Source organism: Sulfitobacter sp. 1A13679, assembly GCF_043557115.1.
Classification (GTDB): Bacteria; Pseudomonadota; Alphaproteobacteria; order Rhodobacterales; family Rhodobacteraceae; genus Sulfitobacter; species Sulfitobacter faviae.
In genome coordinates this window covers 1-45577 of the sequence record NZ_JBIFFO010000029.1, presented here as the reverse complement: position 1 = coordinate 45577, position 45577 = coordinate 1, and the positions used below count along the sequence as shown (strand labels likewise).

Here is a 45577-nt window from a genome sequence, read left to right as displayed (position 1 = left end):
GGAAGTGTGTTCACATGGGTCAATTCTCAGTGACAATTTATGGGGCTACCGGGTCAGTTCTCAGTGACAATCAACAGGCAGGCGACATGCGCGCTTTGCTGCACCAGATCGGCCTGCGCTGGTTCCCGGTCGTCGGCTGGGCCGAGCGCGGCGGGGCAGGTGCCCATGGCCACGGCAATTCGGTGCCGCGCTTCCACATCACCTGGGGCACCGGCACCGGCGTCGTCGGCCCCCTTCGCCCGGCTGATGCAGGAATACGCGGCAGCGGGCAGGCTGCGCCTTGCCTTCCGCCACCGCGTCACGAGGCTGGTCACAACGGATGGCGCGGTCACCGGCGTGGCGGGCGAGGTTCTGGAAGACAGCGACGCCCCGCGCGGTCAGAGCACATCACGAAATGTCACCGGCGACTTTGAGCATACCGCCGAGGCTGTCATCCTCACCACCGGCGGCATCGGCGCCAACCACGATCTGGTGCGGCAACACTGGCCCAAAGACCGACTCGGCCCCGCGCCGCGCCACATGGTCAGCGGCGTGCCCGACTATGTCGACGGCAAGATGCACGCCATCGCCGCCGACGCCGGGGCGGGGCTCATCAACGAAGACCGCATGTGGCACTATTGCGAGGGCGTCCAGAACTGGGACCCGATCTGGCCCAACCACGGCATCCGCATCCTGCCCGGTCCCTCGTCGATGTGGTTCGACGCGCAGGGCAATCGGATGGAGGCGCCCTGCTTGCCCGGCTTCGACACGCTCTCGACCCTCAAACGCATCCTGCAAGCAGGCGAACACAGCTGGTTCATCCTCACGCAAAAGATCATCGAAAAGGAATTCGCCCTCTCGGGATCCGAACAGAACCCCGATCTCACCTCCGGCAAATGGGGCGAAGTCCTGAAAGCACGGCTCGGCAAGGGGGGGACTGCCGCAGTCGAGGCCTTCAAAGAAAAAGGTGCGGACTTCATCGTCGCCGAGGATCTGGAAAACCTGGTTGCCCGCATGAACGCCCTCACACCCGCGGCCCCCGTCGCCCTAGAGCACATCCGCGCCCAGATCGAAGCCCGCGACGGCCAATTGGGCAACCCCTTCGCCAAAGACGCTCAGATCACCGCGATCCGCGGCGCCCGCAACTACCGTGGCGACCGTCTGATCCGCACCGCCAAACCCCACGCCATCCTCGACCCGGCCAACGGCCCGCTCATCGCCGTGCGGCTCAACATCCTCACCCGAAAATCCCTCGGCGGGTTACACAGCGACACCCAAGGCCGCGTGCTCACGCCTGCGGGCACCATCCTCCCCGGTCTCTTCGCCGCCGGAGAGGTCTGCGGCTTCGGCGGCGGCGGCTACCACGGCTACAACGCCCTCGAAGGCACCTTCTTGGGCGGCTGCCTCTACTCCGGCCGCCTCGCCGGCCAACACGCCTGAAAGACGCGCCACACCCCCTCCCTTCATCCTTTTTCAAATACCAATCCCGCCCTCTCAGCAGGCGCCGCACTCAGGCAAAAGCCGCCTCCAGCGCAATCTCGACCATATCGCCAAAACTCTTTTCGCGGTCCTCCGATGGCAACGCCTCGCCGGTCTGCAAATGATCGCTCACCGTCAACACCGCCAAGGCACGCCGCTTGTGCCGCGCGGCCAGCGTGTAAAGCTCCGCCGCTTCCATCTCGACACCGAGGATGCCATGGCGCACCATCTGCTCATCGAGATCGGGGCGCTCCGCATAGAAAACATCTGAGGAATAGATTCCCCCCACATGGGTCTTGGCCTCCAGCTTTTCGGCGGCGGCCACGGCGGCGCTCAACAGGCCGTAATCGGCGCAGGGGGCGTAGTTCAATTCGCGGAAAATGCCGGAGGAGGGCGAGGTGATCGTGCTCGCCGTCATGGCGATGATCACGTCGCGGATGCCGACATGGGATTGCATCCCGCCACAAGAGCCGATGCGGATCAAGGTCTGCGCGCCATATTCGGTCATCAACTCATTGGCGTAGATCGACAGAGACGGCATGCCCATGCCCGAGCCTTGGATCGTCACCCGGTTGCCGCGCCATGTGCCGGTAAAGCCGAGCATGCCGCGCACTTCGTTGACCAGTTCGGGCCCTTCGAGAAAGGTCTCCGCCGCCCATCTTGCGCGGTAGGGGTCGCCGGGCATCAATACGGTTTCGGCGATATCGCCGGGTTTCGCGCCAATATGGACGGTCATTTCTGTCTCCTGATGTTTGGCGCATTTTGCCCGCGCAAGGCGGGCTTCACAAGGGCTGCAGTGGGGCAGGGGGCGTGACGTAAACTTCCGCTCGGCGCCGTGCAGGGGATGGGTGCCGAATTCACATTTCCGTTAGCAATAAAAAAGCGCCGGTGAATTGCTATTCAACCGGCGCGAAATTCCCGTATTTCGGGAAGTATTAAACCCTCATCGTTTCCGGATCGGCACCATTCTCTACTTGGGCGCGGAACCAATTTGGCTGGCGGCCTTTTCCAGTCCAAGTCTGGGACGGGTTTTCTGGATTGGCGAACTGAGGCTTCGATTTCGGACCGGCGGGCGCTTTGCGCGGCTTCTTGGCCTTCTTGGGCGCGGGGGACTCATCAGCTAACTCATTCAGGGAAAAGCCATATTCCGCCGCTGCCTTTTGTGCTGCCTTGCGTGCGGCGCGGCGTTCGCGCGCCTGTGCGGCCTGCAATGCCTTTTTGACATCCGACAGAAGTTTCTCCAGTTCCTTGCGGCTCATGGATTTCAGGTTTTTTTCCATATCTGATATTCCCTTTCCAGATTGTGCTGGTAGAGGGAATTATAGAGGCAATAAGTTAATTGCACGATGTATTTTGTGTCAGCCTATTCCGCCGCCACCGCTTTGGGATCGGCAAGCGTAATAATATCCTGCATGATGACGTTCAATTCGAAGTCCTTCGGCGTATAGACCTGCGCCACCCCGGCGGCGCGCAAACGGGTGGCGTCGGCCTCGGGAATGATGCCGCCGACGATGACGGGAATATGGGTCAACCCGGCCTCGGCCATGCGTTTCATCAGGTCTTCGACCAGGGGCACGTGAGAGCCCGAGAGGATCGACAGGCCGACCACATGGGCGGCTTCCGTTTGTGCTGCTTCGACGATCTCCGCAGGCGTCAGACGGATGCCTTCATAGCTGATATCCATGCCGCAATCGCGGGCGCGGACGGCGATCTGCTCGGCCCCGTTTGAGTGGCCGTCGAGCCCTGGTTTGCCGACAAGGAATTTTAACCTGCGGCCCAATTTGTCGCTGACCGCGTCTACCGCATTGCGCAGGTCGTCCAGACCTTCGGTCTTGTTGGACTGGCCTGCGGAAACCCCTGTGGGGCCACGATATTCCCCGTGAACGGCGCGCATCTGCGCGGCCCATTCGCCGGTCGTCACCCCGGCTTTCGCGGCGGCGATGGAGGCGGGCATGATGTTCTCGCCCGCCTGCGCCGCTGCGCGCAGATCGGCCAGCGCCTGTTTCACGGCACCCTCGTCGCGCGCGCTGAGCCATGCGTCGAGCCGAGCGAGCTGGTCGGCCTCGGCGCCGGGGTCGGATTGCATGATATCGCCCGCGCCGGTCATCAGGGGCGAGGGCGCGCCTTGCTGCCATTTATTGACGCCAACCACGACGGTTTCGCCGCTTTCGATACGCCGCAGCCGGTCGGCATTGCTTTCTACCAAACGTCCTTTCATGTAATCGATCGCGGAAATCGCGCCGCCCATACCGTCGAGATTCGCCAATTCCGCCCGCGCGCCTTCTTTGAGCAATTCGACCTTGGCATCGACCGCCGGGTTGCCGTCGAATAGATCGTCGAATTCCAAAAGATCCGTTTCATGGGCCATGATCTGCTGCATCCGCATCGACCATTGTTGATCCCAGGGGCGGGGCAGGCCGAGGGCTTCGTTCCATGCGGGCAATTGCACGGCGCGGGCGCGGGCTTTTTTCGACAGGGTCACGGCCAGCATTTCGATGAGAATACGGTAGACGTTATTCTCGGGCTGTTGTTCGGTCAGCCCCAGCGAATTGACCTGCACCCCATAGCGGAAACGACGGAATTTTGGGTCTTCAACCCCATAGCGCGCGCGGCAAATCTCGTCCCAAAGATCTACAAAGGCGCGCATTTTGCACATTTCAGTGACGAAACGGATGCCTGCGTTCACGAAGAAGGAAATCCGGCCCACCAATTTCGGGAAATCCTCTGCCGGGACGCGGGGTTTCAGCGCGTCGAGCACGGCGGTGGCGGTGGCCAGTGCGAAGGCCAATTCCTGTTCCGGCGTCGCACCCGCCTCTTGCAGGTGGTAGGAACAGACGTTCATCGGGTTCCATTTCGGCACATTCGTATAGCAGAATTCGGCCACATCCGCGATCATCTTGAGCGATGGCGCGGGCGGGCAGATATAGGTGCCGCGGCTGAGGTATTCCTTGATCAGGTCGTTTTGCACCGTGCCTTGCAGCTTTGAGACATCCGCGCCCTGTTCCTCGGCCACCGCGATATAAAGCGCCAGCAGCCAAGGGGCCGTGGCGTTGATCGTCATCGAGGTATTCATCTGCTCCAACGGGATGCCGTCGAACAATGCGCGCATATCGCCGAGGTGATTCACCGGCACGCCCACCTTGCCAACCTCGCCCCGGCTGAGCACATGGTCGCTGTCATAGCCGGTCTGGGTCGGCAGGTCGAAGGCCACGGAAAGCCCGGTCTGCCCCCGCTCGAGATTCGAGCGGTAGAGCGCGTTAGACGCGGCGGCGGTGGAATGGCCCGCATAGGTGCGAATGAGCCAGGGGCGGTCTTTCTGCGGTTGAGTCATCGGGGCCTCTTGAATCTGGGTTGCAATAAAGTTGCGTCATGACGTTGATAGGGGAAATAATATGCCTCTGTCAATTCGCTGCGTTGCGGCATCACTCGGGCCGCTTGGGCGGGCGGGAAACAGATAAATATTGTCCTCTCGCCCCTGCACTGTAAGGGTTAAGCCATGACGCAGACTGTGCAATTGCCCCTTTGGCTGTTCATCCTCATCGTGGTTTTCGCAGCCGTCACGGCGCTGAGCCACTTTTTGCTGCCTTCGGTGCGTTGGTTCTTTCGCCGGCGGCTTGAGCGGGGAGTAGCACGGTTGAACAAGCGGCTGACGCGGCCCATCGAGCCCTTCAAACTGGCGCGGCGGCACGACATGATCCAACGGCTGATCTATGATCCGGAGGTCAGCCAAGAGATCGTCAACTATGCCCGCAGCAACGGCGTGCCGGAAAACGTGGCCTTTCAAAAGGCGCGGGAATATGCGCGCGAGATCGTGCCGCGGTTTTCGGCCTTCGCCTATTTCAGTTTCGGCATCCGCTTGGCGCGGCTGTTGACCAATACGGTCTACCGGGTCGAGACGGCGGTGAGTAACGAGACAACATTCGCCGCGCTGCCGCGGGATGCCACGGTGGTCTTTATCATGAACCACCGGTCGAACATGGATTACATGCTGGTGACCTATCTCGCCGCGCGGTCTTCGGCGCTGAGCTATGCAGTGGGGGAATGGGCGCGGGTTTGGCCGCTGAGCACGCTGATCCGCTCCATGGGGGCCTACTTCATCCGCCGCCGGTCGCGCGGGGCGCTCTATCGCAAGGTCTTGGCGCGCTACGTGCAGATGGCCACGACGGGCGGGGTGACGCAGGCCTTCTACCCCGAGGGCGGCTTGAGCCTGACCGGGGCCTTGCAGCCGCCGAAGGTCGGGCTTCTGTCCTATGTCGTGGATGGGTTCGACCCCGAGGGCGAGCGAGACATCATCTTCGTGCCCGTGGCGATTAACTATGACCGGGTGCTGGAAGACCGCGTGTTGATCGCCGCCGGGCAGCGCGGGGACCGGCGTTTCGGAGCGCGGATCACGGTGGTTGTAGGCTTCGTGCTGCGCAAGATGTGGCGGCGGCTGCGCGGGCGCGACACCCGTTTTGGCACGGCGGCGGTGACCTTTGGCGATCCGCTGTCGTTGCGTCGCACCGGGGCCGGGGTGCCGGTGTCGGAGTTGTCCGAAATGTTGATGGACCGGATCGCGCAGGCGATGCCGGTGCTGACCGTGCCGCTGATCGCGCGGGTGATGTTGCAGGCCGCCCGGCCGATGAAGGAGGCCGATCTGCTGGCCGAAGTGGCTGCCACTTTGGAGAAAATGCCACCGCGCAACCGGGTGCCGAAGCCGGACGTCCTGCCCGAACGGGTCGCCCGCGCCGTCGCGCGGCTCAAGAAACGTGGCGTCATTTCCGAAGGCCCGGAGGGGCTGGAGATCGTCGAGGGGCAGGAGCCTGTTTTGGCCTTCTACGCTAATTCCATTGCACATTTCCCCTCGAAGGATGCTGCACCTGCGGCAGAAATTGCTGCGACTGCTGGGTCATAAAATTACAAAAGGCGGCATCTAGGGGTTGCATTGTTGCGCGGTGGATCATATCCCGAAAGGGAGCCGCCGCGATTCTGCGGTGCGGCACAGACCTTGTAGACACCGATCACCGGCAGGAGGCCCACATGGCACTGGATACGAAACACGCCGAATATGACGCCCCGCAAAAGGACCTCTATGAAGTGGGCGAGATGCCCCCGATGGGGCATGTCCCGAAACAGATGTATGCCTGGGCGATCCGCCGCGAACGGCACGGCGACCCGGACAGCGCGATGCTGCAAGAGGTGGTCGACGTGCCTAAGCTCGACAGCCAAGACGTGCTGGTCCTCGTGATGGCGGCGGGCATCAACTACAACGGTGTCTGGGCCGCGCGCGGCGTGCCGATCAGCCCCTTCGACGGCCATGGTGAGCCTTACCACATCGCGGGCTCCGATGCCTCGGGCATCGTCTGGGCGGTGGGCGACAAGGTGACCCGTTGGAAGGTCGGCGACGAGGTGGTGATCCACTGCAACCAAGACGATGGCGACGACGAGGAATGCAACGGCGGCGACCCGATGTATTCTCCCAGCCAGCGGATCTGGGGCTACGAGACGCCCGACGGCTCTTTCGCGCAGTTCACCCGGGTGCAGAGCCAGCAGCTGATGCCGCGCCCCAAGCACCTGACATGGGAGGAAAGCGCCTGCTACACGCTGACGCTGGCCACCGCCTACCGGATGCTCTTTGGCCATGAGCCGCATGACCTGAAGCCGGGCCAGAACGTCTTGGTCTGGGGCGCCTCCGGTGGCCTCGGCTCCTATGCGATCCAGCTTATCAACACTGCGGGCGCAAATGCGATCGGCGTGATCTCGGACGAGAGCAAGCGCCAGTTCGTGATGGATCTGGGTGCGAAAGGCGTGCTGAACCGCAAGGACTTCAACTGCTGGGGCCAATTGCCCACCGTGAACACGCCGGAATATGCCGAGTGGTTCAAGGAGGCGCGGAAGTTCGGCAAGGCGATCTGGGACATCACCGGCAAGGGCGTGAACGTCGATATGGTGTTTGAGCACCCCGGCGAGGCGACCTTCCCGGTCTCCACTTTCGTTGTGAAAAAAGGCGGCATGGTCGTGATCTGCGCTGGCACCTCCGGCTTCAACCTGACCTTCGACGTACGCTATATGTGGATGCACCAGAAACGCTTGCAGGGCAGCCACTTCGCCCATCTGAAACAAGCAAGTGCCGCCAACAAGCTGATGATGGAGCGGCGGCTCGACCCCTGCATGTCAGAAGTCTTTAGCTGGGCCGACCTGCCCGAGGCGCATATGAAGATGATGCGTAATGAGCATAAGCCGGGGAATATGTCGGTACTGGTCCAAGCGCCGACGACCGGGCTGCGCACGTTGGAAGACACGCTGGTCGCCCGCGACTGAGCGACACGGATCGGCTAAGATGAAACCCCCGTGGCTTCGGCTGCGGGGGTTTTGCGTGGGCCCCGTCGAAACAGAGGCTTAGCGCCCGAAGCCCCGCTATTTATGGGGGGGCAGAAAGCGCGGATGGTGCAAAATTTCGTACATGCTATGGTTGTATTAATCTGCCATTAACCAAAGCTGGGCGACCCTCATGCGAGATGATTGGATATTGGACGTTTTGGCCGATCTCAGGGCTTTTGCCATGGCGAACCAACTGCCGCGCACGGCGGAACAGTTGGACGACGCGGCGCTGATCGCTCTGGCTGAGATGTCCTTGCAACGCGAAAGGGCCATAGGCCGGACGCATGAGGATAGAGCCGCATCTGGAACGGATTTGGGAAAGGCTGGCGCAGGCTGATGGCCAGCCCGCCCTTGGGCAGGCCTGCAAAGACCTGCGCGATCACTATGGCATTCTGCACGTCGTCTATCACTGGGTCGACACGGCGGGGGTGCAATATGGCTGCGGCACCTATGGCGCGCTTTGGTCTGAGCGCTATCAGGCGCATAACTACCTGCGCATCGATCCCGTGGTCGCGGGCTGCTATCGCCGGTTCGAGCCGGTGGATTGGAAAGACCTCGATTGGTCCTCTCGCGCGGCGCGGCAGTTTCGCCGGGATGCTTTGGACCATGGCGTCGGCGATCAGGGGTTCTCGGTCCCGATCCGGGGGCCGCATGGGCAATTCGCGCTTTTCACCACGAACCACAGTTGCACCGATCGGGTTTGGGCCGCTTTCACCGCGCGGCATCGGCGCGATTTGATCTGGGCGGCCCATTGCTTCAACGAAAAGGCGCTGGCGCTGGCCCCGGAGCGGGCGCCGGGTGCCGTGCAGGCACTTTCCCCGCGCGAGGTGGATGCGATGACCCTGCTGGCGGTGGGCTATAGCCGCGCGCAGGTGGCAGACCGTCTGTCAATCTCGGAACATACGCTGCGGGCCTATGTGGAAAGCGCCCGCTTCAAACTGGGGGCGTCCAACACCACCCATGCGGTCGCCCGCGCGCTGAGCCGGGGGCTGATCGTCGTCTGAGGCGGATAATCCACCAGAATCGCAGGCGCGCGGGGCAAAGCCATCTGGCCCCCGGCGCGGGGCTCATTTAGGGTCGCCCAATGACATCTACCGCGCTCACCTATTCCGAAGACCAAGCCGCCGCCCATGACAAGGTGGCCGATATGCTGCGCTCAGCGGGCATCGATCTGGACGACTCGCTTTTGATGCCGCCTGCGGGCGGGCCGGATCAGGTGATGGCGGTGACCGGCAAGGCCGGATCGGGCAAGACCCTGCTGCTGGCCGAGCTTTACCGCGCGCTGGAAGGGGCCGGGGTCGAGATCGTCTCGGGAGATTACGAATCGCGCAAGAAGCGCGAGAAGCGGACCTTGGCGATCCTCGCGCCCACCAACAAGGCGGCGAGCGTGCTGCGGCTGCGCGGGGTGCCCGCGACGACGATCCACCGCATTCTCTATACGCCGGTCTATCACCCCGAGTATGAGCGCATCGCCGAATGGCTGACCGGCAACGGTGAGAAGCCCGAGATCGAGGGTCTCAGTGAAATGGCACTGGACCGCGCGGCGGCGTTTTTCGCGAACAACAAGTCGGTGCCCGGGGCGTTGGCGGCGGCGGGGCTGCGTGGCAGCGACTTCATCACCGGCTGGAAACGGCGGGAAGAGCCCTTGGATATCGGTTTTGTCGACGAAAGCTCGATGCTAGACGACAAGCAGTTCGAGGATTTGAAAGAGATCTTCCCGACGCTGCTGCTGTTCGGCGACCCGGCGCAGTTGGCACCGGTGGGGCAATCGGGCACGATGGTCTTCGAGAAACTGCCCGAGAAGCGCGTGTTGAACCTCAACCGCATCCACCGGCAAGAGGCCGATAACCCGATCCTCGATCTCGCCCATGCGCTGGCCGATCCGCAGTTGGAGTTTCATGACTTTGAGCGGATGATCGAAGACGCGGCGCGCCGCGATGACCGCGTGGTCTGGGGCCAGCGGGTCGAAGTCGACCTGATGGCGCGCAGCCCGGTGCTGGTCTGGCGCAACGCGACGCGCATCCGGCTCATCAATGCGTTCCGCAGCGTACATGGCGCGCCGGAGGATGCGTTGCTGGCGGGCGAGCCGCTGATCTGCGATGGGATCGAACTGCCGCTGAAACACCGCAAGAAACGGCTGGACCTTGAAGCGCGGGGCCTAATCAAGGGCGCGCAGGTGGTCTATTTGGGCGAGGGGCGCAAGCCCGGCTTCAGCCGCTTGCATGTGATCGGCGCCGAAGACCCGCAGGTGAGTGCCGCCTCGATCGTGAAGATCGAGAAACCCGACGAAGAAGAGCCCTTCATCCCCTTCGCCGCGCGCATGGGGGCGACCTTTCTGCACGGGGCGGCGGTGACGATCCACAAGGCCCAAGGCAGCCAGTGGGAGAATGTGCAGGTCTTTGCGCCCGATCTCTATGCCGCCGCGCGGATGGGGCGGAGCGAGGCGGGGCAGCCGCTGTGGAAACGGCTGGCCTATGTCGCCATCACCCGCGCGCAGGAGCGTCTGATCTGGGTGGTGCGCAACCGGCTCAGCAAGCCTTCGGGGCCGCTGCGGGTGGATGATCTGCGGGCCGCGCCAGCGGCGGCGCTGACGCTTGAAGCGACCGAGGATGGCGCGGCTTAGCGGCGCATGAGGCCGAAGACGGCAGAGGCGCCCCAGCCCGCGGCAACCGCGATAAAGAGCGACAGCAGCCCGTAGAGAAACGCCTGTTGATGGGCGAGGTTGAACAGCCAACGCTCCATCCCGACTTTGCGCACGTCGATGATCGTCTCATATTGCGCCACCACATCGCCGCCGCGCGTGAGGAAAATCCTCGTGTCATAGGCCCCTTCGGTGAGCGAGGCAGGCAGGGCGACGGCGGCGCGGAAGAGGGTCTGCTCATCCACCTTCACCCCGTCTTCGATGACTTGGTACAGGTTCGCATCTTTGCGCACGCGGATCAGCGCGTCGGTGAATTGGGTGGGGTCCGCGATCTCCATCGGGGCGCCGACCGACCGGATGGCGCGGGGGATGGAGATGCGGTGGCGCAGGTCTTCGATGCGTTTTAGCACCTCGGCCAGCGGGCCGGAGGTGACCACGGCGTAGAAGCTCGGCGCGCGGTCGACCTCGACTGCGGCGGTGTTCACCCAGATGCCAAAGCGCCGCTCTTTCCGGCGCACCATGACCGGGGCCGAGGGGCCGGAGACGGTAATGACAACTTCGAGCGGCGCGCCATCGGGGATCGGGGTTTCGCGTTTGACGGCCCCGTAGACGAGAATCTCGGACCCGTCGAAATTGGTGGTGATGGAGACTTCGGCCTGGCTGAGGCCAAGCACGATTTCCTCTTCCGCCGTGGCGGTCAGGGCCGTGAAACACAGGCCAAGGAAGGCGATCAGCGCGCGCATCATTCCGCCGCCACCGGGCTGAGTGAATAGAGTTCCGCCGGTTCCAGCAACAGGTCGAGCGCCAGCTTGCCGCAGACCACCAAGACCAGCACCGCCAGCAGGATGCGCAGCTGTTCGGCCTGCATCCGCACGCCGATCCGCGTGCCCACCTGCGCGCCGAGCACGCCGCCCACCAGCAGGAGCACCGCCAGCACGATGTCGACCGTCTGGTTGGTGGTGGCATGGAGCATGGTGGTGAAGCCGGTGACGAAGATGATCTGCAACAGCGAAGTGCCGATCACCACTTTGGTCGGCATGCCGAGCAGGTAGATCATCGCAGGCACCATGATGAAACCGCCGCCCACGCCCATGATCGCCGAAAGCATCCCGACCGCCGCGCCGACCAGCACCGGCGGGATCACTGAGATATAAAGGCCCGAAACCCGAAAGCGGATTTTGAACGGCAACCCATGCACCCAATAGTGCTTCTTGCGTTTGACCCGGCCCCCCTTGCGGGTGCGGCGGATGGCGCGGAGCGATTCCACGAACATCAGCCCGCCGATAATGCCAAGGAAGACGACATAGCAAAGCGTCACCAGCAGATCGACTTGGCCGAGCGATTTCAGGTAGTTGAAAATGAACATGCCGATGCCGGAGCCGATCAGGCCCCCGGCCAACAGCACCCAGCCCATTCGGAAATCGACCGTCTTTCGCTTGAGATGCGCCAGAAGCGCCGAGAAGGAAGAGGCCACGATTTGATTGGTCGAGGTCGCCACCGCCACGGCGGGTGGGATGCCGACAAAGAACAGCAGCGGCGTGATCAGAAACCCGCCGCCGACGCCGAACATGCCCGACAAGATGCCCACGATGCCGCCCAACCCCAAAAGGAGGAAGGCGTTAACCGATACTTCGGCAATGGGCAGGTAGATTTGCATGACGTTTCCTAGCCCCGAACGGCCGCGCAGTTCAACATAGCTTGTCGCGGTGAGACGACCACTTTGACAGGTTGCGCCGATCCGGCCCTCGGGTGCAAGGGCCGGAAGGAAGTGTCAGCGTTCTTTCACATAGGGCTCGCCACCCGCGCGCGGCGGGATCGCTTTCCCGACGAAACCGGCGAGGATCACCACGGTCATCAGGTAGGGCAGGGCGCCCAGAAGTTGGCCCTGCACCTTGATGCCGATGACCGATTGGATCACGTCAGGCCGGGTTTCCAGCGCGCCGAAAAGGCCGAAGAGCAGCGTGGCCCAGAGCGCGTACCAAGGCCGCCATTTGGCGAAGATGAGTGCCGCGAGCGCGATGAAGCCGCGGCCCGCCGACATATCCTTGACGAAACCGGCCTGCAGCGCGGTGCTGAGGTAGGCCCCCGCCACGCCGCAGAGCAGCCCCGCGATGGCCACCGCGGCATAGCGCAGACCCACGACCGAGACACCGGCGGTGTCGACGGCGGCGGGGTTCTCGCCCACCGCGCGCAGGCGCAGACCGAAGCGGGTGCGGAACAGGATCCACCATGTCAGCGGCACGGCGAGGAAGGCGGCATAGACGAGGATCGAATGGCCCGAGATCAGCTCTTCGTAAAGCGGGCCGATGATCGGCACGCTCTCCATCGCCTCAGCGAAGGGCAGGGTGATCGGCTCGAACCGCGCGCCGCCGAAGAGCGAGGGGGTGCGGCCCCCTTGCGCGAACCAGTCTTGGGCGATCAGCACGGTCATGCCGGCGGCGAGGAAGTTGATCGCCACGCCGGAAATGAGCTGGTTGCCGCGGAAGGTGATCGAGGCGAGGCCATGCACGGCGCTGAGCGCCAGCGAGGAGGCGATGCCCGCCGCGAGACCGATCCAGACCGAGCCGGTGAGCGAGGCCAGCGCCGCCGAGAAGAAGGCCGCGGCCAGCATCTTGCCCTCGAGCCCGATGTCGAAGACGCCCGCGCGTTCGGAGAAAAGACCGGCAAGACAGGCCAGAAGCAGCGGCGTAGCCAGCCGAACGGTGCTGTCGAGCAATTGGATGAGCGTGATATAGTCCATAGGTCAGACCCGCTTTCTCAGGGGGGTATAGGGGCTCATTCCGCGCTCTCCGACTGGGCGCTGCGGGGGCCGGGTTTGGGCGGGCCGGGGCGGCGGAACATCAAGAAGAGACGCTCCAGCGGCATCCGCACCATATTGTCGAGCGCCCCGGTGAAGAGGATCACGAGCGCTTGGATGACGACGATCAACTCGCGCGGGATCGCGGTCCAGAGCGCCAGTTCCGCGCCGCCTTGGTAGAGAAAGCCGAAGAGCAGCGCGGCAAAGAAGACGCCCACCGGGTGCGAGCGGCCCATCAGTGCCACGGCGATGCCGATGAAGCCTGCGCCCTCGGTCGCGTTTAGCACCAGACGTTCGCTTTCGCCCATGACGTTGTTGATCGCCATCAGCCCCGCCAGCGCGCCCGAGATGATCATGGTGATCATGGTGATGCGCACGGGCGAGATGCCCGCGTATTTCGCCGCCGGCTGCGAATGGCCGTAGGCGCGGATTTCATAGCCCAGACGGGTGCGCCAAATCAGCATCCAGATCGCCACGCAGGCGCCGACGGCCACCAGCAGCGAGACGTTGGCGGGGGCGGATTTGGAGAAGGCGATGCCCAGCGGTGCCAGCAACTCGTGCAGGGTCGGCAGATGCACGGCCTCGGGGAAGCGGGCGCTCGCCGGGTCCATGCTGCCGGGCGGGCGCATGACGTTGACCAGCACGTAGTTCAGCAGCGCCGCGGCGATGAAGTTGAACATGATCGTGGTGATCACGACGTGGGAACCGCGCTTGGCCTGTAGCCAGCCGGGGATCGCGGCCCAGACCGCGCCCAGAAGACCGGCCATGACGCCGCAACCGATCAGTGCCAGCGTCCAATGCGGCCACGGGATGTAGAGCGCGGCCAGCGCCACGCCGAGGCCGCCGAGCATCGCTTGACCTTCACCGCCGATGTTGAACAGCCGCGCGTGAAAGGCCACGGCGACGGCAAGACCAGTGAAGATGAAGTTGGTGGCGTAGTAGAGCGTGTAGCCCCAGCCATAGGTCGAGCCGAGCGCGCCCTTGACCATGAGATTCACCGCCGCGACCGGGTCTTCGCCGATCGACAGGATCACCAGCGCGGAAAGCACGGCGGCCAGCAGCAGGGAGATCAGCGGCACGAGGATCACCTCGGCCCATTTTGGCATCACGTCCATCTCAGACCTCCTTGCGCGCGTCGCCGCCCGCCCGGGCGAGATTGGCCTCGACCTCGGCCACGCTGTGTTCGTTCTCGGTATCGGTGATCCCGGCCATCAGCAGCCCAAGCTCCTTTTCGTCGGTCTGATCGGCGGCGCGTTCGCCCATGATCTGCCCGTCGAACATCACCGCGATGCGGTCCGACAGGGCGAGGATTTCTTCGAGTTCCACCGAGACCAGCAGAATCGCCTTACCCTGATCGCGCAGGGCGATGATCTGCTCGTGAATGAATTCGATCGCGCCGATGTCAACGCCGCGGGTGGGCTGGCCGATGAGCAGAAGGTCGGGGTTGCGCTCGATCTCGCGGGCCAGAACGATCTTCTGCTGGTTGCCGCCGGAAAAATTCTTGGCCGCCAGCGTCGGGTCGGGCGGGCGCACGTCGAAACGGGCCATCTTGTCTTCGGCATCGGCGCGGATCGCCGCATGGTCCATCAGCATGCCGCTGTTGAAACGGTCGTCGTGGTGGTAGCCGAAGACGTTGTTCTCCCAAGCCTGAAAATCCATGATCAGGCCTTCGCGCTGACGATCTTCGGGCACATGGGCCACGCCGCGCGCGCGGCGCGACTGGCCGTCGCTTTTCTTGCCCGAGAGGTCCAGCGGGGTGCCGTTGAGCGTAACGTTGCCGGTGCCGTCGGCATAGCCGCCCAGCACTTCCAAGAGTTCCGACTGGCCGTTGCCCGCAACGCCCGCGAGGCCCAGCACTTCGCCCGCGCGAATCTGGAGGTCGATGCCGCGCAGCCGCTCGACGCCCTTGTCGTCAACGACCCGCAGGCCCTTGATGTCGAGGATCACCTCGCCCGGGGTGGCGGGCTCTTTGTTGACGCGCAAGAGCACCTTGCGCCCGACCATCAGCTCGGCCAGTTCTTGCGGCGAGGTCTCGGCGGTTTTCACGGTGGCGGTCATCTGGCCGCGGCGCATGACCGACACGGTGTCGGTGATCTCCATGATCTCGCGCAGCTTGTGGGTGATGAGGATGATGGTTTTGCCCTCGGAGCGCAGGCGGCCGAGAATGCGGAACAGCTGGTCGGCCTCAGCGGGGGTCAGCACGCCCGTGGGCTCGTCGAGGATGAGGATATCGGCCTGCCGGTAAAGCGCTTTCAGAATTTCCACACGCTGCTGCATGCCGACGCCGATGTCCTGAATCTGCGCGTCGGGATCGACGTTCAGGCCGTAGTCCTTCGACAGTTCGATCAGCGTCTTGCGCGCCTTCGACAGCGAGGGCTTCAAGAGGCGGCCATCCTCGGCGCCGAGGATGATGTTCTCCAGCACGGTGAAGTTCTCGACCAGCTTGAAGTGCTGGAACACCATGCCGATGCCGGCGGCGATGGCGGCTTGACTGTCGGGGATCTCGGTCTTGCGGCCGCCGATGTAGATCTCGCCCGCATCGGCCTTGTAGAAGCCGTAGAGGATCGACATCAGCGTCGATTTACCGGCGCCGTTCTCGCCGATGATGCCGTGGATCGTGCCCGGCATGACGCGGATGGAGATATCTTTGTTGGCCTGTACCGGGCCGAAGGCCTTGGAGATGCCCTTGAGTTCGATCGCGGGGGCGGTATCGGTCATGTCAAAAGGTCCTGCGGGCGTTGCAGCCCTTGATCTGGCGTTGGTCCATCGCTGCCCCGGTCACGCAGTGGGGTTTTAAAAGGGGCCGCGCCGATGATCGGCGCGGCCCCGGGTGTCGATTGTGGATAAATTGGGCTCAGAAGTCCAGTGCCGGGCAGCTGTCGTTCTCGTAGTAGGAAACCACTTTGATTTCGCCGTCGATGATCTTCTGGCGCGCTTCGTCGACAGCGGCCTTCATCTCTTCGGTCACGAGATCTTGGTTATGTTCGTCGATGGCAACGCCAACACCTTCTTCGGCAAGGCCAAGGGTCACGACTTCGCCGACTTCAAGGTCTTCGCCCGCCATCATCGCGTCATAGACGGCGACATCGACGCGTTTCAGCATGGAAGTCAGCACCTTGCCCGGATGCAGGTGGTTCTGGTTGCTGTCCACTCCGATCGACAGGATGCCTTCGTCGGCAGCGGTTTGCAGCACGCCCACGCCGGTGCCGCCCGCCGCGGCATAGACCACGTCAGCGCCTTGGTTGATCTGCGCCTTGGTGATCTCGGAACCCTTCACCGGGTCGTTCCACGCGGCGGGGGTGGTGCCGGTCATGTTGGCGATGACGGTGGCGTCGGGGTTGGTCGCCTTGACGCCTTGGGCATAGCCGCAGCCGAAGTGACGGATGAGCGGCACGTCCATGCCACCGACGAAGCCGACGGTGTCGCTCTCGGAGGCCATCGCGGCCATGACGCCAACGAGGTAGGAGCCTTCATGTTCGGCAAAGCTGACCTGACGGACGTTGGGCAGGTCGAGCCAGTTCACGTCGATCACGGCGAATTTGGTGTCGGGATAGTCGGGCGCGACGGTCGCCAGCGGATCGGCCATGGCGAAGCCCATGGTGATGATCGGGTTGGCACCGGATTCGGCAAAGCGGCGCAGGGCCTGCTCACGCTGCGCTTCGGACTGCATCTCGATCTCGGCGAATTTGCCGCCGGTTTCTTCGGCCCAGCGGGAGGCACCGTTGAAGGCTGCTTCGTTGAAGCTCTTGTCGAACTTACCACCGAGGTCGAAGATCAGCGCCGGTTCAGCCGCTGCCGCGCCCGCGGTAAGCGCGAGGCCCGCAGCAGCGCCGAGGAATTTCGTCATGAGGGTCATTTGGTGTCTCCCGGGTTGTGGTGTCGGGCGGTCAATCAGATGCTGCCGCCACGGCGTTTGTGGATCATGTGATCAGGTATAATCTAGGGCGCAGGCGGGGGGTAGGGTCAACCGCTTTTTGAGGGCAAGCCGCCCGGATCGCCAGCGTGACCATGGGTCAAGACGCGTTGCAGGATGCAGGCATCCACAGGTGGAACGCCGCTGCGCGCGTAATAGGCACGGCGGGTGGCGATTTGGGCAAAGCCTTGATTATCATAGAGCGCGCGGGCGGGTAGATTATCGGCTGCGACTTCGAGAAAGGCGCTTTCGCAGTCGGCGGGCAGGGCTGCCAGCCAGTCGCGCAGCAGGGCCCGGCCCAGCCCCCGGCGCTGCTGCGCAGGGTCAACGGCAAGGGTCAGCAATTCGGATTCGCCCGCGATGGTGCGGGTCAGGGCAAAGCCGCCGGGGCGGGTGAAAAGCTGCACGAAGGGGCTGTCGAGCAGGCTTGCAAATTCCGCCTCCTGCCACGGCCTGTCTTGGGTGAAGGCCGCAGCATGGAGCGCGGCGAGGGCCGCCGGTGTCACGGCAGCAGAACCGGTGCCGCGTCGCGGGCGGGGGCGGCATCGGCGGGGCGCAGGTAAAGCGGCGCGGGGCGCGGCGGATTGCTGGCAAAGCGGCGCGCGGCGATGAGGGCGATGGCTTCGGCCACAGGCATCGCTGGCGGCTCTCCGCCCGCGCCGATCAGCGGGCCGGTGAAGGCCGGGAGGGCGGCGGCGTCGTGTAGTGCGGGTTCGGAAATGCCGGGGTTGTCAAAGCCTTGCAAGAAAACTTGATCACGGCGGGCATCCACCGCACAGGCACAGGGGCCATCATGGCCTTCGCGCAGCGCGTCAAAGGCATCGACCCCGACCGCTGGAATGCCAAGGCCGAGCGCCAGCCCGCGCGCGGCGGACACGGCGATGCGGATGCCGGTGAAATTCCCCGGCCCGATGCCGACGCCAAGCGCGGTGAGATCGGCATAGACCACGCCCGCTTCGGCCAGCAATTCTTCGCAGAGGACCAGCAGGCGTTCGGCCTGTCCCTTGGTCATCGGCTCGGTACGGGAAGCCAGCATCCGGTCGCCGGACAGCAAAGCGGCCGCGCAATGCGCGGCCGATGTGTCGAAGGCCAGAATCAGTGGCCCTCTTGCGTGATGCTCAGGCAACCGGGCGCACCTCTGTGACCTCGGGGATGTAATGGCGCAGCAGGTTCTCGATGCCCATCTTCAGCGTCAGTGTCGAAGAGGGGCAGCCCGCGCAGGCACCCTGCATGTGCAGATAGACGACGCCGCGCTCAAACCCGTGGAAGGTGATGTCACCCCCGTCTTGCGCCACGGCAGGACGCACGCGGCTGTCAAGCAACTCTTTAATCTGGCCTACGATTTCACCATCTTCGCCGTCATGCGCGGCGTGGCCGGATGTGGGCTGGTGGTCGGAGGCCATGACCGGCTCGCCGGACTGGAAATGCTCCATGATGGCGCCCAGAAGGGCGGGTTTCACATGGTCCCATTCCACCGCATCTTGCTTGGTCACGGTGACGAAATCGGTGCCGAAGAACACGCCGGTCACGCCCTCGACCGCAAACAGCCGTTGGGCCAGCGGGGAGGTTGCCCCGGCTTCGGGGGAGGGGAAATCAGCGGTGCCCATCTCCAGCACGGTCTGACCCGGCAGGAACTTGAGCGTTGCGGGGTTCGGAGTGGATTCGGTCTGGATGAACATGGGGTGTACCTCGCTTTCGGCGTGGCTCCTGATATGCGCCTGCGCGGGCGGCAAGTCAAGGTTTAGAACCGTTCTAAATTGTAGGGCGGTGTGCTGGGGCGGGCCGTAAGGCGATCAGGTGATCGCTTCCAGCCGTTCCTTGCTCAGATCGCCGGGCACGATGGTGATCGGCACGGGCAGGGCACCGGCAGAGCGCGACAATTGCGTGACCAGCGGGCCGGGGCCTTTCTTGCGGTCACCGCTGGCGCCGAGCACCAGAACGCCGATGTCGGGGTCGTCGGACAGCTGCTGGATGATCTCATCCGTGGGTTCGCCCTCGCGGATGATTAACTCAGGGTCGACGCCCTGTTTGTCGCGCATCCATTTGGCGAAGACCTCGAAATGCACCTCGATCCGTTCGCGGGCCTCTTCGCGCATCAGGTCGCCAACGCCGATCCAATGGTTGAACTCTTCGGGCGGGATCACCGACAGGACGGCCACGCCGCCCCCCGTGCGCGCCGCGCGCAGGGCGGCGAAACGCATGGCATTCAAACATTCGGTGCTATCGTCCAACACCACCAGGAATTTCCGCATCAAACCCTCTCTCCGCACCTCCTCCCGGTGCGGTGCGATCATGGCGCGGGCGGGCGGCGCTGGCAATTGCTTTCGCGCGCCGCTGCCGTCCGGGCCTTCAGCCGCGCTGACTTGCGGCCCAATCCCAATACATTTCACGCACCCGGCGTGTGACCGGGTTCTGGTTGTCCCCAGTGCCATATTGCGTGTCGTCAAAGGCGCTGACAGGCGTGACCTTCATCATATTGCCCGACAGAAAGACCTCATCGGCGGCATGGAAATCGTCAAAGCTGAGGACGGTCTCATGCACCTTCATCCCCGCCTCGCGCATGTTCGACATATGCCGCGCACGGGTGATCCCGGCAAGGAAGGTGCCGTTGGGGATGGGGGTGAAGACCTCACCATCCTTGACCATGAAGACGTTGGCGCTGGCGCTTTCGGCGACATTGCCCATGGCATCGGCCACCAGCGCGTTGCCAAACCCTTTGGAGCGCGCCTCGACCATCATGCGGGCGTTGTTGGGGTAAAGGCAGCCTGCTTTGGCGTTAACGACGTTATCCTCCAGCACCGGGCGGCGGAAGCGGGTGCGGGTGAGGGTGGTCGCGGCCTCGGGCAGGGCCATGGGGATGGCCTCAAGGCTGATGGCAAAGCCGGTGGCCCCTTCGCGCGGCACGATGCCCAGTTCGTCACCGGCCAGCGCCCAATACATCGGGCGGATATAGACCGCTTGATCACGCGAATAGCTCTTCAGCCCCTCGCGGCACATCTCAATCATATCCTCGGTCTCAACCGTGGGGGTGATCATCAGCGCGCGGGCCGAGCGGTTGATCCGCGCGCAATGCGCCTCGAGGTCCGGGGCGAGCCCGTCGAACAGCCGCGCCCCGTCGAAAACGGTGGTGCCCAGCCATGCCCCGTGGTCGGCGGCCTTGATGGTGGGCAGATCGCCGTCGTGCCATGCGCCGTTGAAATAGGTCTTGATGTCTGTGCCGGTGGCCATGTGACGATCCTCAGGAATTGCTTCGGTAGATGCCCTCGGGCAGGTTCAGTGCCGCCGTCAGATCGCTCAGCTGCGCGGGGGACAGGGTGATCTTGGCCACACGGTCGGTTCGGGCGTCCCACTGCTCGATCGTGATTTGCCCCGCGAAGGCAGAGACGGTGACGTCCTCGCGCAGGGGGGCGTCGGATTCGTCGATCAGGGTGATGACGGTGGCGTCAAATTCATGCTCGATGGTAAACATGAGGGCACATTAGGCTTTGTGCTCACGAGCGCAAGACAGGCTTTGTGCTCACGAGTGCAAGACAGGGTTTGTGACGCCAAGCGCAAGACCGCCGTGGGGTGTCAAAGCGCCGTGAACGGGGGTGGCGGTGGCAGGGCGTCATGATAGACAGGTGGCTCAAGGACCCCCGAGCGAGGATCAGCTGTGAAATTGTTGAATGCCCTTGGCGCATTTGCCGTCATCGCCCTGCTTTCTGCCTGTGAGGTGGCACCGATCCAAACAGGCCCGATCCCGGTCGACCGGCCGCAGACCACGGGGCAGGCAAGCCCGCGGCTGAGCGCGAGCGCGGCGGCGCGGAGCTTTGTTCAGGTGGTCCGCACGCTTGAACCCGTGGCCGAACGGGAGTGTCGCAATCGGACGACGGGGATGAACTGTGATTTCAATATCGTGGTCGACGACCGCCCCGGCCAACCGGCCAATGCATTCCAAACGCTTGATAAAAATGGCCGCCCCATCGTGGCGTTCACATTGGCGCTGATCGCCGATGCCCGCAACGAAGACGAGCTTGCCTTCGTGCTGGGCCATGAGGCCGCGCATCACATCGCGGGCCATATTGAACGCCAGCAGCAAAACGCCATGGCGGGGGCGGTGATCTTTGCCGGTCTCGCCACGCTGAGCGGGGGCGATGCCAATGCCGTGCGCACGGCGCAGGAATTGGGTGCAGAGGTCGGCGCGCGGCGTTATTCCAAGGATTTCGAGCTTGAGGCCGACGCCCTTGGCACGATCATCACCGCGCGGGCGGGCTATGATCCGCTGAGGGGGGCCGAGTTCTTTACCCGCATTCCCGATCCCGGCGACCGTTTCCTTGGCACCCATCCGCCCAATAACGCCCGGATCGATATCGTGCGGCGCACCATGGCGGGGCTGTAACGCTTTGCGCAAACTGGGTCAGGTGCTGAACGACCGCGGGTCGAAATATGCGGTGTCGGGCTGCCCTGCGCGTGACCGGGCCGAGGTCGATGCCGCGTTGAAAGACCTCAAACGCGACAAGTCCTATGCCAAGGCCACGCATAACACTTGGGCGGTGCTGCTGTCGGATGGCGGCCCGCTCAAAGCCGACGATGGCGAATCCGGCGCGGGCATGGTGATCCTGCGGATGTTGGAGCGCGAGGGGCTGACCGATCATCTGATCGTCGTCACCCGCTGGTACGGCGGCAAACATCTGGGCGGCGACCGGTTTCGCCATGTGCAGACCTGCGTGCGGGCCTATCTGGATGCGCCCGTAGGCTAAAGGCTGAGCGCGATGGCGGCAAAGAAACAGGCCGTGGCGACCAGCACGAAGACGTGCCAGATCGCGTTCTGATAGCGCATGCCGGGATGGGCATAGACCAAGGTACCCGCCGAATAGGTCAGCCCGCCCACGGCCACCAGCGCCAGTGCTGCCCCCGGCAGATTGTGCCACATCGGGTAGATCAGCAGCACCGAGAGCCAGCCCATGCCGAGGTAGAGCGCGAGTGACCCGCGCGCATCGGTGCGCCAGAACCAGAGCTTGGCCACCGCGCCGATCACCGCCAGTGCCCAGACCACGCCGAGGATGCCATAGGCAAAGCCCGAACCGATTACCATCACCAGCGGCGTATAGGTGCCCGCAATCTTGAAATAGATCGCCGCATGATCGACCCGGCCCAGAAAGGCGCGGCTGCGGTCGAAGGGCAAAAGGTGATAGATGGCAGATGCAGTGAAAGAGGCAAGGATGCAGCCTGCGTAGATCGCCGTTGCGGTCAATTGCCCCTCTTGCCCGGCGGCATGGATCATCAAAAGGATGCTGGCGGGAATGGCGAAGCCAAGGCTCAGCACATGCACGGTGCCGTCGGCCAAAGTCTCAGCGATGGAGGTCGGATAGCCCATGACAGAAAGGTAGCAGCGAAACCGCCCTCTGCCATGGGTGACGAAAGGTAAAGCGCAGAGCCCTGTGGATCAGCGCGGTTTGTTGCCGTCGATCCAGCGCGACATCAGGGTTTTGTCTCGAAAACACTCCTGCGGGACATCGCGGCGTTTCAACCGCGCGATGCGTTCGGCAAAGGCGACTTGTTTGGCGGAAGGGTAGGCGGCAAAGGGCCCCTCCAACGCCTGCGGTTTATGGGCGTCGATCCATTCCGAGACCGCCGCGCGATCCGCTTCGATGCCTTTGGGAAGCTCTTCGCCCGTTCGCTTGGCAAGGGACTGGGCGTATTGCATCTGTTTTTCGGTCGCGGGCATGCGGCGGTCGGCCTGTTTGGGCTGCGCGCTATCGCTGCCACGGGGCGGGCGACCTTGCTGCTCAAGGTCGAAGATGCCAGGAAACTGAGGTTGAAAAGACATGTGGTCATTCCTCTGCTACTGCGTTCTACATATAGAACAGAAAGGGAACATGTTCAAGTCTCTCCGCAATCTCGCCCTTCCATGGTGGTATATCTAGTAGCGGGGGTGTTTTGTTCCGCAATATCTGTGATGCATCCGCTATCGTAGCTGTTCCGCCGCCTCTGCGATCAGTTCCGCCGTCTTCACCATGCGCGCGGGCAGGGGGCGCCCGCGCCGGGAGGCGAGCCAGAGGTCATGCCAACGCCGCTTGGGCAAAGGCAGCAGCCTGAGCCGGTCCTTGGCGGCAAAGGTTTCGACCCCGCTGCGGGGCAAAAGCGTATAGCCCACGCCCCGCGCCACTGCCGCTGGGATCTGGCCGATCTGGTTCACATAGCCACGCAGGCGCATCCGGTCGGCCCCCGGATAGCTTTCCGGGAAATTGAGCTGGAGCAGATCGTCGGCATAGGCGAAGCCATCGGGGTGGGCGATGAAGCCCCGGCTTTCGAGATCGGCAAAACTTTCTATCCGTTCCAATGCATTAACCGGCAGCACGAGGCAAAGTTCCTCGCGCCCCAGATGCCGGGCCTCTAACCTTGCGTGGGCAGGGTCATCGGCCAGCACGCCCAGATCAAACCGCCCATCGAGCAGCCCGGCGCGGATCGTGGCTTGGGGGGCGGCTTCGAGATGAAGGGAGAGGTCGGGCGCTTGGGCCATCCACTCCAGCAGCAGCGGCTGAAGCAGCATGGCGAAACTGCCGGAGCAGGCGATATGCACCACGCCCCGGTCGGGCAGGTCGGTCGCGATGCGTTCGCGCAGGCGCTGCTCTTCGCGGCGGCGGGCAAGGCCGGTTTCAAACAGCGCTTCGCCCGCCGGGGTCAGGGTGAAACTTTTGCCATCGCGCGCGATCAGCGGCTGGTCCAACTGGTCTTCCAGCTTGCGCAGATGCTGCGACACCCCCGGCTGGGTCATGTTAAGCCGCTGCGCCGTGTGGGTGAAATGGCCGGTCTCGCAAAGGGTGGTGAAGGTCTCAAGCCAGGTGGCGTTCAGCATGACAAACGGTTCGTTATGATTTCTATGAGATTTGATAATTTCACATGTGGGGTGCGCCTGTCTATCTCAACCTCAATGCAAACAGGAGACCGCATATGACCACCCCCCGTACCTTTTCCCACATCGGCCTGTCCGTGCCGGACCTCGACGCTGCCGTAAAATTCTATTCCGAAGTTCTTGGGTTCTATGTCGTGATGCAGCCCACCGAAGCGGTGGAAGAAGACACCGCCATCGGCGTCATGTGCACCGATGTCTTCGGCCCCGGTTGGGGATCGCTGCGCATCGCCCATTTGGCGACAGCGGATGGCATCGGGATCGAAATCTTCGAGTTCCCCGGCAACTACGCCCCCGAAGAAAAGTTGGAGCATAAGCGCCACGGCACCTTCCACTTCGCCATCCAAGACCCTGATGTCGAAGGTCTGCTGGAGCGGATCATCGCGGCGGGCGGCAAGCAGCGGATGCCGGTACGGGAGTATTTCCCGGGCGAGAAACCCTACCGCATGGTCTATGTCGAAGACCCCTTCGGCATCGTCTTCGAGCTTTACAGCCACAGCTATGAGCTGACCTATTCGGCAGGCGCTTACGCCTGAGAGAAACCCGCGGGGGCGTCAGGTGATCTGACGCCCCCAAAGATCGTATTCGCCCGCCTCTTCGACTTCGACGGTGACGATATCGCCGACCTTGAGGTTCTGGAAATCCTCGTCGATGAAGAGATTGCCGTCGATCTCGGGCGCGTCGGATTTGGTGCGGCAGGTGGCGGCGTCTGCGTCGATCTCATCCACGATCACGTCGAGGTGTTTGCCGACCTTGGCGGCGAGCTTGGCCTCGGAAATGGCCTGCGCCTTTTCCATGAAGCGCTCCCAACGGTCTTGCTTGATCTCGGGCGCCACATGATCCGGCAGCGCGTTCGACCGCGCGCCTTCGACGTTTTCGTATTGGAAGCATCCGACCCGGTCGAGCTGCGCCTCGTCCAGCCAATCGAGCAGGGTCTGGAACTCCGCCTCCGTCTCACCCGGGTAGCCGACGATGAAGGTCGAGCGCAGGGTGATGTCGGGGCAGGTGGCGCGCCATGCGGCGATCTCATCGAGGGTTTTCGAGGCGGCGGCGGGGCGGGCCATGCGTTTCAGCACGTCCGGATGCGCGTGCTGGAATGGAATGTCGAGGTAGGGCAGCACCAGCCCCTCGGCCATCAGCGGGATCAGCTTGCGCACATGCGGGTAGGGGTAGACGTAGTGCAACCGCACCCATGCGCCGAGGGAGCCGAGATCCCGCGCCAGATCGGTGATATGGGCGCGGTGGCCGCGGTCCTCGGCGTGTTTGATGTCGACCCCGTAGGCCGAGGTGTCTTGGCTGATGACCAGCAGTTCCTTGACGCCGTTGTCGACAAGCCGCTCGGCCTCGCGCATCACCGCATGGGCGGGGCGCGATTGTAGGCGGCCCCGCATGTCGGGGATGATGCAGAACTTGCACTTGTGGTTACAGCCTTCGGAAATTTTCAGATAGCTGTAGTGCCGTGGGGTGAGCGAGACCTGCTGCGCGGGCAGAAGGTCGATGAAAGGATCGGGCGCGGGCGGCACCGCGCCATGCACCGCGTCGAGCACCTGTTCGTATTGATGCGGGCCGGTGACGGCGAGAATGCGGGGGTGATGTTCGCGGATGTAGTCCGGCTCGGCCCCCAGACAGCCGGTGACGATCACCTTGCCATTTTCGGTCAGCGCCTCGCCAATGGCATCGAGGCTTTCGGCCTTGGCGCTGTCGAGAAACCCGCAGGTGTTCACGATCACCGCATCGGCGCCCGCGTAATCGGGCGAAACGCCATAGCCCTCGGCGCGGAGCCGGGTCAGGATGCGTTCGGAATCGACCAATGCCTTGGGACAGCCGAGGCTGACCATGCCGATGGTCGGCTGGCCAGGGCGGGCGGGATCGCTGATCTTCGCCTGCGGGGCGAGGTCGGGGCGCAGATTGGGTGGGTTTGTGCTCATGGCTTGCGCTATAAGGCAAGCGGATGAGCGGGGAAAGAGCCGCCGGGCAGGAGGAGAGAGCCATGAGATGGATTATAAGGGTCATCGGCGCGCTGTTGCTGATCGTCGTGATCATGCTGGGGGCGCTGTTCCTGCTGCCCGGCGAACGGATCGCGCGGATCGCCAGTGAGCAACTCAGCCGGATGACCGGGCGGGAGGTGTCGATCACCGGCGATGTAGGCGTGACGCTCTGGCCGGTGCTGGGGGTGACCGCGGGCGGGCTTGAGGTCGGCAATGCCGATTGGACCGACAAGGGCGCGCTGCTGACGGCGGCCAACGCGGCGATTGGGGTGGATGCGGGCGCGCTTTTGCGCGGTGAGATACGCATCACCAATATCGCGGCGCAAAGCCCGGTGATCCGGTTGGAGCAACGTCTTGATGGGCGCGCAAGTTGGCAGTTCACCGACAGCGCCAGCGGCGCGCGGATCGAGACCGAGAGCGCGCCGAGCGCCAGCCGCCGCCCGCTGAGTATTCAGAAACTGACGGTGACCGATGCCACGCTGATCTATGACGCCGAAGGGGCGGATCTGCTGCGCTATGACGGTGTCAATCTGGCGCTGGACTGGCCCGAGCGGGGCGGGGCGGCGGAGATCACGGCCAGCATGGCGCCAGCGGGCGAGCCGGTTAAGCTTGCTGCGCGGATCGAAGGATTTGCGGATTTTCTGGAGGGCGGCGTGCAGCCGCTGCGGGCAGAGGTCACTACGGGCGGGGGTGAAGCCCTGTTCGACGGGCGCGGCGCGCTCAACGGGGCGCTGGCGGGGGATATCCGGATCGACAGCCCCGATACGGCGCGGTTTCTAGCGTCGCTCGGCGCGGGCGCTGTGACGCTGCCGCGCGGTTTGGGCCGGTCGGTCGATCTGCGCTCTGGGCTGACCCTGACGGCGGATCGGCGTCTGTCGTTGCGCAATCTCGCGGTGGATTTGGGCGGCAACAGCCTGACCGGGCAGGCCGATCTGGCCCTGAACGGCACGCCGCGGATCACCGCAAACCTGCGGACCGGGGCGCTGGACCTTTCGGCCCTGTCCGAGGAAACCGGTGAGACGAAAGGCGCCGACAGCACCGCTACGGCGGAGACAGAGGGCTGGTCCCAGCAAGAGATCAACGCCGACTGGCTCGCCGCCTTTGACGGGAACATCACCCTGAGCGCGGAAAGCATCGATCTGGGGCAGCTCGACCTCGGCCCCACCCGCGCTGTGCTGCGCAATGACCGTTCGCGGATGGTCTTTGATCTGCAGGATATGAACGCCTATGGCGGCAAGGTTGCGGGGGAATTTGTGATGAATAACCGCGATGGCCTGTCCGTGGGCGGCGAGCTGCATGCGCAGAACGTGCAGATGCGCGACCTGCTGGAGGATACCGCCGGGGTGACGCGCTTTACCGGGGCGGGCGATGCGGAACTGTCGTTCCTTGGGTCGGGGCAATCGGTGGACGCGATCATGCGCTCGCTCAGCGGTTCTGGCGCGCTGACCATGGGGCGCGGCACGATTGCAGGGATCGACTTGGATGCGCTGCTCGGCTCCGTCGATGCCGAAGGCGGCGGCACGGTGTTCGATTCCGTGGAGGCGACGTTCGAGATCGCCAAGGGCGTCTTGCGCAACGACGATCTGCTGATGCTGCTGCCGAACTTCAACGCGACGGGGGCAGGGCAGGTCGATCTGGGGGCGCAGAGGCTGGACTATACGGTCACGCCCAAGGCGCTGCGCGTCAATGCGTCGCGCGGTGGGCTGGCGGTGCCGGTGCGGATCAGGGGGCCATGGGCGGACCCTGAGATCAAGGCCGACCTGCGCGCCGCGATCGACCTGAACTTTGCCGAGGAAAAGCAGCGGGCCGAGGATGTTGTGCGCCAGAAGATACAGGAGGAATTGAACATCGCACCCGACGACAACCGCTCGACCGAGGATATCGTGAAGGGTGAGTTGGAGAATGCGGTCAGACGCGAGTTGTTCAAACTCTTCGACTAGGCGCCCCCCGCCGCCCCCTGCCGGCGCTTGGCGAAACTCATGGTGGCGTAGGCGGGCGGGCTGCGGTAAGGCTGACGCGACATTCTAGGAGAGGCGCAATGGCCAACGATCTTTTCAACAGCTTCATGACCGGCCCCGACGAACAGGGCCGTTTCGGCGATTTCGGCGGGCGCTTTGTCTCGGAAACGCTTATGCCGCTCATTCTTGAGCTGGAAGAACAATATGAGAAGGCCAAGACCGACGACAGTTTCTGGGCCGAGATGCACGACCTCTGGACCCATTACGTTGGCCGCCCCAGCCCGCTTTATCACGCCGAACGGCTGACCGAGCATCTGGGCGGTGCCAAGGTCTATATGAAACGTGACGAGTTGAACCACACCGGCGCGCATAAGATCAACAACGTGCTGGGGCAGATCATCCTTGCCCGCCGCATGGGCAAGAAACGCATCATCGCCGAGACCGGGGCGGGCCAGCACGGTGTGGCCACGGCGACGGTCTGCGCCAAGTTCGGCCTGAAATGCGTGGTCTACATGGGCGCGCATGACGTGGAGCGTCAGGCCCCCAACGTTTTCCGCATGCGCCTTTTGGGCGCCGAGGTGGTGCCGGTGACGTCGGGCCGCGGCACGCTGAAGGACGCGATGAACGACGCGCTGCGCGACTGGGTGACCAATGTGCGCGACACTTTCTACTGCATCGGCACCGTGGCCGGGCCGCACCCCTATCCGGCGATGGTTCGCGACTTCCAGTCGATCATCGGCAAGGAAGTCCGCACCCAGATGGAAGAGGCCGAGGGCCGTCTGCCCGACACAGTGATCGCGGCCATCGGTGGCGGCTCTAACGCCATGGGGCTGTTCTACCCCTTCCTCGACGACAAATCGGTGAACGTCATCGGTGTTGAGGCCGGCGGCAAGGGCGTGGACGAGAAGATGGAGCATTGCGCCTCGCTCACCGGCGGGCGGCCGGGCGTGCTGCATGGCAACCGCACCTATCTGTTGCAGGACGACGACGGGCAGATCCTTGAGGGTTATTCGATCTCTGCCGGGCTCGACTATCCCGGCATCGGCCCTGAGCATTCTTGGCTGCATGACATCGGCCGGGCGCAATATGTCTCGATCACCGACCGCGAGGCACTGGAGGCGTTCCAGCTGTGCTGCGCGCTGGAAGGGATCATCCCGGCGCTGGAGCCGAGCCACGCGCTGGCCCATGTGCTCAAGATCGCGCCAGAGCTGCCGAAAGACCACCTGCTGGTGATGAACATGTGTGGCCGGGGCGACAAAGACATCTTCACCGTCGCCCGTGCATTGGACTTCGACATGGGTGAATTCGCCTAAATTCCCATCCGAATCCGAGCCGAGTTTGACGGGTCCGCGTGAAAACGCGGGCCCGTTTTTTATGCGGCGCCCCGCTGCGCGTGATTTGCGCATAAACTTTGGGCAGGGGGCGAACTTCTTTGCCGAAAAAGCACGAAAAAACTTTCACATCGCGAAAAGACCGGCTAGCCTTTCTGTGCAGCCCGCGCGCCTGCCCGCGAAACCCCGTTTCGCCCTTGAAGGCTTGACGCTAAGGCAATCCACCCCCGTATTTCGCGCCCGATTGGCTTCGTAAACCAAAGTTTATGACGCTCTTACAGGGGTTTAGATCGGACGATTTAAACCCGGGACAGATAGCCAATCCCCCCTCGAATGCCCTTTTCCCTGTCATCCCAACGACGCCGCGTCACCGATGAGCGGCTCGCAACCCAACCCGGGACTGAAAGGAACACGATATGAAAAACGCATTCGCAACCGCCACACTGATCCTTGCCACAGCAGGCACCGCCGCTTTCGCACAGGGCATGGAAGGCCAGCAGGTCGGCTATACCGCAGATCACGCAGATGCCGCCTATTCGACACGCAACGTCACTTCCGACGCTCTAAGCTTTGACGATCTGCGCGCCGAAACACCTGCCGAGGCAACAGCGACCGTATTCGTCACCACACAAGACGCACAAGAAGATGGCCGTTTCGTCCGCTAAACGCGGGCCACGGCTCCTCCCCCTAACTTTCTCCCCCGAAAGGCTAAAACGATGAAAAAGACACTCGCAACAACCGCACTGATCCTCGCCACCGCAAGCACCGCTGCTTTCGCTCAAGGCATGGAAGGCCAGCGCATCGGCTATAACGACAAGACCGACAATGGCGTTTCCTACTCCAGCCGCAGCGAAGCCGTGGATGAGACCAAACTGGAAATCTTCCAAGACGGTATCCTGCGCGCCGAAGACCTCTCCGACGTGACCATCACCGTCTTCCCGACCGCGCAGAGCGACGCTTCGGTCAACCGTTTCCCGCGCTGATTACTGCGCGACCCTAACTTTCTCCCGAAAGGACACGACATGAAAAAGACACTCGCAACCACCGCCCTGATCCTTGGCACAGCAGGCTCCGCCGCTTTCGCACAGGGCATGGAAGGCCAGCAAATCGGCTATAACGACAAAGCTAATGCAGGCGTTTCCTACGCCAGCCGCAACGACGCGGTCGACAATGTGAAACTGGACATCTTCAACAACGGCACCTTCCGCGCAGAAGACACATCTGACGTGACCGTCACCGTATTCCCCGCCGCGCAAGACGCCGAGAAAGTGAACCGTTTCCCGCGCTGATATCGGCCTGATGCCTGCTAAGGCATTGCGGTAAAACAGTCTTCCGGCCAGCCAAGCAACCCTGAACTGGCCTCAAGAGAATGCACTCGCCCCCCGGGGCGGGTGCCAAATCACTAAGGGTTGATCAAGGCGCATGTCCGCCATCCCTTGCACTTCGGTGCGCCGCGGTTAAATACGGCGAACACCAAGGCAAGGCTTCACCATGAATAATAAGAAAAAGATCGCACTGTGGGTTATCGCCGCTCTACAGTTCAACGCCACTGTCTATTTCGTGCTCGTTTTTGCACTGGAGGGGCGGGGCGTAACGCTTTTCGGCACCCCGCTGGCTGATATTGGTCCGAACAAGGGCATTCAGGTTTTGGGCCTGATTCTCGGGGTCGTTCTGGGCTGGATGGCACTGCGGATGAGCCTCCAGCGGGCCGAGCGGGCAGAGACGGCACTGCGTCATTGTACGGTGGAATTCGCCGATGTGCTCGAAGAACACTTTCGCGAATGGCACCTCACCCCGGCAGAGCGGGACGTGGCGATTTTCCTGACTAAGGGTTTGAATACACGCGATATTGCCGAGATGCGCGGCACTTCCGAAGGCACCGTAAAGGCGCAGACCAATGCGATTTACCGCAAGGCGGGCGTGACCGGGCGGACCCAGCTTCTCAGCACCTTTATCGAAGACTTGATGGACGATTCCCTGATGCCGCGTCCCAAGTCGAAACTGCATCTCTGCCACGCGGCCTAAGGGCGGCGTGGCGCCTTAGCGCGTCAGTTCCAGAATATCGAAATCGCTTTCCACTGCCGGTGACGGGAACAGCAGCCGTGCGCGTTTAGGGCCGACCCGCTGGAACACGGCCACGTCGCTTTGTACTTTGCCGCCTGAGGTGAAATCTTCGGGCAGATCGGCATAATCGGGCGGGGTTTCGCCCCGCACATAGCCCACCCCGGCATAGATCGCGCGGCCTTCGCGCAGGGTGATCTCCCCCTTGGTGAGCTGCGATCCGGTGAGCTTTTCAAAGGTGAAGCCACGATCACTGGCGGTAAAGCGACATTTGAACGGGCTATAGGCCACGAGCGGGCTGATCCCGCCCAGTTTGATCGTGCGGCAGGACCAATCGCCCTGCAAATCTGCGGAGAATGCGACCTGAGGTTTGCCGGAAAGCGCACGGGTCAGCGCCGCCACATCCCCGGCGTCGCCACCGTTCAGTGCTTGCATCATGGCATCGCCAAAAGCGGCATCGAAACCGTCGAGGCGCGCGCTGTCGGCGGGGCGAAGCGTGGTTTCTGCCCAAGCCGTGACGGGCAAAAGCAGCAGGAGGGGTAAGAGACGTAGGCGCATGGTTAATCCTCGCTCTGGTCGATGGCATGGTCGCGCAATACCTCCAGCGGCACGATATCAAGCGCGCGCAGATGCGTGGCGGCCAGATGCACCCGCGGGGCGCAGCCCTCATCCGCGGCTTGTAGGAACCGCGCGGCACAAAGGCACCATGCGTCGCCCGGTTTCAGCCCGGCAAAGCCGAACTCGGGGCGCGGGGTGCTGAGGTCATTGCCGACATATTTCGAATAGGCCAGAAATTCCGCCGTCATCACCGCGCAGACCGTATGGCTGCCCTGATCCTGCGCGCAGGTGTTGCAATGGCCATCGCGGAAGAACCCTGTCACCGGGTCCGCCCCGCAGATCACCAGCGGTTGGTTCAGGACGTTGATGCTGTCATCGGGTGTCATATCTTCCCTTTCTGCTTCAGGTCCCGCCCGAGACGGAGGCTGCGATCTCGCGGAAAATCTCTACGTTCTTCGCGGCGACCCCGGCCTCACGGAATTTTCGGTCGGCGGCATTGGTGGCGATGACCACATCGCGGGCGCTGTCGACATAGATGTACTGCCCATAGATGCCGCGCGCCATATATTCCCCCTCGGGCGCGCCCTGCGGGATCCACCATTGGTAGCCATAGCCGATGCGCCCCTCGGCGGTGGGGGCGGTGGGGCTGGTTGATTCTGTTACCCAGTCTTCGGGCACGATTTGCTGGCCGTTCCATTCCCCACCTTGGGCGAACATCTGGCCGAAACGGGCATAGTCGCGCGTGGTCATATTGAGGCCCCCGAGCACGAAGGCGGTGCCGGAGCCATCGACGATGTAATAGGGCGCATGTTCCAGCCCCAACGGCGCGATGACCTTCTCGCTCAGCAACTCGGGCACGCTGCCCCCGGTGGCACCGCGCACGACCATGCCGATCACATGGGTGTCGATCGACACATATTGCCACTGGCTGCCCGGCGTGGTGAAGGTCTCGGACAATTCGGTGGTGAAATCGTCGAGCTTGCCGCCAAGCGCCACCACCCGGCCCATTCGGTTGATGTCCGAATCGTAGTCCAGATAATCTTCGTCAAAGGTGACGCCGCTGGCCATATGCAGCACGTTGCGCAGGCTGGCCCCGTCATAGGCGCTGCCCTTCAGGCTGGGGGCATATTTGTTCACCGGATCGTCGAGGGATGCGATCTGGCCCTCCTCTAGCAGGATGCCTACCAGCGCCGAAAGATAGCTCTTCGCCACCGACCAGCTGATGCGGCGGTCCTCGGGGCCGGTGCCTTTGAAGTAGTTCTCATAGACGATGGCGCCGTCTTTCAGCACCACCAGCGCGGTCACGTCACGGGCCGCGATCCAGTCGTCCACCGCCTCGGGCAGTTCGGTTTCGGGGCCATAGGGAAGCTCGGTCGTCAGCCCGTCCCCGCGCGAAACGGGGGCGGAGAGGAAAGCACCGTCCATATGGCTGAAGTTGTGCACGATCTTCTCTTCGGAGAAGAGAGAGTTCACCGCCAAGAGCCGTTCGATCTCTTCCCGCTTCCAAAGGCCGATGACAATGGCCGCCAGCAAAAGCGCCAGCAAGATCCGGCCCAGCCATTTTCCAAATGTATGCATGATATTCCCCCTGTTGGCCCGCAGTGAACCACGGCGTGGGGGCGGGGGCCAGCCCGACATTGCGTCAGGAGGGGCGTCAGCAGGGGCGTGAGGCCAAAAGCGTCAGCGGAAGCGGTCCATCAGCTTTTGCAGCGGCGATTGGGGGTCTGCCTCCGGCTCGGGTTTGCTGGGGGCGGGCTTTGGCTGGGCTTTGGTGGGTTTCTTAGGCCCCTTGCTGCCGGTGCCCGAGCGGGGCGGGGCCACGCGCAGCGCCACGGCATTCATAAACCGCCCGGTGTCGCCCCGTGCAAGATCCGCCGCCCCGTCCGAGACGCCGCGCAGCACATCGTCCAGCCAACCTTCGTCTGCTTTGGGAAAGTCGCGCAGCACATAGCCCGCTACCGCGTCCTTATGGCCGGGGTGGCCGATGCCCATGCGCACGCGGTCGTAGTCCGCCCCGATATGCGCGTGGATCGAACGCAGCCCGTTGTGGCCTGCATGGCCGCCGCCGGTCTTGCATTTGACCTTACCGGGGGCGAGGTCCAATTCGTCATGAAAAACAATCACATCGGCGGGGTCGATCTTGTAGAACTTCATCGCCGCCTGCACCGACTGGCCGGAGTTGTTCATAAAGGTTTCGGGTTTGAGCAGCACCGCCCGGTCAGAGCCGAAACGCCCCTCGCTGACGCTGCCCTGAAACTTGCCCTTCCACGCAGAGAACCCGTGATCTTCGGCAATGCGGTCCAGCGCCATGAAGCCGATGTTGTGACGGTTGCGGGCATATTTCGCGCCCGGATTGCCAAGGCCGACGATCAGTTTCATGGGCGGGGTCTCCTGTAGTTTCGTCTATCTTAACAAGCGGGGCGGGAGAATGTCCCCAAGGTCGCCGGAATTTTTTGCAAATTCCGGGGCGATTTCTTTGAAAGAAATCGGGCCCCAAACGCAAAACGGGGCCGCGTGATGCGACCCCGTTTCAGCACAGCCTTGCGGCGCGCTATTATTCACCGTCGGGCGGGCCCATTTCGGTTGTCGGCACTTCGTCCGCTGCCGTGTCGTCATCGTCGCCATCCGATGCTGCCAGACCAGCAGGTGCAGAGATCGTGGCGACGACGAAGTCGCGGTCGATCGTGGGTTTCACACCTTCGGGCAGGTCGACGCGGCTGATGGTCGCGCTGTCGCCGATTTCGAGGCCGGTGATGTCGACGGTCACATGCTCGGGGATGTCCGCGGCGGTGACGACCAGTTCAACTTCCGGACGGACCAGAGTGAGCACGCCACCCTTTTTCAGGCCGGGGCATTCTTCTTCGCCTTTGACGTCGACGTTGATGAACAGGTTGATCTTGGTGGTCCGCTTGAGGCGCATCAGGTCGATGTGCGTGGGTAGGTCCTTGACAACGTGGCGCTGAACGTCGCGGCAGATCACACGAACGTCGTCGTGGCCTTCAACCTTGAGGTTGAACAGGGTCGCTTTGAAGCGGCCTGCGCGCAGCTTTGTCAGCAGCTTGTTGAAGGGGATGTTGATCGGCAGCGGTTCTTTGTCGCCACCAAATACGATACCAGGAACCATGCCGTCACGACGTGCTTGGCGAGCGGCGCCCTTGCCTGTCCCCGCGCGTACCTGGGCTTCAAGATCAGGAATCTCTCCGGCCATTTTAGTCTCCAAATTTGTTAGGGCGGGAATCCTCCAAGGCTGTATTCCCGCGTGAAGCCGCGCGTATAGACCGGTTTTGCCCGGCTGGAAAGGGCAAAAGGGCGGGGGCGGCGCTATTCCTGTGGCGTGCGCAGATAGCCGTCCGCCGCCATGAGCCGGTCATAGAGGGCGAACTCCTTGGCGCGTGCGGCGCGCAGGCGGGATTCGACCTCCTGCGACAGGGGCGCGGGCAGATCGGGGGAGACGTTCTTGGGCTTGAGCTTGACCTCCCGCCCCAGTCTTTCGGCCAGAAAATCGCGAAAGGCCGGTTGGCGTTCATAGGCGAAGAGGTGCTCGACCAGCAGGTCGCCATGGTCAGAGGTCAGAAAGGAAAACTGGCTGCCGATCTGCGCGCGGGGCGGGGGCGTGTCGGAAATGACTTCAAGCGCGAAGTCCTCGAAACTCAGCCCCTTGGTGCTGAGCGGTTTGCCATCCAACCGGGGCTGGCTGCGGTAGCGATACCAGCTTCGGATTTGCTCGACAGGGTTGCGCATCACCGCCAAAGCCTCGGGGGAGGCCGAGAAGGTTTCCTGCAAAAAGGGCAGAACGCGCCGCCGATAACGCAGGGCAGTCACATGTTTGCGCCCCCGCGAAAAGATGATCTCGGCCTCGGGTTTCAGCGCCATTTCGACAGCGGTGGTCCCGGTTTTTGGCGTGGCGAGAAAGGTAAGGTTGCGGCTGAGAAAGATCAGCATGTGCCCGGATCGCGCGGCCGTTCCTGCCAATCGCCGCCGAAGTTGCGCGGGATCAGTAGGTTGTGCCGTCCGAGGTTGGCGATTTGCGTCTCTCCGCAGAGCGCCATGGTAAGATCCAACTCGCGGTGGATCACCTCTAACGCGCGGGTTACGCCCGGCTGCCCCATCGCGCCCAGCCCGTAGATGAAGGCGCGCCCGATGTAAGTGCCCTTGGCCCCCATGGCCATGGCTTTGAGCACGTCTTGACCCGAGCGGATACCGCCATCGAGATGCACTTCGATCTGGTCGCCCACCGCGTCGAGGATCTCTGGCAGCATACGGATCGAGCTTAGCGCCCCATCGAGCTGCCGCCCGCCGTGGTTGCTGACGATGATCGCATCGGCCCCGACTTTCAGCGCCATGCGCGCATCCTCGGCATCCAGAATGCCCTTGAGGATGACCTTGCCGCCCCATTGCTCTTTGATCTTGGCAATCTTGTCCCAATCGAGAGAGGGATCGAACTGCTCCGCCGTCCAAGCACCAAGGTCGGCGTTGTCGGTGACCCCATGCACATGGCCCACGATATTGCCGAAATGCCGCCGCTTCGCGCCCAGCATCTCGCGCCCCCAGCCCCATTTGGTGGCGAGGTTGGCAAGCGTTTTGACCGTCAGTTTGGGCGGGGCGGAAAGGCCGTTTTTCAGGTCTTTGTGCCGCTGTCCGAGAATTTGCAGATCGAGCGTGATGACGAGGGCCGAACAGTTCGCGTCCTTCGCGCGCTGAATCAGGCGGCTGACATAGTCCTGATCGCGCATGGTATAGAGTTGAAACCAAAACGGTTTCGTCGTCGCCTCTGCTACATCTTCGATGGAATTGATGGACATGGTCGAGAGGGTGAAGGGCACGCCAAAGGCTTCGGCTGCGCGCGCGGCTTTGATTTCTCCGTCGGCGCATTGCATCCCCGTCAGGCCCACGGGGGCGAGGGCCACCGGCATGGCCACGTCTTCGCCGATCATCTGCGTTGCGGTGCTGCGCCCCGACATATCCACGGCAACCCTCTGGCGCAGGCGGATTTGGTCAAAGTCGCTGCAATTCTCGCGGAAAGTCTGCTCGGTCCAGCTGCCCGATTCCGCGTAGTCGTAGAACATCTGCGGGACGCGGCGTTTGTAGATACGTTTGAGGTCGTCGATGCTGGTGATGACGGGCATGGGCCACCTGTGCTGAATGGGTTAACTTTTGGTAGCAACTGGTGGGGGGCTTGGCAATTGGGAAGGCTGCGGCGACGAAAAAGCCCGCGCGGCCAGTGAGGCAGCGCGGGCTTGGGGTCGTTTCCCAAGGCGAGGGGGGGGTTACGCTGAATGCGCCCCGTCGGCCAGTGATTTCACAAAGCCCAGCACATCCTCTGCGCTGTCGCCATTGGCGATCCGGCTGACGATGGCCGAGCCGATCACCACACCGTCGGCCACCTCGGCGATGGCGCGGGCTTTCTCGGGCGTGTTCACGCCAAAGCCCACGATGACAGGCAGGCCGCTGGCCTTTTGGATGCGCGCCACCTCGGGCGAGACGTCCGCGGCATTGGCTTCGGCCGAGCCGGTGATGCCGGTGATCGAGACATAATAAACGAAGCCGGAGGTGTTCTGCACCACGCGCGGCAGGCGCTTGTCGTCGGTCGTCGGTGTGGCAAGGCGGATGAAGTTCAACCCGGCGTCCTGCGCGGGCAGGCAAAGCTCGATGTCTTCTTCGGGCGGCAGATCGACCACGATCAGCCCGTCGATCCCGGCGTCTTTGGCCTCTTCCAGGAACGTCTCGACGCCCATGGAATAGATCGGGTTGTAATAGCCCATCAGCACGATCGGGGTCGTTTCGTCACTTTCGCGGAAGGCGCGGACCATTTCCAGCGTGCGGTTCAGCGTCATGCCCCCTTCGAGGGCGCGTTGACCGGCAAGCTGGATCGTCGGGCCATCGGCCATCGGATCGGTGAAGGGCAGGCCAAGTTCGATGATGTCGACCCCGGCAGCGGGCAGGCCGCGCACGATTTCCAGCGAACGGTCGAAATCCGGGTCGCCCGCCATCACATAGGAGACAAACGCCTTCTTGCCGCGGGCGCGGAGGTCTTCGAATTTGGCGTCGATACGGGTCATGTGGCTTGCCTCATTTGGTGCTTTCCTCGGCAATGCCGAATGTCGCGGTGAAAATCAATCCACCGCGGGGCAGGGGGCGGCAAAATTCGCCTCCCGTGGGCGCCTATGGCACGCCGCGCTCTTCCATTTTGCGCAAAGCCTCCTATCTGATGGGCCATGAATTATGTACTCGCCCTTTTCCTGCCGCCGCTGTCGATCCTGCTGATCGGACGGCCCATCCTGTCCATCGTGGTCTTCTTGATCTGGCTGCCCGCGATCATCTTCTCGGGCGGGTTGACGCATCCGATGTTCATCCTGCTGGCGTGGATTCTGATCTATCAGGCGCATCAGGACCGACGCGCGCGCTGAGCCTTGCGCTTTGCGGCCCTTACCCCTAACACACGCGCAGCTTTTATAGGGGTATCGTCATGGGTTTCAAAATGGGCATCGTCGGTCTGCCGAACGTAGGCAAATCGACCCTTTTCAACGCGCTGACCCGCACCGCTGCGGCGCAGGCGGCGAATTTTCCGTTCTGCACCATCGAGCCCAATGTCGGCGAGGTGGCGGTGCCCGATGCGCGGCTCGACAAGCTGGCCGAGATCGCGAGTTCGAAAAGCATCATCCCTACGCGCATGACCTTCGTCGACATCGCCGGTCTGGTGAAAGGCGCGTCGAAAGGCGAAGGTCTGGGCAACCAGTTCCTCGCCAACATCCGCGAAGTCGACGCCATCGCCCATGTGCTGCGCTGTTTTGAAGATGGCGACGTGACCCATGTCGAAGGCCGCGTTGACCCCGTGGCCGATGCCGAGACCATCGACACCGAGCTGATGCTCGCCGATATCGAGAGCATCGAAAAACGTTTGCAAAACATCGTTCGCAAGGTGCGGGGCGGTGACAAGGAAGCGGTCCAGCAAGAGCGTCTGATGCGCATGGCGCTGGAAGCGCTGGAAGACGGCAAGCCCGCCCGCGTGGTCGAGGTCGATGAAGATGACGCCAAGGCTTGGCGCATGCTGCAACTGCTGACCACCAAACCGGTGCTCTATGTCTGCAACGTGGGCGAATCCGAGGCCGCCGAGGGCAATGAACATTCCGCCAAAGTCGCCGAGATGGCCGCCGCACAGGGCAATTCCCATGTGGTGATCTCAGCCCAGATCGAGGAAGAGATCAGCCAGCTCGAAGCCGAAGAGGCCGAGATGTTCCTCGAAGAAATGGGTCTGAAGGAAGCCGGGCTCGACCGGTTGATCCGCGCGGGCTATGAGCTTTTGCACCTAGAGACCTATTTCACCGTCGGCCCCAAAGAAGCGCGTGCTTGGACCATCAAGTCCGGCACCTCCGCGCCCAAGGCGGCGGGGGTCATCCATGGTGATTTCGAAAAGGGTTTCATCCGCGCCGAGACCATCGCCTATGATGATTTCGTAAGCCTCGGCGGTGAGGGGCCTGCTAAAGAAGCAGGCAAGATGCGGGCTGAAGGCAAGGGCTATATCGTCAAAGACGGCGACGTGCTGCACTTTCTGTTCAACACCTGATCAGCGGGGCAGGGGCCGTGGCCTCCGCCCACATAAAAAGCCCGGCAGCGCGCGCTGCCGGGCTTTTTGTTTGTTAGGGCAACAACTTACTTGCTGTCGTTGCCCGGGCCAAAGCCACCGTAGACATAGCCTTCACCGGGGCTGCGCAGGGCGTTGCGCGTGCTCATCACGGTGTCGCGGTTCTTGTCGGTGTCGGCGGTGTTCAGCATGATGTCGTTCGCCTTGGTCGAGGCATGCGGGTTCCGCATACGGTCGCTGTTACCATAGACGTCGCTCGCGTCGGCGTTCACCGAAGTGTCGAGGAAAATGTCGTTGTGACGGGTGGAGTTGTCGGCAACGGCAGCGGTCGAGATCAAAGCGGCGGCGGCGGTGGTCATGATGAGTTTCATAGCGTGTTCCTTCAGGTTTCTGTTAAATCGCGTCATTGCGATGTCATCGTTTGTGGTGAAGTAACGGGCGCTCCGCCGTGAAAGTTTCGCTGCGGTTGCGAGTTTGGGGATAGGGCGGGGCGTTTTGCTTGTTCGAAGGAAAGCTGCGGTTTGTTTTTGTATATATATTCAGTTAGTTGCTATATCCCTCGCATTGTTTCACAAGTTATTCACGCTGCCGTGTAAGTTGCTACAGCCCCACCAAATGGCCGGGAAATGCCAGTGGTTGGGGCTGCTGGGATGGCTGCTTCTGCACAGCAGCACAGTTGATCACGCAGCATTCCGTCTCAGCGCAGCGGATCAGCGGGCGGAAAAAGAAACCCACCGCAAGAAATGCAGAATTTCCCACGAATTTCGCCTTGCCCCTCGGGCGCGACCTCTTTAGACGGGTCGACGGAGACGTGGCCGAGTGGTCGAAGGCGCTCCCCTGCTAAGGGAGTAGGCCCGGAAGGGTCTCGAGGGTTCGAATCCCTTCGTCTCCGCCACCCACACCTGCACGATAGCACCGCCCCCGACCGGGCCGTCATCGCATGCGCCCCCAGCGTACCCCCGCTTTGCAACTTTGTAACATTTGCCCGGCACGGTCTCACCAGCCCTCCGCCTTATTCTCGGCAGAATTTTCGGCCAGCATTCTAAACATCCGGGGGGGCCAGATCCTTGGCGATGGCGGCGAGACGCCCCATCGCTCAGCGAAAGGGAGGTTCCAGATGTTGGTTAACGTAAGAGACTGGTCTCGCATCCTGCATAATTGCATCTTCTCCGATGCCGATCAGTCACTCTGTGCAAGGGCGTGGCAATACCGGGAGGAGAGCGTTCTTTGGGCGCTGTGGGTCATGATCTTTACCCCGGGCCATTGCGAGCGGAGTTTCCGCCACCATCGCAAGATGCTGCGCCTCAAGGCGCGCAGCTCCGCGGGCAGCGGCGGGTAACAAAGCCGCCAACAAGCACGTTATCCCCGCGGAATTCTCCGGCTGGGCAGTTGCATGCAGATGCATTCACGTTCACTTTGCCGGCAACGCCTCAGGCGGCCGGTTTGACCGCGCCGCTGGCCTTACCCAAGCAAAGGACAGCCATGCTTCGTCACGATCCCATCTACCCGTCCCACCGATCTCCTGTGGTTGCCGACAATGTCGTCGCGACCTCTCAGCCCTTGGCCACGCAGGCCGGTCTCTTGATGATGCAGCAGGGGGGCAACGCGGTGGATGCGGCCATCGCCACCGCCGCGGCGCTGACGGTGGTGGAGCCTACGGGCAACGGGCTGGGTTCTGACGCTTTCTGCATCCTGTGGGACGGTGAGAAGCTGCATGGGCTCAATGCCTCGGGCCGCGCGCCTGCCGCTTGGTCGCCTGAGCGGTTCCCCGATGGCATGGTCGAGCATGGTTGGGACAGTGTCACCGTGCCGGGCGCCATCAGCGCTTGGGTCGAATTGATGGAGAAGTTCGGCAAGCTTGATCTGGCGACGGTGCTGGCCCCGGCGATCCGCTATGCCGAAGAGGGCTTCCTCGTCTCGCCCACCATCGCGACACTCTGGGCGCGCGGGGCCGAGGTTCTGGGCAAGCAGCCGGGATTTGCCGAGACCTTCCTCCCCGAGGGGCGCGCCCCGAAAGCGGGGGAGCGGTTCCGCAATCCCGGCGCGGCCCGCACCCTGCGGCTGATCGCCGAGACCAATGGCCGCGCCTTTTACGAGGGGGAGATCGCCGAAGAGATCGTGGCACATGCCAAGGCCAATGGCGGCGCGATGACCATGGCGGATCTGGCGGCCAATAAGCCCGAATGGTGTGGCACGATCAGCCAGAGCTTCGATGATGTGGAGCTGCATGAAATCCCGCCAAACGGGCAGGGGATCGCCGCGCTGATGGCGCTCGGCATTTTGGAGCATAGCGATATCCGCGCGCATGGTGCAGACGACCTGATGGCGGTGCATTTGCAGATCGAAGCCTGCAAGCTCGCCTATAGTGATCTGCATGCCTATGTGGCGGATCGGACGGCCATGACGGAGGTCGACGAGAAGGCGCTGCTCGATCCCGCGTACCTCAAGTCGCGCGCCGCGCTGATCTCAACCGAGAAGGCGCAGGACTTTGGCGCGGGCGCGCCCAAGCAAGGCGGCACGGTTCTGATGAGCACGGCGGATGCCTCGGGCATGATGGTCAGCTTCATCCAGTCGAACTACGCGGGCTTCGGCTCGGGCGTGGTGGTGCCGGGGACGGGCGTATCGATGCAGAACCGCGGCTTTGGCTTCACCACTGAGCCGGGGCATCAGAATATCGTGGCGGGGGGCAAGCGGCCCTTCCATACGATCATCCCCGGCTTCGCGATGAAGGACGGCCAGCCCCTGATGGCCTATGGCATGATGGGCGGCCCGATTCAGGCCCAAGGCCATATGCAACTGCTGCTGCGCACGCAGCTTTGGGGGCAGGACGTTCAGGTCGCCGCCGATGCGCCGCGCTGGCGTATTCTGTCGGGGCTGGAAGTGGCTTGCGAGCCGGCGATGGCGCCCGAGCTTTTGCAAGGGCTGCGCGATTTGGGCCATGTCGTCCATGTCGAAGCGCCGGACAACGCTTTCGGCTTCGGCGGCGCGCAGCTGGTGCAGCGTCTGCCCGAGGGCGGATATTCCGCCGGGTCCGATCCGCGCAAAGACGGGCAGGCGGCGGGTTTCTGATCCGGGCGTCTCTGCCCATGTGAGTTTGGCATGGCCCGTTCCAGGGCCATGCCGTTTTGTTTTCAGCCTTGCCCGCGCATCGCGTCGACCGACCACGGCCCCGGCCCGGCGGCTGCGAGGTAGAGAAAACCAAAGCTGTAAAGCGCCGCCAGTTCACCGCCATTCAGCAGCGGAAAGAACCCCTGCGGCATATGCGCGATGAAATAGGCCACCGCCGTCAAGCCGCTCAGGATAAAGGCTGACAGGCGCGAGAACAGGCCGATCACCAACAAGACGCCAAAGACTAATTCGATCACGCCCGCAATTCCGCCCATCGAGGCGATCGACACGCCGTTCATCGGCCCGGCTGGAAAGCTAAGGATCTTGGTCGTGCCATGTTGCAGCACCAAGAGCCCCGACATGATGCGGAAAAGCGAGAGTATCTGCGGCTGGTAGGGGGAGAGGAAGGCCATGTTTTCCCTTTCAGGACATTGAGTTGTTCATACGAGCCCAGTTTCAACCGCAGCCCGCGCAACCCGTCCAGCCCTAAGCGCCGGGGGAGGAGATGTGTCACGGACCTGTGATGCCGACTCCCGGTGCCGAACCGTGTCGCGGGGCGCATTTCACGGGCGTTTGCAGATAATCGAAAAAAATTCGCTTCAATCGGTCAATTGCTCTTGCGCACCCCGGACCGCCCGCGTTAAAGAGCCGCTGTCCGAGGGCGTTGCCCGAAAGACAGACATAGGCATTCCGGCGTAGCTCAGCGGTAGAGCAGTTGACTGTTAATCAATTGGTCGTAGGTTCGATCCCTACCGCCGGAGCCAATCCTTCAGCAAGTCGCTGAAGTTAAAGCAAAAACCCCCGGGTCCTCAACAGAGGCCCGGGGGTTTTGCGTTTTGCTTTGCACAAGTTGTTGCACAGAGCTCTGCACAGGCCCTCGGGAAATCGCGACACCTCCAATCCGAGGAGTCCTACATTTTGACGACGCATCAAGCCCATCTCGAACTCCGATCCACCGGTTTTTACTGGCGACGTCGCGTGCCCGCGGCTGCAAAAAATCGATTCAAACCGCAATTCTTCTGTTTTCCACTGCGAACGCATGTCCCCCGCGATGCCGCAGAGCTCGCCCGGCGACTAACCGCCGTCAGCGAAATCTGCTTCAAAGCGGAGCAGCAGATGCCCCCAGAGATCATGACCGAAATCCTGGTCACCTATGCGCAAATGGAGATCGAGCTTTCTGATCGCTTGCGTGCGCTGACCGGCCCGCGCACGCGCGAAGCTGGCGAAGCCGCATTGGTCTTGGAGGGTGCCGCGCGTGCGTCTTTGCGGGATGCGATTTTTCTTTGCGACAAGAGCCCAGCGCTTCAGCCTATTAGGGATACGGCAGAGCGACTTGGCCTTGTTCTCGACGAAGCAGAAGATGATTTCGCAATCTTAGCGGACAAAATGGTCCGGACCATGATTGCGGTGAGTGAAGAGCGTGAGCGACGCGCGCAAGGCATCTGCAACGAACAGGATGCCAACTTAACCGAGGCACTGCGTCGAATGAGCGTGCCAAACATGCCGCTGGGAGGGGAGGCACCTCGCCGTTCCTTCGAACAAGCTACACCTTCAACCGCAAGTCCAACGCAAAAACCTATCGTTTCTATGCAACCGGCTTCAAGCAAGGAAGAGCAGGAGCTTACACCCGCTGCGACTGACGAACAGGCAGACCGTAGCAAGGTCCTGCAACAACCAGAAATGCCGCACGAGGACGCCGAAAAAACAGCAGGGCCGACGCTGATCTCCATTCACAACATCAATGGTCGATCTGTTAAAGTTCGAACAGACCACTTGGAGCAGGTGCGCATCCTCGATGGGACAGATCCGCGCGTTCTGGACCTCTGGGATGACTGGTTCAATGATAAGATGGCAGGGCTGACTTTCAAAGGCGCATATATACGCGATGATGAGGGTAAAGGCGCGCGGTTCCGCAAGTCTGCTGATACAGTTCGGTCGACCCGTAAGATCGTTAGCGATGTATTCGGTGATATCCGGCTTTCCGAAACCACAAATGAACTATGGAGCAAGTTCAATGATCTTCTGCTTGAACTGCCCAATACCCAAGGTCGCTCCGCAAACCTACGGCATTTGACTTGCAGGGAGTTTATTGAGCATGAGCGGGCTCAAGAAGGAAAGCGGCTGGTGAAAGCGGAGCAGCGTATCAACAAGGAAGGGCTTTCGGGTGAGGAAGCTGAAGCCATCCGCGACAAAGCGAGAACAAAGGTGATTTCGCCGCGCACCTTTCAGCGCCATCAAAAATACCTTTCTTCGCCCTTGGACCATGCGGTCGAGAAAGGGTTGATTTCGCACAACCCGTTCAAGCCCTTCGTGCTGGGAGAAGAAATGATTGATGACATGCGCGCTTCGCTTCCTGAGACCAAGCGGAAAACGTGGACGAGTGAAGAGCTTGCTGTTCTGCTTTCGACCGAGAAATGGCATTCAGCAGACACAGGTATTGATGATCCGATTTACTGGGTGCCCCTGATCGCACGTCTACTGGGCTTGCGCAGCGAGGAAATCTTGCAATTAAAGCCGGAGAATGTCCGTTGCGACAATGGCATTCACTTCCTCGACATCGAACGTGGGACAGGACAGTCGATCAAGAGCAATAACGCGCGCAGGTTCGTGCCGGTTCATAGCCAACTGATTGAGCTGGGTTTTCTTGAGCTCGTGGAGCAACAGAAACAGCTTGGTAAGACCCGTATTTTCTCTCAAGTGGCGCGGTCTAAATGCTCCAGTCAGAACTATACGAAGACATTTACTAAAAAGCTCACCTACTATCGAAAGACGCGCAAAGCCTATGCGAGCCGTCAGGATCTCCATTCTATGCGAACCACCTTTAATACCGAATGCGTGGGGCGTTCAGTTCCCGATACTGTTGATTGTCACTGAGAACTGACCCGGTAGCCCCATAAATTGTCACTGAGAATTGACCCATGTGAACACAC

At 62.5% G+C, this 45577-nt stretch carries 46 protein-coding genes, 2 tRNA genes and 1 pseudogene; 20 read left to right on the top strand and 29 right to left on the bottom strand.

What is annotated here, in order from left to right; all coding sequences use genetic code 11:
- Positions 1-14 precede the first annotated feature (14 nt).
- Positions 15-1419: pseudogene (locus ACGYLA_RS18025) on the top strand (FAD-binding dehydrogenase).
- 70 nt (positions 1420-1489) lie between these two features.
- Here ACGYLA_RS18025 and deoD read toward each other — a convergent pair.
- The 3 genes from deoD to ACGYLA_RS18010 all read right to left on the bottom strand — a co-directional run bounded on the left by deoD (position 1490) and on the right by ACGYLA_RS18010 (position 4789).
- On the bottom strand, positions 1490-2194 hold the full coding sequence (deoD, locus tag ACGYLA_RS18020) for a purine-nucleoside phosphorylase (RefSeq protein ID WP_394434297.1): 705 nt from the start codon (positions 2192-2194) through the stop codon (positions 1490-1492).
- Between the two features lie 199 nt (positions 2195-2393).
- Positions 2394-2738, bottom strand: a complete 345-nt coding sequence (locus ACGYLA_RS18015; RefSeq protein ID WP_394434295.1) for an H-NS family nucleoid-associated regulatory protein — start codon at positions 2736-2738, stop codon at positions 2394-2396.
- Between the two features lie 83 nt (positions 2739-2821).
- Positions 2822-4789 carry a methylmalonyl-CoA mutase family protein gene (locus ACGYLA_RS18010; protein ID WP_394434293.1) on the bottom strand — a complete coding sequence of 656 codons (1968 nt, stop codon included), beginning with the start codon at positions 4787-4789 and terminating at the stop codon, positions 2822-2824.
- Positions 4790-4954: 165 nt separating this feature from the next.
- Here ACGYLA_RS18010 and ACGYLA_RS18005 point away from each other — a divergent pair, with 165 nt between their 5' ends.
- The 4 genes from ACGYLA_RS18005 to ACGYLA_RS17990 all read left to right on the top strand — a co-directional run bounded on the left by ACGYLA_RS18005 (position 4955) and on the right by ACGYLA_RS17990 (position 10441).
- Positions 4955-6352: a 1-acyl-sn-glycerol-3-phosphate acyltransferase gene (locus ACGYLA_RS18005; RefSeq protein WP_394434291.1), complete on the top strand. Its 1398-nt coding sequence runs from the start codon at positions 4955-4957 to the stop codon at positions 6350-6352.
- A gap of 125 nt (positions 6353-6477) precedes the next feature.
- Complete coding sequence (gene ccrA, locus ACGYLA_RS18000) at positions 6478-7758, top strand: crotonyl-CoA carboxylase/reductase (protein WP_209217441.1); 1281 nt, start codon at positions 6478-6480, stop codon at positions 7756-7758.
- 344 nt (positions 7759-8102) lie between these two features.
- On the top strand, positions 8103-8822 hold the full coding sequence (locus ACGYLA_RS17995) for a LuxR family transcriptional regulator (RefSeq protein WP_067261877.1): 720 nt from the start codon (positions 8103-8105) through the stop codon (positions 8820-8822).
- An 80-nt stretch (positions 8823-8902) separates the two neighbouring features.
- Entirely contained in the window at positions 8903-10441 is a 1539-nt protein-coding gene (locus ACGYLA_RS17990; RefSeq protein WP_271689356.1) for an ATP-dependent RecD-like DNA helicase, read from the top strand.
- On the opposite strand, the gene ACGYLA_RS17985 is transcribed toward ACGYLA_RS17990, so the two are convergent.
- From ACGYLA_RS17985 to ACGYLA_RS17930, 12 genes are all read right to left on the bottom strand, one after another.
- Positions 10438-11205 (bottom strand): TIGR02186 family protein, encoded by a 768-nt coding sequence (locus ACGYLA_RS17985; protein WP_271689357.1) that lies wholly within the window; start codon positions 11203-11205, stop codon positions 10438-10440. The two genes, ACGYLA_RS17990 and ACGYLA_RS17985, sit on opposite strands and share 4 nt — an antisense overlap.
- Positions 11202-12116 carry a sulfite exporter TauE/SafE family protein gene (locus ACGYLA_RS17980; protein ID WP_394434289.1) on the bottom strand — a complete coding sequence of 305 codons (915 nt, stop codon included), beginning with the start codon at positions 12114-12116 and terminating at the stop codon, positions 11202-11204. The genes ACGYLA_RS17985 and ACGYLA_RS17980 overlap by 4 nt, the downstream gene beginning before the upstream one ends.
- Before the next feature lie 114 nt (positions 12117-12230).
- On the bottom strand, positions 12231-13199 hold the full coding sequence (locus tag ACGYLA_RS17975) for an ABC transporter permease (RefSeq protein ID WP_394434287.1): 969 nt from the start codon (positions 13197-13199) through the stop codon (positions 12231-12233).
- A 35-nt stretch (positions 13200-13234) separates the two neighbouring features.
- A complete protein-coding gene (locus ACGYLA_RS17970; protein WP_394434285.1) occupies positions 13235-14371 on the bottom strand; it encodes an ABC transporter permease in 1137 nt (378 codons plus the stop codon).
- Between the two features lies 1 nt (position 14372).
- Positions 14373-15974, bottom strand: coding sequence for an ABC transporter ATP-binding protein (locus ACGYLA_RS17965; protein ID WP_394434283.1), 1602 nt, complete (start codon positions 15972-15974; stop codon positions 14373-14375).
- 136 nt (positions 15975-16110) lie between these two features.
- Complete coding sequence (locus ACGYLA_RS17960) at positions 16111-17112, bottom strand: BMP family protein (RefSeq protein WP_271689361.1); 1002 nt, start codon at positions 17110-17112, stop codon at positions 16111-16113.
- A 107-nt stretch (positions 17113-17219) separates the two neighbouring features.
- The gene (locus ACGYLA_RS17955; RefSeq protein WP_394434281.1) at positions 17220-17675 is read right to left on the bottom strand and encodes a GNAT family N-acetyltransferase; all 456 of its coding nucleotides are present in this window, start codon (positions 17673-17675) and stop codon (positions 17220-17222) included.
- Positions 17672-18295: a tRNA (adenosine(37)-N6)-threonylcarbamoyltransferase complex dimerization subunit type 1 TsaB gene (gene tsaB / locus ACGYLA_RS17950; RefSeq protein WP_394434279.1), complete on the bottom strand. Its 624-nt coding sequence runs from the start codon at positions 18293-18295 to the stop codon at positions 17672-17674. The genes ACGYLA_RS17955 and tsaB overlap by 4 nt, the downstream gene beginning before the upstream one ends.
- Complete coding sequence (locus tag ACGYLA_RS17945) at positions 18288-18848, bottom strand: NifU family protein (RefSeq protein WP_067261530.1); 561 nt, start codon at positions 18846-18848, stop codon at positions 18288-18290. The genes tsaB and ACGYLA_RS17945 overlap by 8 nt, the downstream gene beginning before the upstream one ends.
- 114 nt (positions 18849-18962) lie before the next feature.
- Complete coding sequence (locus ACGYLA_RS17940; RefSeq protein ID WP_040700546.1) at positions 18963-19421, bottom strand: universal stress protein; 459 nt, start codon at positions 19419-19421, stop codon at positions 18963-18965.
- A gap of 97 nt (positions 19422-19518) precedes the next feature.
- Entirely contained in the window at positions 19519-20397 is an 879-nt protein-coding gene (locus ACGYLA_RS17935; RefSeq protein WP_394434277.1) for a branched-chain amino acid aminotransferase, read from the bottom strand.
- A 10-nt stretch (positions 20398-20407) separates the two neighbouring features.
- Entirely contained in the window at positions 20408-20638 is a 231-nt protein-coding gene (locus ACGYLA_RS17930; protein WP_067261534.1) for a hypothetical protein, read from the bottom strand.
- Positions 20639-20821: 183 nt separating this feature from the next.
- Between ACGYLA_RS17930 and ACGYLA_RS17925 the strand changes: the two genes are divergently transcribed.
- Together ACGYLA_RS17925 and ACGYLA_RS17920 are read left to right on the top strand one after the other, a co-directional pair.
- Positions 20822-21547: a M48 family metallopeptidase gene (locus tag ACGYLA_RS17925; protein ID WP_394434275.1), complete on the top strand. Its 726-nt coding sequence runs from the start codon at positions 20822-20824 to the stop codon at positions 21545-21547.
- A gap of 4 nt (positions 21548-21551) precedes the next feature.
- Positions 21552-21908, top strand: coding sequence for a YigZ family protein (locus ACGYLA_RS17920; RefSeq protein ID WP_394434273.1), 357 nt, complete (start codon positions 21552-21554; stop codon positions 21906-21908).
- Here the strand turns inward: ACGYLA_RS17920 and ACGYLA_RS17915 are convergent.
- From ACGYLA_RS17915 to ACGYLA_RS17905, 3 genes are all read right to left on the bottom strand, one after another.
- Entirely contained in the window at positions 21905-22525 is a 621-nt protein-coding gene (locus ACGYLA_RS17915; RefSeq protein WP_394434271.1) for a hemolysin III family protein, read from the bottom strand. The two genes, ACGYLA_RS17920 and ACGYLA_RS17915, sit on opposite strands and share 4 nt — an antisense overlap.
- Positions 22526-22594: 69 nt before the next feature.
- Positions 22595-22978, bottom strand: a complete 384-nt coding sequence (locus tag ACGYLA_RS17910; protein ID WP_082851951.1) for a hypothetical protein — start codon at positions 22976-22978, stop codon at positions 22595-22597.
- A 138-nt stretch (positions 22979-23116) separates the two neighbouring features.
- Entirely contained in the window at positions 23117-24007 is an 891-nt protein-coding gene (locus ACGYLA_RS17905) for a LysR family transcriptional regulator (RefSeq protein WP_394434269.1), read from the bottom strand.
- 95 nt (positions 24008-24102) lie between these two features.
- On the opposite strand from ACGYLA_RS17905, the gene ACGYLA_RS17900 reads away from it, so the two are divergent.
- On the top strand, positions 24103-24597 hold the full coding sequence (locus ACGYLA_RS17900; protein ID WP_067261541.1) for a lactoylglutathione lyase family protein: 495 nt from the start codon (positions 24103-24105) through the stop codon (positions 24595-24597).
- A gap of 18 nt (positions 24598-24615) precedes the next feature.
- Here the strand turns inward: ACGYLA_RS17900 and rimO are convergent, their stop codons facing one another.
- On the bottom strand, positions 24616-25989 hold the full coding sequence (gene rimO / locus ACGYLA_RS17895) for a 30S ribosomal protein S12 methylthiotransferase RimO (RefSeq protein ID WP_394434267.1): 1374 nt from the start codon (positions 25987-25989) through the stop codon (positions 24616-24618).
- Between the two features lie 62 nt (positions 25990-26051).
- On the opposite strand from rimO, the gene ACGYLA_RS17890 reads away from it, so the two are divergent.
- From ACGYLA_RS17890 to ACGYLA_RS17865, 6 genes are all read left to right on the top strand, one after another.
- Entirely contained in the window at positions 26052-27989 is a 1938-nt protein-coding gene (locus ACGYLA_RS17890) for an AsmA family protein (RefSeq protein ID WP_394434265.1), read from the top strand.
- Positions 27990-28087: 98 nt separating this feature from the next.
- Positions 28088-29320, top strand: a complete 1233-nt coding sequence (gene trpB / locus ACGYLA_RS17885) for a tryptophan synthase subunit beta (RefSeq protein WP_394434263.1) — start codon at positions 28088-28090, stop codon at positions 29318-29320.
- Positions 29321-29754: 434 nt separating this feature from the next.
- Positions 29755-30003: a tryptophan synthase subunit beta gene (locus tag ACGYLA_RS17880; RefSeq protein WP_394413178.1), complete on the top strand. Its 249-nt coding sequence runs from the start codon at positions 29755-29757 to the stop codon at positions 30001-30003.
- Between the two features lie 51 nt (positions 30004-30054).
- Positions 30055-30321, top strand: coding sequence for a hypothetical protein (locus ACGYLA_RS17875; RefSeq protein ID WP_067263221.1), 267 nt, complete (start codon positions 30055-30057; stop codon positions 30319-30321).
- Positions 30322-30360: 39 nt separating this feature from the next.
- Positions 30361-30627, top strand: coding sequence for a tryptophan synthase subunit beta (locus tag ACGYLA_RS17870; protein ID WP_394434261.1), 267 nt, complete (start codon positions 30361-30363; stop codon positions 30625-30627).
- A gap of 202 nt (positions 30628-30829) precedes the next feature.
- Positions 30830-31363, top strand: a complete 534-nt coding sequence (locus ACGYLA_RS17865) for a LuxR C-terminal-related transcriptional regulator (RefSeq protein WP_209217422.1) — start codon at positions 30830-30832, stop codon at positions 31361-31363.
- A gap of 15 nt (positions 31364-31378) precedes the next feature.
- Here ACGYLA_RS17865 and ACGYLA_RS17860 read toward each other — a convergent pair whose 3' ends face one another.
- From ACGYLA_RS17860 to trpA, 8 genes are all read right to left on the bottom strand, one after another.
- Positions 31379-31957: a DUF4893 domain-containing protein gene (locus ACGYLA_RS17860; RefSeq protein WP_394434259.1), complete on the bottom strand. Its 579-nt coding sequence runs from the start codon at positions 31955-31957 to the stop codon at positions 31379-31381.
- Between the two features lie 2 nt (positions 31958-31959).
- The gene (locus tag ACGYLA_RS17855; RefSeq protein WP_394434257.1) at positions 31960-32343 is read right to left on the bottom strand and encodes a DUF2237 family protein; all 384 of its coding nucleotides are present in this window, start codon (positions 32341-32343) and stop codon (positions 31960-31962) included.
- A 16-nt stretch (positions 32344-32359) separates the two neighbouring features.
- A complete protein-coding gene (locus tag ACGYLA_RS17850; protein WP_394434255.1) occupies positions 32360-33535 on the bottom strand; it encodes a serine hydrolase domain-containing protein in 1176 nt (391 codons plus the stop codon).
- Positions 33536-33637: 102 nt separating this feature from the next.
- Positions 33638-34336, bottom strand: a complete 699-nt coding sequence (gene pth, locus ACGYLA_RS17845; protein ID WP_394434253.1) for an aminoacyl-tRNA hydrolase — start codon at positions 34334-34336, stop codon at positions 33638-33640.
- Between the two features lie 175 nt (positions 34337-34511).
- A complete protein-coding gene (locus ACGYLA_RS17840) occupies positions 34512-35165 on the bottom strand; it encodes a 50S ribosomal protein L25/general stress protein Ctc (RefSeq protein ID WP_394434251.1) in 654 nt (217 codons plus the stop codon).
- 113 nt (positions 35166-35278) lie between these two features.
- Complete coding sequence (locus tag ACGYLA_RS17835; protein ID WP_394434249.1) at positions 35279-35899, bottom strand: hypothetical protein; 621 nt, start codon at positions 35897-35899, stop codon at positions 35279-35281.
- Entirely contained in the window at positions 35893-37083 is a 1191-nt protein-coding gene (locus tag ACGYLA_RS17830) for an alpha-hydroxy acid oxidase (protein WP_067261685.1), read from the bottom strand. Before ACGYLA_RS17830 ends, ACGYLA_RS17835 begins: the two co-directional genes overlap by 7 nt.
- Positions 37084-37224: 141 nt before the next feature.
- Complete coding sequence (gene trpA / locus ACGYLA_RS17825) at positions 37225-38016, bottom strand: tryptophan synthase subunit alpha (protein WP_394434247.1); 792 nt, start codon at positions 38014-38016, stop codon at positions 37225-37227.
- Between the two features lie 156 nt (positions 38017-38172).
- On the opposite strand from trpA, the gene ACGYLA_RS17820 reads away from it, so the two are divergent.
- Together ACGYLA_RS17820 and ychF are read left to right on the top strand one after the other, a co-directional pair.
- Positions 38173-38364, top strand: coding sequence for a hypothetical protein (locus tag ACGYLA_RS17820; protein WP_067261693.1), 192 nt, complete (start codon positions 38173-38175; stop codon positions 38362-38364).
- A 59-nt stretch (positions 38365-38423) separates the two neighbouring features.
- Positions 38424-39521, top strand: coding sequence for a redox-regulated ATPase YchF (ychF, locus tag ACGYLA_RS17815; RefSeq protein WP_271689380.1), 1098 nt, complete (start codon positions 38424-38426; stop codon positions 39519-39521).
- 86 nt (positions 39522-39607) lie between these two features.
- On the opposite strand, the gene ACGYLA_RS17810 is transcribed toward ychF, so the two are convergent.
- Complete coding sequence (locus tag ACGYLA_RS17810) at positions 39608-39910, bottom strand: hypothetical protein (protein ID WP_394410728.1); 303 nt, start codon at positions 39908-39910, stop codon at positions 39608-39610.
- A 434-nt stretch (positions 39911-40344) separates the two neighbouring features.
- Here ACGYLA_RS17810 and ACGYLA_RS17805 point away from each other — a divergent pair.
- Positions 40345-40434 (top strand) — tRNA-Ser (locus ACGYLA_RS17805).
- A 587-nt stretch (positions 40435-41021) separates the two neighbouring features.
- On the top strand, positions 41022-42608 hold the full coding sequence (locus tag ACGYLA_RS17800) for a gamma-glutamyltransferase family protein (RefSeq protein ID WP_394434245.1): 1587 nt from the start codon (positions 41022-41024) through the stop codon (positions 42606-42608).
- 62 nt (positions 42609-42670) lie between these two features.
- On the opposite strand, the gene ACGYLA_RS17795 is transcribed toward ACGYLA_RS17800, so the two are convergent.
- The gene (locus tag ACGYLA_RS17795; RefSeq protein ID WP_394434243.1) at positions 42671-43060 is read right to left on the bottom strand and encodes a DoxX family protein; all 390 of its coding nucleotides are present in this window, start codon (positions 43058-43060) and stop codon (positions 42671-42673) included.
- A 276-nt stretch (positions 43061-43336) separates the two neighbouring features.
- Here ACGYLA_RS17795 and ACGYLA_RS17790 point away from each other — a divergent pair.
- Positions 43337-43411, top strand: a tRNA-Asn gene (locus ACGYLA_RS17790).
- A gap of 154 nt (positions 43412-43565) precedes the next feature.
- The gene (locus ACGYLA_RS17785; protein ID WP_394434241.1) at positions 43566-45521 is read left to right on the top strand and encodes a DUF6538 domain-containing protein; all 1956 of its coding nucleotides are present in this window, start codon (positions 43566-43568) and stop codon (positions 45519-45521) included.
- The last annotated feature ends 56 nt before the right edge of the window (positions 45522-45577 follow it).

What these genes read in the sequence shown, in the direction of transcription:
- deoD (WP_394434297.1), bottom strand. Translation starts at nt 2,194, where the DNA reads ATGACCGTCCATATTGGCGCGAAACCCGGCGATATCGCCGAAACCGTA.
- ACGYLA_RS18015 (WP_394434295.1), bottom strand. Translation starts at nt 2,738, where the DNA reads ATGGAAAAAAACCTGAAATCCATGAGCCGCAAGGAACTGGAGAAACTT.
- ACGYLA_RS18010 (WP_394434293.1), bottom strand. Translation starts at nt 4,789, where the DNA reads ATGACTCAACCGCAGAAAGACCGCCCCTGGCTCATTCGCACCTATGCG.
- ACGYLA_RS18005 (WP_394434291.1), top strand. Translation starts at nt 4,955, where the DNA reads ATGACGCAGACTGTGCAATTGCCCCTTTGGCTGTTCATCCTCATCGTG.
- ccrA (WP_209217441.1), top strand. Translation starts at nt 6,478, where the DNA reads ATGGCACTGGATACGAAACACGCCGAATATGACGCCCCGCAAAAGGAC.
- ACGYLA_RS17995 (WP_067261877.1), top strand. Translation starts at nt 8,103, where the DNA reads ATGAGGATAGAGCCGCATCTGGAACGGATTTGGGAAAGGCTGGCGCAG.
- ACGYLA_RS17990 (WP_271689356.1), top strand. Translation starts at nt 8,903, where the DNA reads ATGACATCTACCGCGCTCACCTATTCCGAAGACCAAGCCGCCGCCCAT.
- ACGYLA_RS17985 (WP_271689357.1), bottom strand. Translation starts at nt 11,205, where the DNA reads ATGATGCGCGCGCTGATCGCCTTCCTTGGCCTGTGTTTCACGGCCCTG.
- ACGYLA_RS17980 (WP_394434289.1), bottom strand. Translation starts at nt 12,116, where the DNA reads ATGCAAATCTACCTGCCCATTGCCGAAGTATCGGTTAACGCCTTCCTC.
- ACGYLA_RS17975 (WP_394434287.1), bottom strand. Translation starts at nt 13,199, where the DNA reads ATGGACTATATCACGCTCATCCAATTGCTCGACAGCACCGTTCGGCTG.
- ACGYLA_RS17970 (WP_394434285.1), bottom strand. Translation starts at nt 14,371, where the DNA reads ATGGACGTGATGCCAAAATGGGCCGAGGTGATCCTCGTGCCGCTGATC.
- ACGYLA_RS17965 (WP_394434283.1), bottom strand. Translation starts at nt 15,974, where the DNA reads ATGACCGATACCGCCCCCGCGATCGAACTCAAGGGCATCTCCAAGGCC.
- ACGYLA_RS17960 (WP_271689361.1), bottom strand. Translation starts at nt 17,112, where the DNA reads ATGACCCTCATGACGAAATTCCTCGGCGCTGCTGCGGGCCTCGCGCTT.
- ACGYLA_RS17945 (WP_067261530.1), bottom strand. Translation starts at nt 18,848, where the DNA reads ATGTTCATCCAGACCGAATCCACTCCGAACCCCGCAACGCTCAAGTTC.
- ACGYLA_RS17940 (WP_040700546.1), bottom strand. Translation starts at nt 19,421, where the DNA reads ATGCGGAAATTCCTGGTGGTGTTGGACGATAGCACCGAATGTTTGAAT.
- ACGYLA_RS17935 (WP_394434277.1), bottom strand. Translation starts at nt 20,397, where the DNA reads ATGGCCACCGGCACAGACATCAAGACCTATTTCAACGGCGCATGGCAC.
- ACGYLA_RS17930 (WP_067261534.1), bottom strand. Translation starts at nt 20,638, where the DNA reads ATGTTTACCATCGAGCATGAATTTGACGCCACCGTCATCACCCTGATC.
- ACGYLA_RS17915 (WP_394434271.1), bottom strand. Translation starts at nt 22,525, where the DNA reads ATGGGCTATCCGACCTCCATCGCTGAGACTTTGGCCGACGGCACCGTG.
- ACGYLA_RS17910 (WP_082851951.1), bottom strand. Translation starts at nt 22,978, where the DNA reads ATGTCTTTTCAACCTCAGTTTCCTGGCATCTTCGACCTTGAGCAGCAA.
- ACGYLA_RS17905 (WP_394434269.1), bottom strand. Translation starts at nt 24,007, where the DNA reads ATGCTGAACGCCACCTGGCTTGAGACCTTCACCACCCTTTGCGAGACC.
- ACGYLA_RS17900 (WP_067261541.1), top strand. Translation starts at nt 24,103, where the DNA reads ATGACCACCCCCCGTACCTTTTCCCACATCGGCCTGTCCGTGCCGGAC.
- rimO (WP_394434267.1), bottom strand. Translation starts at nt 25,989, where the DNA reads ATGAGCACAAACCCACCCAATCTGCGCCCCGACCTCGCCCCGCAGGCG.
- ACGYLA_RS17890 (WP_394434265.1), top strand. Translation starts at nt 26,052, where the DNA reads ATGAGATGGATTATAAGGGTCATCGGCGCGCTGTTGCTGATCGTCGTG.
- trpB (WP_394434263.1), top strand. Translation starts at nt 28,088, where the DNA reads ATGGCCAACGATCTTTTCAACAGCTTCATGACCGGCCCCGACGAACAG.
- ACGYLA_RS17880 (WP_394413178.1), top strand. Translation starts at nt 29,755, where the DNA reads ATGAAAAACGCATTCGCAACCGCCACACTGATCCTTGCCACAGCAGGC.
- ACGYLA_RS17875 (WP_067263221.1), top strand. Translation starts at nt 30,055, where the DNA reads ATGAAAAAGACACTCGCAACAACCGCACTGATCCTCGCCACCGCAAGC.
- ACGYLA_RS17870 (WP_394434261.1), top strand. Translation starts at nt 30,361, where the DNA reads ATGAAAAAGACACTCGCAACCACCGCCCTGATCCTTGGCACAGCAGGC.
- ACGYLA_RS17865 (WP_209217422.1), top strand. Translation starts at nt 30,830, where the DNA reads ATGAATAATAAGAAAAAGATCGCACTGTGGGTTATCGCCGCTCTACAG.
- ACGYLA_RS17860 (WP_394434259.1), bottom strand. Translation starts at nt 31,957, where the DNA reads ATGCGCCTACGTCTCTTACCCCTCCTGCTGCTTTTGCCCGTCACGGCT.
- ACGYLA_RS17855 (WP_394434257.1), bottom strand. Translation starts at nt 32,343, where the DNA reads ATGACACCCGATGACAGCATCAACGTCCTGAACCAACCGCTGGTGATC.
- ACGYLA_RS17850 (WP_394434255.1), bottom strand. Translation starts at nt 33,535, where the DNA reads ATGCATACATTTGGAAAATGGCTGGGCCGGATCTTGCTGGCGCTTTTG.
- pth (WP_394434253.1), bottom strand. Translation starts at nt 34,336, where the DNA reads ATGAAACTGATCGTCGGCCTTGGCAATCCGGGCGCGAAATATGCCCGC.
- ACGYLA_RS17840 (WP_394434251.1), bottom strand. Translation starts at nt 35,165, where the DNA reads ATGGCCGGAGAGATTCCTGATCTTGAAGCCCAGGTACGCGCGGGGACA.
- ACGYLA_RS17835 (WP_394434249.1), bottom strand. Translation starts at nt 35,899, where the DNA reads ATGCTGATCTTTCTCAGCCGCAACCTTACCTTTCTCGCCACGCCAAAA.
- ACGYLA_RS17830 (WP_067261685.1), bottom strand. Translation starts at nt 37,083, where the DNA reads ATGCCCGTCATCACCAGCATCGACGACCTCAAACGTATCTACAAACGC.
- trpA (WP_394434247.1), bottom strand. Translation starts at nt 38,016, where the DNA reads ATGACCCGTATCGACGCCAAATTCGAAGACCTCCGCGCCCGCGGCAAG.
- ACGYLA_RS17820 (WP_067261693.1), top strand. Translation starts at nt 38,173, where the DNA reads ATGAATTATGTACTCGCCCTTTTCCTGCCGCCGCTGTCGATCCTGCTG.
- ychF (WP_271689380.1), top strand. Translation starts at nt 38,424, where the DNA reads ATGGGTTTCAAAATGGGCATCGTCGGTCTGCCGAACGTAGGCAAATCG.
- ACGYLA_RS17810 (WP_394410728.1), bottom strand. Translation starts at nt 39,910, where the DNA reads ATGAAACTCATCATGACCACCGCCGCCGCCGCTTTGATCTCGACCGCT.
- ACGYLA_RS17800 (WP_394434245.1), top strand. Translation starts at nt 41,022, where the DNA reads ATGCTTCGTCACGATCCCATCTACCCGTCCCACCGATCTCCTGTGGTT.
- ACGYLA_RS17795 (WP_394434243.1), bottom strand. Translation starts at nt 43,060, where the DNA reads ATGGCCTTCCTCTCCCCCTACCAGCCGCAGATACTCTCGCTTTTCCGC.